Raw genomic sequence first — 57,671 nt, forward strand, 5'->3', positions numbered from 1 at the left:
TTATCGGGCGTAGGTGCCGATGAACTTTTTGGCGGCTACCCATCTTTTAACCGGATGTGGGTAACGGGCTTGTTAAGGTCCCTTCCATCTGCGGCATTGGCGCAAGCAGGCAAACTGCATATAGACGTATTAAAACGGGTTAGCTATATGACTAATGATCATTACCTTGCCGATTATCTTCTCCTTAGGGGATTATTTACACCTTTAGAGATAGCGGGGATATTAGATTGTAGCCACCAAGAAGTTATCGATACCTTATTCGCACCGCCTAATATCGACTTTAAAGGCATGTCTAATAAAGAAAAGGCTGCCTGGTTTGAGAGCAATTTATACATGCAAAACCAATTGCTGCGTGATACCGATGTAATGAGTATGAGCCACGGACTGGAAGTGCGGGTGCCGTTTTTGGACGAAGATTTTCAGCAAGCGGTAAGTGGTATCACCAATGCCATTAGGTTTGATAAGCGCCGGCCAAAAAAAATATTGATAGACACATTTGCAGACCTGCTGCCGAAATCTGTTTGGGACAGGCGTAAAATGGGTTTCAGCTTTCCCTTACAGCAATGGATGGCACAAAACTTAGAAATAGTAGCCGAGGACGCCTATACAGGTAAAAAAGCAAAGAGCGTAATCAAAGCATTTAAAGGTAACAAAGTGCATTGGTCTAAAGCCTTTGCGTTGTATCAGCTACAAAAGCATGCCTAAAAAAATCACGCTTCTTACGCTGCAAACTTTTAGCTCCACTGGCGGCATTCAAAAAATGACCCGCACACTTGCCCACGCACTTACCGAAGTGGCGCGTCGTAACCAATGGACATTTAAACTATGGTCTGTTTATGATCGTGACAGCGACGTAATGCCGCAATACATACTGCCGGCAAACTTTACGGGATTTGGGTTAAAGCGCCCGAAATTCACCGTTAAATCGCTGGCGTTGGCACATACCTCTGACGTTGTGATATTGAGTCATATAAACATGGCTGTTGTGGGGTTGGCCATTAAGTTACTTAACCCAAGCTGCAAAGTTTGGGTTATAGCGCATGGCATTGAGGTTTGGCGGCCGCTCTCAAAGGTTAAGAAGCTACTCATCGAAAAATGTGATAAAATAATCTGCGTAAGTAATTTCACCAAACAGGAAATAATACGCAGGCACCAAACCAATGCTGGTAAATGTGTGGTACTGAATAACGCGGTCGACTCGTTTATGGTGCCCCCTACCAACTTTACAAAACCCGCCTATTTGTTAGATAGATATAAACTTAGCAAGGAGGATGTGATACTTTTTACCTTAACCCGCCTTGCCGCTACCGAGCAATACAAGGGTTATGAGCAGGTAATAAAGGTGATAGACAAATTAAAGCTTAAAATACCAAACATTAAATACGTGCTGGCCGGCCAGTATGATGCTATTGAAGAAGCCCGTATAAAGCAACTGGTGGCCGAGCACCACGTAGAAGACCATGTAATTTTAACCGGCTTTATACCAGAGAAAGAATTACCTGACCATTTTATTATGGCCGATTTATTTGTATTGCCAAGTAAAAAAGAGGGATTCGGGATAGTGTTTATAGAGGCGCTGGCTTGTGGCCTGCCGGTTATTTGCGGTAATGTGGATGGCAGCATGGACGCGATAAGAAACGGCGACCTGGGTCACGCAGTAAACCCGGACGATTTGGAAGAGATTGAAAACACCCTCGCTCAATATTTAAAGCAACCCTTAACCATTGAAAAAAGAGCAGCGCTGCAAAAGCAATGCCTGCAACATTTTAACGAAGATATATACATTGACAAACTACACCAACTGCTTACCGAATGACCGAGGCTGAAGACGAACAATGGGACATTGAACTAAGTCCCAAAAGCAACCCTTTTCGCCTGGGCATTAAAGACGTTTGGCATTACCGCGATTTGCTGATACTACTGGTAAGACGCGATTTTGTATCGTTTTACAAGCAAACTATATTGGGCCCGCTTTGGTTTTTTATACAGCCTGTTATCACTACAATAACTTATACCGTAATTTTTGCCAACCTGGCTGGCATACCAACAGACGGTGTACCCGCCCCCCTATTTTACCTGGCCGGCATTACTATCTGGAATTACTTTGCCGACTGCCTAACCAAAACATCAACTGTATTTAAAGACAATGCCGCCATGCTTGGCAAAGTGTACTTTCCCCGACTGATAATGCCACTTAGCATTGTGTTTTCAAATTTGATAAAGTTTGGGGTGCAGTTTGTGCTTTTTTTGGGCGTCATGGCATTTTATATGATTAAAGGCTACGCCATTGCCCCAAACATAGCGATGTTATTATTTCCGCTGATGATTTTATTGGTTGCGGCGCAGGGCCTCGGGTTGGGTATGATCATATCTGCAGTAACTACCAAATATCGCGATCTGGCCTTCGTGGTATCTTTTGGCGTACCATTGCTAATGTATGTGGTGCCTATAGTTTACCCGCTATCCACCGCCGAAGCTACTTATCCCGCGTATGCGGCAATAATACGCTACAACCCCATTACCGCCGTGTTAGAAACGTTTAGGTACGGCTTTTTAGGTAAAGGTGCTTTTAGCTGGCAGCTATTAGCATACAGTACAGGCGTTACAGCTTTATTGTTTGTTGCCGGTACGGTGGTATTTAACCGGGTTGAAAAAAACTTTGTAGATACGGTTTAATGACTAAAGTAATTAAGGTAGAAGGACTTTCAAAGGCATATCAACTTGGCGACTTTGGCACCGGCACCATATCGCGCGACCTTGAGCGGTTTTGGGCACGTATTAGAGGCAAGGAAGATCCGTTCTTAAAAATTGGCGAGGTTAACGACCGTACTGCTAAAAGTGACAGCAATGTTGTATGGAGCCTTAAAGATATCAACTTTGACGTTAACGCCGGCGATGCTGTAGGTATCATAGGGCGTAACGGCGCGGGTAAAAGCACGCTGCTTAAAATTTTGAGCAGGGTTACATCACCCACAACCGGGTCGGTAAAAGTTAAAGGGCGCATTGCCAGTTTACTGGAGGTGGGCACGGGCTTTCATCCCGAACTTACCGGGCGCGAAAACATCTTCTTAAACGGCGCCATACTGGGTATGCGCAAAGCAGAAATAAAGCGGAAATTTGACGCTATTGTAGATTTCGCAGGCGTTGAGCGTTACATAGATACCCCGGTAAAACGTTATTCGTCCGGCATGTACGTGCGGTTGGCGTTTGCGGTAGCGGCTCACCTGGAGTCTGAAATATTAATAGTTGACGAGGTACTTGCCGTTGGCGATGCCGAGTTTCAAAAAAAATGCCTGGGCAAAATTGGCGATGTTAGCAAAGGCGAAGGCCGAACAGTACTGTTTGTGAGCCATAATATGGGCAGTATCAGGCAATTGTGTACCAGCGCCATGCTGTTAAATAATGGCCAGCTTGTAGCGCAGGGCAATGTAGAAGAAACCCTGGGGATCTACCTTAAATCAAACATACATGCTAATGGCTTATTGGCAACGTACAAACACCAGGGCACATTAGTAAATAGCATACAGTTTAAAGAATTTTCTATCAACGGCATTAAAAATCAGGAAGCTGTTTTTTCGCCTTCAGACCAGCTTATTGTTAACCTGCAATACAGTTGTAAACAGGCAGTACCAAAATTCAGGTCGTCTGTTAATTTCTATAAAGACGCGGTATTGGTTTTTACCATCCAAAACAAACCGTGGCCCGCAGCATTGGCCGAGGGAGACTACAACGAAAGCTTTGTTATTGAACCTAACCTGTTAAGGCCGGGCAACTACACTATTGGGGTAGGCGGCCATGACGGTGACCCCATAAGCGCCGGCCACGAGTGGATCTATATTGACGAAGCCTACTCCTTCTACATCGCTAGCGAGTGGAACGATGTAAATGATTTTTCTGCCAAGGGACTTATCAATATCCCGCACAAACCGCTTTAATGCAATACCAGTACAAACCTTATAACGCCCAATGCCCCGTTTGCACGCATACTGCGAATAAGCTATTGTATACTGTTAATGCCCGGCAGTCGGCAAACCATTTTATACAAACCATGGGCGCTAAAGAAATCTCGCTTGACACGTTAGCGCAAAAAATAGACAGCCTGTGGGGTAAAAACACGGCATCAGTTATCAGTTGCAGCAACTGCGATTTTGTATTTGCTGATCCCTTTGTTGCCGGCGACGCGGAGTTTTACAACTTGTTGCCGCACTCGACCACAGCAAACGACACCAATTGGAAATGGGAGTTTGAAAAGTCCTTCCAATGCATCAGTCAATTAGCGGCTAGTGACGCGAATTTGCAGCTGCTTGAAATTGGTGCCAGTACGGGCGGTTTTGCTAAGCGCATAGCCAAGCTTATTAAAAAAGAAAACATCATATGCTTAGAACATTCAGCATTTGGGGTTAACGCAATAAAACAAGCGGGTATAACGGCTCACAGTTGGGATGTTCGGGATCTGAATCAGAAGGGTGAGTATGCCAACAAATTTAATATGGTATGCCTATTCCAGGTACTGGAACATATGGATGATCTGGACACCATATTCAAAACCTTCAATTGGGTTTTAAAACCAAATGGCCGTGTGTTTATCGGTGTACCAAATGCCGATAAGATAAAATTTAATGAGCTTAACAACGCCTTGCTTGATATGCCGCCTAATCATATTGGCAGGTATAGCGATAAGACTTTTAAGTTTTTAGCCGGTAAATGGGGTTTTAACATCACCGAAACTGCTATTGAACCTTATACGCCGTTGGATGTAATGAAGACGGTAATGTATTACCAATCGTTGCAAAGGCGCCAATTACCGCCGGTAGCCAATACGCTTTGGTACCGGGTAAATGAATATATCCGGATAAAATACCTTCGCCTTCAGGCTGCCTTGTGGCATAAAAAACTGGGCGAAACGCTGTGGCTGCAACTTACAAAAGCAGCCTAATGAAACCTTATAGTAACATCTGCGCATAAATGACAATAAGCTATATTTTTAAACGGTTAATGGCTAAAACCGGCTATAAATTAAGTAAGCTACCTGTAAACCTTACCAACAAAGCCGATGTTGAACGTTTAAAAATTAAGGCGCAAAGCGGCGAGGCTATAAAGCTACATTTTGGCTGCGGACCGCGTATTCTTAAGGGTTGGGTTAACATTGATCTGTCATACGCTCATTATGGGCCGTATATGCAATATTACACAGACAAACACTACCCCGAAGCTATTCGTGGCGATCGTAGCGACTTGTATGTCATAGATATCCTAAGCGATGGTTTACCCCTACCCGACAATAGTGTAGACTTAATATTTCACGAAGACTTTTTTGAACACCTTACCCAAAAAGAACAGATCGTTTTCCTGGCTGAAACCAGGAGAGTAATGAAAAACGGCAGTGTGCACAGGATTAACACCCCAAACCTGGCGGCATCAATGCGCGATAACTCGAACTTTGAAAAAGGCAAAGCGGGCGTTCATATCGGCGAGTGGGAAAGCTGGGACCATTATAGTGTTATTTCGCCCGCCATACTAACTGATATGGCTAACATAGTGGGTTACTCAAGCATATTATTTAATAGCAAAGATAAAAGCAGCGTTGCAGACCAACTCCCCTTAGAGTACAGGCCAAACGAAAACGACCGGGCGGGAGATGACAGCAACGTGTTTGCCGACGTTATAAAATGAAAGTATATATTTTAAATACGCCGGCTATAGTAAAACCATCCCAGCAGGTAGTTGCTTACCCAGCGCATAATAAAGACTATGGCATTGAGCAGGATTTTTTGATCTGGCTTAACAAACAAAAGCATTTTCTTACCGATGACCCTAATGCCGCCGATTGGCATTACTTGCCGGTTTACTATACGCGCTGGCATATAAACCACAGTTTTGCGGCAAACGGCCAAGGGGTAGCCGAGCTACAGTCACTGGTTGAAAAAGTGATCATCGATGATGCCAAAACATTTACCATAAGCCAGTTTGACGCGGGTACGCTGCTTGATTTGGGCCGTACAGTTGATTTTAATGCCGGCCGTACCATAAATCAATGCATTGATATCCCTTTGCTTTGCAGTGCGCACCGTAAGCCACCGGTGCCGTTAAAAAAACAGTTTCTGGCAACCTTTAACGGTGCGTTTGACACACATCCCATCCGCGAAGAAATGAGGTTAAAATATCAGGACAGTAATGATATTATAGTTGGCGGCGGTTTGCCAACCCGCTTTTACAGGCGATGGTTTTGGGGTAAAAGTTTTAATGTAAACGTTATGAAATCATACGTCGCTTTAAGCCCAAGGGGTACCAATTGCACCTCGTTCAGGTTTTTTGAGGCTATGCAGATGGGCACGGCACCGTGCTTAATTGGTGATATTGATGTTCGCCCGTTTAAAAAATTCATCCCCTGGGACGAAATGAGTTACTATGTAGCCAGCGTTGACGAGTTGGAACATCTGCTTAAAAACCTTGATAAAGACGAAGCTATAGCTAAGGGCAAAAAAGCTTTCCAATACTGGCGAAACGAACTATATTATCAAAAGTGGTGCAAATACGTTATTAAAGAGCTTGAACACTACAACCAATAAGCTTACGTATATTGAAGGCCTGGACGGCATACGTGCACTTGCGGCTTTGTTGGTGATACTGGCGCATTAGCCAAATAATTTGATATCGCTAAAGTTTGGGTGGATAGGGGTGAATATCTTTTTTGTGTTATCTGGTTTCCTCATCACACGCATTTTGGTGCATAACAAACATAAAAGCCTTAAAAACTACCTGGCCGAGTTTTTTTATAAGCGTAGCATACGCATTTTCCCGGTTTACTACCTGTTTATTATTGTTACCCCCGCCGTAGTATTTCTTTTACTGTTTTTAGTGCCGGACCTGTCAGGCAATACCATTATGCAGTCGGGTACAGCGGCAATACAACATAACTGGCCATACTATTTAACTTACACCTATAACCTTAAATTAAACCTTAGCCATTTGGTTGGGATAACAAATTTTGAAGATCATTTCTTTGGTCATCTATGGTCGCTTTCGGTCGAAGAACAGTTTTACCTGGCATTTCCGTTTGTGGTTTATTTTGCAAGTATATCGACATTAAAAAAAGTAATTATCGGGATCATCATTTTGTGCCCGCTTATCAGGCTATGGTCGGCCCTATATGGGGTACATATGGTTACCGACAAGTTTTGGCTTGGCGAAACCCTTTATACCAACACCCTTTGCCAGGCAGACGCGCTAGCTATGGGTGCCGCACTGGCAGTATTTCCATTTAAAATAGATTACCCTTACCGCAATTTTTTCGCCATCATATCGGTGTGGCTTTTGGTGGGGCTAATATGTTTGTTTTATCTACGTAAGGCCGGGTATTTTGGGGTAGAAGGTAAAAGCCTGGGCTACAACTTCCCCGGTTATTGGCTTGAGCAGGTCACCCCCTACTTTTTAATAAACATGAGGGCCGTATACCAGTATACCTTGGTTAATTTGTTAGCTGTATCACTAATTGCTCCGGCTATTGCAGGCAAGCCGCTTTTCCCTAAGGTTTTTAAAGCAAAAGCCATTAGCTATCTGGGTAAAATATCATATGGCATTTACCTGTTCCATTTCCCGCTGATTGCCCTGTTTATGGTTTGCGCCAGCTTTTATGGCGGTTGGCAACTGCTCAATACCGGCTTGGCTGCACAATTGGGCATTTTCATTTTATATATGGCCATGTTGATTTTACTGGCACACTTGAGCTACAAATATTTCGAGCAAAAAATACTATCCCGCTATAAATATGCTTATGCCAAACGTTAGCTTTTTTATACCTGCCTACAACTGCGCGGCAACAATAGCCGAAGCTGTGGAGTCAATAATGGCTACAAATTTTACAGCTGGCGATGAATTGATTATCACTAATGATTGCTCGACAGATAATACGGCAGAGGTAATATTGGCGCTTCAAGCTAAATATCCGGCAATTAAAATATTTACCCATAAGCGCAACAAAGGCGGCGCGGCGGCACGCAACACATCAGTAGAAAATTCAGGCAACGACTTGTTGTTTTGCCTTGATGCGGACAATGTGTTAACAGCCAATAGCATCAACCCTTTAAAAGAATACCTGTTGGCCATGCAAGCCGATGTGGCATCGTTTCAATATCAACACTTTTTTATTGAGGATAAGTTACAGCCTAATTATATATGGCATTTGCCCGAAGGTTTGTTCGACACGGAATTATATTACAATGGCGGCAACACTCCCGGCCAACACGGTAACTATCTGTTTACTAAACAAAGCTGGGTAAACGCGTTAGGCTATGCAGAAGGATCTGGCGCGTTAGATACCTACACGTTTGGGTTACGGCAGGCAATAACAGGTGCACGCGCAGTAATATTAAAAGACACCCACTATTATCACCGGCTTGATCATCAAAACTCGTACTGGATGCGCGATGCTGAAGCTAACCTATGGTCGGTGTCGGTAAAGGCTACCCACGCGCTAAATCCTTTTTTTGACCGCATTGACGAGAAGTATCTTATATATATGTTGGGCAGCGGCAGGTATACCTGGTTTTATCACCGTGGCAAAAAACCTATCAAAATAATTGCTCCGGGAGCTAAGCGTGAGTTTTATCACCAGCTTCATTTACGGATACAAAACGCCATATACCCTAAGCAGGGTATCATAATAAGGGGTGTTAATAAGCTTAAACGTATGTTGAAATATGGTGGCCGTTAAGCTGGAAGGCCGTTTGGGTAACCAGTTGTTTCAGTACGCATTTATTTTTGCCACCGCCAAAAGGCTCAACACCCATTTTTACCTGGATAGAAATATTGAGAATTTTATACCGGCAAAATACTTTGAAATAGATAATGATGTTTTATGGCCAATTAAAGCATGGATCGGCAATATTTTAGGTAAAAAAGCTAACAAAGTACTTTATACCCGGCTTGAAAAACTAATGTTTGGCGACAACCTACTTTCGGCAACAAATTATCAAAAGGCAGAAACCTTTTTACCTACGTTAACCAACAACACCATTTACGGGGGCTATTTTCAGTCGACCGGGTATTTCGCAAATGCTTCGGCAGAACTAAGGGAGCAGCTGACCATAAAAAAACGCTATCGCGATCAGTATAACGTAGTAGCAAAAGCCGTATCATCGCCATTAAAGACAATAGCTATCCACATCAGGCGAGGCGATTATGTGGACCTTAACTGGGCCTTACCGTTGACTTACTATAAAAAAGCGCTAGCCGCCGCAGAATTTGAAAATGCGCTGTGCATCTTTATATCTGACGATCCGGATTATATAAAGGCCGAATTTGCCTATATCAACAACAAATACATATCGGACCATACAGAAATTATTGACCTGCAATTTTTGATTAATGCTGATGTTTGCATCTTATCAAGCAGCTCTTTTAGCTGGTGGGGCGCCTGGTTAAATATTAACGAAGATAAAAAGGTATTTGCACCTAAACATTGGCTTGGCTATGCTACAGGCAAAGAATACCCAACCGGCATTGCCGACGGTTTAAATTTCAATTACATAGAGAATGAAAGCCTTTTTAAGGAAGATATTTTATAATTTATTAACCCTGATTTTTAAGCGCGACAAGCTAATGTTTTTACTGGCTGATAAAGAAGAGCGTACGTTATTGGCTTTTAAACAAAGTGGCTATCTGCATGACATTGGCTGGGTAAATACCATCAATACAGATCAGATCATTGACAAAAATAACGCGCCGCTGCCCTGGGTAACTTATCCATTCATCAGTTTCATCGGCGGCCGTCTAAATAAGCAACTACAAATATTTGAGTTTGGCAGTGGCAACTCGACATTATACTACAGCAAATATGCAGGCCATGTAGACAGTGTAGAAAACGACAGCTTTTGGTACGAAACGATAAAAAGCACCATGCCCGGCAATGTCAGCCTGTTTTACTGCGAACAAACCGAGGATGGCGAATATTGCCGTTACGCCCAACAAACCAACAAGGCGTATGATATAATTATTGTTGATGGCCGCGACCGTGTGAACTGTTGTTTGCAAAGTTTCAACACGTTAAGCGCGGGCGGGGTGCTGATACTGGATGATGCTGAACGCGACGAATATGACGAAGCTTTAAGATTTTTAACAAATCGCGGTTTTAAAAGGCTTGACTTTTGGGGACTTGCGCCGGCAGTGAACTATTTAAAATGCACTACCATTTTTTACAGGCCAAATAACTGCCTTAATATTTAAAGGATGAACCTAGCGCCCATTACATTATTTGTTTATAACAGGCCCGATTGTGCCGAGCAAACACTGACTGCCCTAGCAGCTAATGAATTGGCAAGCCAGTCTACCTTATATATTTATGCTGACGGCCCCAAACCCGGAGCAGATGAACAAACGCTTCAAAGTATCGAGAAAACGCGAACCATCATTCGCCAACAACAATGGTGCAAAGAGGTTATTATTATTGAATCCGAAAGTAATAAAGGTTTAGCACCATCGGTTATAGCCGGTATTACTGCAGTTGTTAATAAACATGGCAGCATAATAGTACTGGAGGACGATATTGTTACCTCTAAATACTTTTTGCGGTTTATGAATGATGCGTTGACTATGTATCAGCCTGAACCAAAAGCCCTAAGCATTGGTGCATTAAACTTCTTTGCTACAGACAAAAGCGTACCCGACACCTTTTTTATACCTATACCCGATTGCTGGGGATGGGCTACATGGAAAGATCGTTGGGCGCTATTTGAACCAAATCCGCAAAAGCTATTAGATAAGTTGAGAGCCCGTAAACTCGTTGATAAGTTTAACTTGTATGGTGCCTATGATTTTGAGAGCATGTTGATTGATCAGCTAAAGGGTAATGTAAACTCATGGGACATACGTTGGCAGGCAATGGCATTTCTTGAAGATAAGTTGGCGCTGTATCCCCGTTGTTCCGTCTCCAAAAACATTGGTTTTGGCGCGGGTGGCACACATGGCGGCGAAGACAAATACACCAGCAAGTTACTTTTTGCAAAAAGCCCTATTGTAGTTAATAAAATCCCTGTAGTTGAAGACCCCGTTATAACCGCTAAGATGATTGCAGGTTACAAACAAATAACCGAGCAAAGTGAGATGTTAAAAATTAAGCTTGCTATTCGCCAGTTTGTGAAGGACGTTTTACCCCCCGTTGTCTCCAAACTCCTCAGAAAACTTAAACCACACGCTACAAAGGATATTGCCTGGCGCGGTAACTTCAAAACCTGGGAAGATGCCAAACAGCAATGCACCGGATATGACGCCCCGGCGATACTCGAAAAAACCAAAAACGCCATACTCAAAGTAAAAAACGGCGAGGCTGCCTTTGAGCGCGATACGGTTTTGTTTGATAAGCCCGAATATAACTGGGCACTGCTAACCATTTTATTAAAGGCGGCAAACCAAAATAAGGGCAAGCTAAGTGTCCTTGATTTTGGAGGAGCGTTAGGCAGCTCCTATGTTCAAAATAAGGTTATGTTGCAGGAAATTGATGTGGAGTGGAGCGTCATAGAGCAAGCAAGCTATATCAATGTAGGGAATGAGGCCATAGCTGACGGCAAACTCAAGTTTTATGCAGACATCGAGGCCTGCTTGCAAGAACGCAAGCCTAATGTACTGCTGCTATCAAGCGTATTGCAATATTTAGAAAAGCCTTATCATGTATTAGGCGAGCTTTTAACTCATCAATTTGAGTACATTATCATCAGCCGTACTATATTTACCAACAATGCCCAAGAACAAATAGCCGTTCAGCAAGTACCCAAAAGTATATACGAAGCTTCGTACCCCGCGTGGTTTTTAAACGCAGACAAACTTTTAGCTACTTTTGATACCGGGTATCAACTGTTAACGGAGTTTGAATCCTATCCGGGTTATACCATAGTACTTGATGAGGATACCACCGGCCACTATCACGATTATGTTTTTAAACGACTTGATATAGATGCTTAATTTCTGCACGCTGTTTAATGTTAATTATTTAGCCAAGGGGCTTGCATTGCACCGCTCTTTACTGGCCAATTGCAGCGATTTCCACCTATATATCTTCGCTTTTGATGACGAAACACACCGAATTTTATCAGAAAATACCCTCGCTTACACCACAATTGTGGCGTTAGCAGATTTTGAAAACGCCAAACTGTTATCGGTAAAAAGCGATCGCTCGGTTGGCGAATATTGTTGGACCAGCACCCCCTTCACCATCAAATATTGCCTGGACACCTACGGGCTTGACCATTGCACTTACCTGGATGCCGACCTGCAGTTTTACAGCAACCCCAAAGTATTGATAGATGAAATGGGCGACAATTCGGTACTGATAACGCCACATAACTATCATCCTAAATATGATGCAAGTGCCATTGCAGGGATATATTGCGTACAGTTTTTAACTATAAAAAACACAACAGCCGGCCTAAAGGTGCTAAACTGGTGGGCGCAAGCCTGTATAAAGTGGTGCTATGCCCGTTATGAGGATGGTAAGATGGGCGATCAAAAATACCTGGACTCTTGGCCATATATGTTTGACGGTGTACACATCTGCCATGATGTTGGCGCCGGCTTGGCACCCTGGAATTTGTTAAACTATGAATACACGTTGGCCCCTCATCCAGAAGCCCATACCATCTTAGTAGACAAAGATCCGCTGATATTCTTCCACTTTCATGATTTGCAGTACCTGTCAAACGATAGCTGGTATATTGGCGGCTATGATGTTCCTGACTTTGTGAGCAAGCTCATTTATCAGCCCTATATAAAAACACTGCTGGGTCTAAATACCCAATTGCAAACGCAATACCCCGGTATTGATACTTTACGTACCATCAACATTAAAGCCGTCAGAGATTTTGATCTAAAATTTAAGATTGGTAGCTATGTAATGGATGTGAAGAAATCTTCCAGAGAATTTATAACCGATGTCCTTTACCTCAACAGGATAAAACATTACAAGAATTACATCAGGGTAAAATAATGGCGCATCTTATAGATCTTACTACGTTTACTGACAGCCGCGGCAACCTTACCGTTATCGAAAAAGCTATCCCATTTGATATTAAACGCATATTTTACATATACGGGGTTGACGACTCGGTACGTGGCGGGCACAGGCACCACACTACCCTGCAAGCAGCGGTTTGTATACAGGGTAAATGCACCATTTACAACAACAATGGTCATAGCACAGCGATATTTGAACTGGATTCGCCTTCTAAATGCCTGGTATTGAACCCGGCAGACTGGCATAAAATGTACAACTTCTCTCCCGATGCTATACTGATGGTTTTAGCGTCTACCCCGTTTAACGCGGCTGATTATATATACCCCGAATATGAGTAAGATCAACATCCCTTACGAATCTTTAGAAAGAACCAACGCCGCGTTTGTTGAAGGGTATAATGACGCTTTTCAGCAGGTTTTAGCATCGGGATGGTATGTATTAGGGCAGCAAGTTGATAGCTTTGAACAAGAATTTGCAAAATATTGCGGCACAAAGTTTTGCATTGGTGTTGCATCAGGATTAGATGCCATGGTGTTGACACTGCAGGCGCTGGATTTGCCTAAAGGTGCCGAGGTAATAGTACCGTCAAACACCTACATAGCTACCGTATTGGCGGTTATCAATGCTGGCTACATACCTGTTTTAGTAGAGCCGGATTTGTTGACTTATAATATCGACCCACAAAAGATAGCGGCTGCCATCACACCCAAAACAAAAGCTATACTGCCGGTACATTTGTATGGCAAGATGTGCGATATGACGCTTATTAACCATATAGCACAAAAGCACGAGCTTAAAGTTTTGGAAGATTGCGCGCAGGCGCACGGTGCCACGCACCATGGCCAAAAGGCGGGTAACTGTAGCCATGCCGGTGCTTTTAGCTTTTACCCTACTAAAAATTTAGGCGCGCTGGGCGATGGCGGTGCTATTACCACCAACGATGCCAACCTTGCCGACAGGTTGCTGTATTTAAGAAACTACGGTTCTAAAGTTAAATACCACAATAAATACATCGGCTTTAACTCAAGGTTGGACGAGCTGCAGGCTGCGTTTTTACGAAAAAAACTGGAGCGGCTTGATGACATAAACAACCACAAGCGTACTTTAGCACAAGTTTATTTTAATAAGCTGGACAATCGCTTTATTAAACCATCATTGCAAACCGAAACCGAGGATGTGTTCCATATCTTCAACATAAGGCATACAAAACGCCATTTACTAAAAAGCTATCTGCTCGAGAAAGGAATCGGTACTGAGATACACTACCCTATCCCGCCGCACAAGCAGGGAGGATATAGCAAGAGGTTCGCGGGCGTAGCTTATCCTATATCAGAAGAGATTCATCAAACTACCTTGAGCTTACCTATCGCGTATTTTCATACGCCCGACGAAATAAGCTACGTTGCTGATTGTATTAACAGCTTTGAATATTAATGGATAAGGTTATCAATCTGTCATACATTATAACAACCCGTAACCGGCTGCCGTTTTTGACAATTACCCTGCAGAAACTGATGAACCAGCTACAGCCCGACGAAGAGATTGTGGTAGTTGATGCCCAAAGCACAGACGGTACCCAACAATATCTTGAACAGCTTTTATACGACGGTAAAATACACCAATACCTGTCAGAACCCGACCTTAACCAGGCCCATGGCTGGAACAAAGCCATGCTAATGGCTAAGGGTTTATTAATAAAAAAGATAATAGACGATGACGTATTTTGCTACAGTGCTATAGGACAATGCAAAACTTACATGCTGCAAAACCCCCAGGTTGATGTGGTAATATCTAACGATATGTCGAGTTTCTTGAGTAACCATAACGTAATTGAGCAAAACACCCGCTTGCCGCAGTTTAAACAGTGGCAAAATGGGGCTGTACCGTCTTTTACATTTGGCGATGTGCACATGCTCATCCGGCGGTCGGCGTTAGCCTATACCGGGCTTTATAACACAGGCTTCACTATGATAGATTGGGAGTTTGCGCTACGCCTCAGTTATAAAAAAGCTAACATCGCTTATTATACTGGTTATAATGCACTAAATGTAGGGCATCCGCAAACGGTTACTGCTCAAGTAAATAAGCAACTTCTATTAAATGAGGGTAAGCTCGGTGCCCGGCTTTACAACTATGCGGGTGATAACAGCGAAATGGGCTACTGGTCGGCAATAAAAGTGTTTATCGGCAACTTAATCTTTAAGAAAAAACTCGCCGAAACATTAGCCAAACAACCTGCGGAGGATATCGCTGTCATTTACAATCATTACTATAGTCACCTGCAAGCTGTTAATAACGCGGGCAATTTCACATTTATCAATTAATGCTATTTTAAATCTTTGGCTAAGAGAAAGATAAAACTTCATTTTCAAAACGGACTGGAGCTAAGCAGTTTTAAAAAGGAAGTATTTGATATTGAGGGCCTGTCTGACGATTTTGATTTTGTAGCGTCTGACCATCCGGACGTAATCATTTTCGGGCCGTATGGTAACGACATCCCCCAAAAAGGAAATTATACCCGTGTTGGCTATTACTGCGAAAATATAAAGCCGGACATGTCTATATGCGAATGGGCCTTTGGTGTCCCACGTGAAGCTGAGGTGCAACACCCGCGCTACAAACGCATACAGTGGCATGGTACAAACCCTGCCGAATTGATTAAGCCTGATGATTACAATGCCCAACAAATTGCTGCCGGCAAAAAGCATTTCTGCAACTTTTTGTACTCGCACAAAGTACCCTATCGCGAAGAGTTTTACAGGCAGTTATCAAAATATAAAAAGGTTGACGCGCCGGGCAAATCAATGAATAACATGCCCGGGATTGATACCCTTTACACCGGTGACATGTGGCAGCGCAAGCGCCATTTTTTAAGCGATTACAAATTCACCATCGCTTTTGAGAACGATATATATCCCGGTTATCAAACAGAAAAACTGTATGACGCCATGAAGGCTAATAGCATACCTATTTATTGCGGCGATCCTTTTGTGGGGGATATTTTTTATACCGGCAGTTTTATAAATGCCGCAGACTATTTATCGCCAAATAGCAGCGTCATAGGCAATACCTTACTCAAAATGGGGCAAATGGATTTTGAAGACCTGCGCCCGGCGCAGCTAACGGGGTTAAAATATCGGGTTAAACGTAAGACTAAAGCTTTTGCCCGAAGCGCCGGCAGGCAACTGCAATTTAAAAACATGGATTTTAGCCCGCTTATTGAACGTATTATTGAGTTGGATACCAAGCCCGAGATGTATTTACAATACTTAAAACAACCCTGGTTCAAACAAAACCAGCCACCTGCAGATATATCGGCAAAAAGCAGATGGATAGAGATATTTAATGGACGGTAATCCCTTAGTTTCTATTATTATACCGGCTTATAACGCCGAAGAATATATAGCGGAAACGCTGGCATCGGCAATGGCACAAACCTGGGCCAATAAAGAAATTATTGTTATCAATAGTGGATCTACAGATAATACAGCAGTGGTTATTAAACGTTTCGGGGAAGCTGTCACGGTGCTAACGCTACCGCAAAATAAGGGCGCGGCAACGGCCCGCAATGCGGGGTTAGCTATTGCTAAAGGGCAATACATCCAGTTTTTAGATGCCGATGATTTGTTAAGTCCGGATAAAATTGAGCGTCAACTTAAGGCGCTTAATAATTCAATCACCCAGTTGGCTATTTGCAAAACCGTCTATTTTAATAACGGCGACGATTATAAACAAGTTACACCACTTTACAGCTGGTACGACACAGATGTGGATGATACGGTAGACTTTTTAGTTAAGCTATACGCGGGAGAAGACGTGATGCCTGGTTACGGCGGCATGGTTACGGTACACGCCTGGCTAACCCCGGCAGAAGTAATTAAAAAAGCCGGACCATGGAAAGAGGAGCTCAGCGTTGATGATGACGGGGAGTTTTTTTCGAGAGTGGTACTGGCATCAAACGGTATACGCTATAGCGACCGGGCATTATGCTATTACCGCAAGTTTGCCGACAATCGCTCATTATCAAGCCAACGGACGCTTGAAGCAATAGAAAGCAGCATTAAAGCTATTGATTTAAAATATGCCCACTTAAAAGCCAGACTGTCTACCAATATTGCCGACCGTGTTTTTGCCAGGCATTATTGGCAGGTGGGTATATTGGCGTATCCAAGGTTTAAGGCACAGTCTGCAAAATGCATTAAAATGGCCCGGCAACTAGGTTATAAGGGGGTCAAATATTCGGGTGGCACAATGGGGCAGCTTGTAACTAAAGTTTTTGGATGGAAAGCAGCACGTTTACTATCAGGATGGTATTGGGCCAGGCGATGATCACATCGAATAATAACATAAACACTACGGCATTAGGATAATGAATATCAAAGCCTTACTGAACAACTTAACGAGTAGCATCCAGAAAACGCAGGGCTTAAACGATGCGCTAAAAAGATTGTTATGGTTGTATAACCGGTCTGAACTGAAAAAAACCCATATAAAATTTAACTACCCGGCACCTATAGGTAATGTTGAGTTGATGGTACGCGATAATGGCGGCGCCGATGGCTTTATATTTAGCGAGGTGTTTGACCAGCAATGTTACAACTTGCCGCTTGATGAAAATACCGCTTACATTATTGATTTGGGCGCCAATGCCGGTTTTACGGCAGTATATTTTTCAAGGCTATTTCCTAAGGCTACCATTGCTTGCGTAGAGCCTATGCCGGGCAATATCCAGCTATTGAAAGAAAACCTGACCTTAAATAATGTAAACGCGGTAATATTTGAGGCGGCTGCTTCTGTTAAAGACGAGCAAATAGCCATGGAGATAGCCGATAAGGATTATGCCAATAAAGTGCACAATATTCCGTTTGGTAAAAGCATTAGCGACGACACTATTACCGTAAAAGGTTTGGGTATGCAAACCATACTAACCCAATTAAACTGGCCGCACGTTGACCTCCTTAAAATTGATATTGAGGGGTATGAGGGCATATTACTTAGTACCAATAACAGCTGGTTAAATAAGGTGTCTGTTATAATAATGGAGATACATGAGGGCGTAACTATTGATTTGGTAAAAGCCATTACCGATCCTTACGGGTTTACTTACGTAGTTTTACAGCAGGGCAACTGGGTACTATCAAAAAACAGACTATTTTGAAACCTCTCAACCTGTTTTACGCTGAGCCTGACCCCGACCGCTGGATAAAATTCGACCGCTACCCGCGACGGCTGATCAGGCGTATATTGCGTGGTAAACAGCGCCCCGGAGGGGTGATGATGGTAGCGCTTAACCTGATGAAGGGCCTGGATAAACTGGGTATACCCTACCGTTTTAACGACTATAAGTACATCAACAAACACCCAGAAGAAATTGCAGGCATTATTGGCAAGCCTCAGCTACTTTTTGATAAAGAATGGATCAACCCTGTGATCCTTGGCGCCGGCATTTTTTCGCACCCGTCAGATCATCCCAACCTGTTAACAACGCACCCAAACGTAAAACGTATATTGGTGCCGGGCGATTGGATGGCTGACATGTTTAAACCTTTTTATGGCGATATGGTAACCGCCTGGCCAACCGGCATTGACACCGATAAATGGCAACCGCTGGCTGGTACGAAAAGCATTGACTTTTTGATATATGATAAAGTGCGTTGGGAGCATGAACAATATCAGGATGGATTAGTTGAATCGATAAAGGAAATATTAAATCAGCATAAACTATCGCATCAAACCATTCGCTATGGGCAGTATACTTACACTGATCTGAAAAAAAACTTAAGCCAAAGCAAAGCCGCGATTTTTTTGTGTGAGCACGAAACGCAAGGCTTAGCATACCAGCAAATATTGGCAACCAATACCCCCATCTTGGCCTGGGAGCACGGTGGTTATTGGCAAGATCCACATTACTACCCGCACAAGGTTAAATTTCAACCTGTAAGCGCAGTGCCCTATTGGGACAAACGTTGCGGCCTTAAATTTAAGGGTACTCTCGATTTTGAAAAACAGTTATTGCAGTTTGTAAAATTACGCGATGGGTTTGAACCACGTAAGTACATTATGGAAAACTTAACGCTTAGGCTTTGCGCTCAAAAATATTTGGACATTTATCAGCAGGTGCAAGCCGAACTTAATGGCTAAAAAGGTTGTCTTAGTAACGTCTACCCAACCCTCGCTAAATCCGAGGCTGGTTAAAGAGGCCGATACTTTATGCAATGCCGGCTATGAGGTTACTGTATTGTACAGTTACTGGAACAACTGGGGCGCCGACTTTAGTGACCAATTGTTGAAAACCAAACCATGGAAGGCTATTTGCGTGGGCGGAAATCCTGAAACTCAAGGCGGGCTATACTTTCTAAGCAGGCTAATTAATAAAATTGCTAAAGCCTGGGTAAATAGTTCAACATTTAATTTTTTAACGGATATAGCTATATCACGGGCGAGCTACTGCTTAAAACGCGAAACAAAAAATCATCCGGCAGATCTGTACATTGGCCATAACCCGGGCGCCTTGCCCGCAATTATCGCCGCAGCAAAAGCAAATAACAAACCTTGTGGTTTTGATGCCGAAGATTTCCATCGCAACGAAACAAGCGACGATAGCACCAATTTAGATGTAAGGCTTAAAACACAATTAGAGGACAAGTACTTATCGCACTTAGACTACTTTACCACCAGTAGCCCAGAAATTGCCATGGCTTATCAACAATTGTATCCGGCACTAAATCCTGTTGTGTTATTAAACGTTTTCCCGGTGAGCAATGATGTAAACACAAACAGGATTGGAATTGCAACAGGCCCTCTTAAACTATTCTGGTTTTCGCAAACCATAGGCGATAGACGTGGCTTGCAAGATGTGGTTGCCGCCCTTAAATCGCTGGATAAAGACAGTTTTGAACTGCATATATTGGGAAGTCAATTACATAGCGATCCGGATTTCATCAAAGCATTGCTTACTAGTGGCGTTAACCTAACAATTCATCAACCCATCCCCCCCGACGACCTCGTAGCCTTTGCAAGTAAGTTTGATATAGGCTTAGCGCTCGAGCCGGCCTTTAACCTAAACAACAACTTAGCACTAAGCAATAAAATATTTACTTACCTGCAGGCGGGCCTGGCAGTTATAGCCAGCGATACCGCCGCGCAGCTGAGTTTATTACACAAAAACCAAGGAATGGGCCATGTTTACCCAAAAGGAGATCATCAGGCTTTGGCGGCACTTTTGACAAATTACCATAACAATCGTCAACAATTAGCAGACAACCAAATTGAGGCCCTCAGGCTTGCCCGCGAGCAATATAACTGGGAGGTTGAAAGCCAAAAGTTTTTAGCCGTAGTTGAACAAACGATAGGCGTTAAACAAGGAAGCCAAGCTTTCTATAAATCTAGTTGAAAAAGGTTCTTATCATATCGCCCTATTTCCCGCCAAGCAATACGCCGGATATGCAGCGTGTACGCATGAGCCTGCCTTACTTTAAACAGTTTGGCTGGGAGGCCGAGGTGGTTGTAGTTGACAGCCATTATACCGATTTGCAAAAGGACGAATTGTTAATTCAAACTATCCCTGTCGATATTAAGATCCATACGGTAAAAGCCTTAAACAAATCATGGACGGCAAAGCTGGGATTTGGCAATATCGCTTTTAGATCTTACGCGGCTTATAAACAGAAGGTTAATGAACTTTTGGGTAAAGAGAAATTTGACCTCGTCTATTTTTCAACTACCCAATTTGCCATTTGCACGCTTGGAGCTTACTGGAAAAAACGTTTCGGCATACCGTATGTGATAGACATGCAGGATCCCTGGCATTCTGATTACTATCGTGATAAGCCCAAACATCAGCAACCACCAAAATACTGGCTCTCGTATCGTATAAATAAGTATCTTGAACCAAAGGCAATGTTACAGGTTGACGGCCTGATAAGCGTGTCTGAAAGTTATATATCTGTTTTAAAAAATCGGTATTCGCAGCTAAAGGACATACCTGCAGCTACCATCCCATTTGCTGGTTTCAAGCCGGATTTTGAGTTGGCTAGTCGCAATAAAGATAAATTTGACCATCTGCTCGATCCTGATTTTAAAAGCTTGGTTTACGTAGGCCGGGGTGGTACAGATCTGCACAACGCTGTTAAACCAATGTTTAGCGCGCTGAAGGATTTATTGGATGCAGAGCCCGACAAATTCGGCAAAATTAAGCTGTACTTTATTGGTACAAGTTATGCACCAACGGGCCAGGGAGTGCCTACTATAGCGCCTTTAGCCCAAACCTTTGGAATAGCAAATAATGTGGTGGAGATAACTAACCGCGTAAGTTATTTTAATTCGCTTGCAATTTTGCAACAGGCTGACGCCTTGTTCATCCCGGGCTCTGACGACCCGCAGTATACTGCCTCAAAGATTTATACTTACCTTTTAAGCCAAAAGCCTTTAATAACTATTTTTAACTCAAAAAGCCCGGCGATAAAAATATTGTCTGAGTGCGGCGCGAGCAATAACCATAGTTTTAATGATACAGCGGTTTTAAACCTCGCCATAAAAAGATTTATAACGGCTTTGATAGATAATGAACTGGCAGAACCTGTGTATGATAATACATGCATGGACAAACACTCGGCATTAAACATGACCAAATTGCAGTGTGAATTATTTAATGAGGTACTAAATACGATATGAAAAGATACGTTCAATACGGTTGCGGTTTTACGGCGCCTGATGGTTGGGTAAATTACGATGCATCGCCAACGTTGCGTTTTGAAAAAACGCCGCTGCTTGGTAAGCTGTACACCCGCAACAGCCAGCGTTTCCCGCCCAATGTAACATATGGCGACATTGTAAAAGGCCTGCCCGAAGGACCAAACAGCTGCGACGGCGTCTACTGCTCGCATGTGCTTGAGCACCTGGACTATCAGGACTTTTTGCAGGCGTTAAAAAACACGTACACCATACTACTACCCGGCGGCACCTTTAGGGGTGTAGTACCCGATTTAAAGGCCGCGGTTACCGATTATCTTCAAGATTTTGATAACGAGGATGCCCCCGCCAATAACCTGATGCGTGGCACCATGCTAGGTATTGAAAACCGCGGCAAGGGCTTGCTATCAGCTTTTAAAGGTTTGTATGGTAACTCGAAACACCTGTGGATGTGGGATTACAAATCACTTGCCTATGAGCTGGAAAAAGTTGGTTTTAAAAACATCCGACCAATTACTTTTGGCGATGCAGATGATGCGGCTTTTGTCTTAGTTGAAGAAGAAGACCGCTTTTATAAAGCAGCAGCTTTTCAATGTCAAAAATAATGCGGCTGGCTATCGTCACCACCCATCCTATTCAGTATTACGCGCCGGTTTTTAAGCTATTGGCTGCTAAAATTGATTTAATGGTTTTTTATACGTGGGGCGAGACATCCTTATCCAAGCATGATCCGGGCTTTGGCAAAACCATACAATGGGATATTGACCTGCTGGATGGCTATCCCTATCAATGGCTAAAAAATACAGCCTCTAACGCGGGGTCGCACCATTTTAGTGGTATTAATAACCCTGATTTGATAAAACAGGTAACAAATTGGAAGCCGGATACCATATTGTTTTACGGATGGGCTTATAGAAGCCATCTGCGGGCGATGGTGCATTTCAAAAATAAGATTCCCGTGCTTTTCCGAGGCGATTCGACACTGCTGGATGAAAAGCCAGGCATTAAAAATTGGTTAAGGTCTGTTTATTTGCGTTGGGTTTACAAACATATTGATTATGCACTGTACACAGGTACCCGTAATAAAGCCTACTTTAAAAAATATGGTTTGGCAGACAGGCAACTCGTTTTTGCCCCTCATGCGATAGATAATGAGCGCTTTGCTGTTGACAGAGCCGAAGAAGTACAGCTATTTAAAGAGCAACTCAACATTAATGAGCAAGCTAAAATAATACTATTTGCGGGTAAGCTTGAAGATAAAAAAGACCCTGCCTTGTTGTTAAATGCGTTCATTAATTTAGCGATGCCTAATGTACATTTACTATTTGTAGGCGATGGGGTTTTAAAAGCGGCCTTGCAACAACAGGCGGCTGCACAGGCCTGTGTACATTTTGTTGATTTTAAAAATCAAAGTTATATGCCGGTTGTTTACCAGGCTTGTGATATTTTCTGCCTGCCATCAATAGGCCCCGGCGAAACCTGGGGGCTGGCCGTAAACGAAGCTATGGCTTGCGGGAAAGTTATCCTGGTGTCTGACAAAGTGGGCTGCGCCGTTGATTTGGTTGAGCCTGGTATAAATGGATATATTTCTGAGGGTGGTAATAAGATAGATTTTACAGAAAAGCTGCAGGCGTTACTAAATAATAGCAAACCAGAACTTCATGCTATGGGGCAGGTATCCTCACAAAAAATTGCAAGCTGGAGTTTCAATGTGCAGATAAATAATATGGTTAATTTATATGAGCGCCACCAGTAAACCGATTGAGCGTTACCTGTTGTTATACTTTCCGTGGGCGCTAGCGGCGGTGTTTAGCGATGAAACCATTGTTTCGTATTTTATTGCATGGCTAGGCTCGTTTTTTATCTTCTACGTAATTTACAGTGGCTGGATAAAACCTTTACCCAATGACCGCCCCGTTGCCGAGCAACTGATGCGACCGATATTTTTAGTGCAAATCATTTTTATTGGCTATATGGCTTGCAGTTCTATCTTCTATTTTCTAGATCTGTTAGGCGTTAACCAGGCGCAAGAATCCAAATTATTCTTCCATGTCGACACCGCTAAACTGGCGCTTGCCGCACAATGTCAACGCTACTATGTGTTAGGCCATGCCGCCTTCGCTACCGGCATATTGGTTACAATGAAATACCCTATTGAGAAAAAGTTTAAGGTTGATAATTCAAAGTTAGCCAACACCCTAATGGTAATGGCTGTCATATTTTTACCCGTAGCGTCTCTCGCACTTCACATTAATGGCTTATCACAATTTGCAGGGCAGTTTAACTCATTGAGTTTTATTGCCGGCACACTGGCACTTGCATTTGCCATACCACTTAAAAAGGTTTTTAATACGTTATTTTGCTTGTTTTTATACTTTGTAAACTTTTACCAAGCCTTAACATCAGGGTTTAAAGAGCCCATTATCATCAGCGTTTTGGTATTAGGTATCTTTCTGTATCCCAGCTACAAAAAAGCAGTCACCTTTACATTTATACCGGCATTGCTGGCACTCTTTATGCTGCTGCCTACCTACAATATCGTGTTTAGGTCAACGGCATGGAGCGGCAATGCAGACTCGGAACAAGCTTACAAAATTGCCCTTGATGCTACGTTAAATGCCGACAATGGCGTTATAGATGAAACCACCTCGGGTTTTTTGGTTTACCGCCTCAGCGAGATCAATATGTTTACCACCTTTGTCCAATCGACACCCAAATACATAGATTTCTATGGGTTAGAGTTGATTGGCCAATCTATAGAAGTTATTGTTCCGCGGATATTTTGGCCCTCAAAGCCAGTAACCGAATTGCTTGTTATGGAACGTGTTTACAATGCGGGTGTAGCTTACAGGGGCTCAAATGTGTCAGCAAAGCCGGCCTACATTGTCGATGGGTATTTGTCTGCCGGTAACCTTGGGATTGTATTAGCCTTGTTTATTTACGGGGCAGCAGCACAGTTAATTTCGCAAAAAGCCGAACAATTGTTTGGCGGCTATATATTAGGCACAGCATTGGTATTTACAGGCCTGTTCCAAATTTTTTGGCGGGGGCTAAGCTTTGAATTTTTATTGAACTCTGTTTTTTGGAGCTATATCACCATGATCATACTGCACCGCATATTGAAGTCCCGGCATATTTTAGAAGAGGTTTGAAAATACTACAGGTAAATGCATCGTACAAACCTGCCTACGTCTACGGCGGGCCAACCATGTCTGTAGCTAAATTAAGCGAGCAGTTGGTCAAGGCGGGGCATACTTTAGCTGTATACTGCACTACCGCCAACGGCAGTAACGAACTGCCTGTAACGCCTAATAAACCGGCAGTAATTGCCGGTGTTACCGTTACCTATTTTAAGCGCATTACTAAAGATCATACACACTTCTCTCCTGCGTTACTAACCAATTTGTGGCATACCGCCCGGCAGTTTGACGTTATCCATATCCATGCCTGGTGGAATTTAGTATCGGTGTTTGCGGCCTTAATTGGCTTATTAAAAAAAGTTCCGGTCGTGATATCCCCCAGGGGTACTTTGAGCAATTACTCATTTAATAACAAAAACCAAGGGCTAAAAAGCCTGCTTCATAATTTGCTGGGAAAGACATTGCTGAAAAGGTCCTATCTGCATGCAACTTCATCAGCAGAGAAAGCCGAATTGCTTAGCATCGTTCAACCGGTTGGCATATTTGATATCCCCAACTTTGTTAAAATAGCCAAGACATCACCCCTAAAAAAACCCACAAGCCCCGTTTTAAAACTGCTGTTTTTATCAAGGATAGAAGAAAAGAAGGGTTTGGATATATTGCTGCACGCGCTGCCGCATATTACCGTATCTTACCACCTTACCATTGCCGGCGATGGCGATGAGGACTATATTGAAGTTTTAAAAAACATTGCTTATTACAATAAAACAGCGCAACACATTAGCTGGATTGGTTTTCAGGACGAAGCTAAATTTGACGTATATGCCGCCCATGATCTATTGGTTTTACCATCGCATAATGAGAATTTTGGCAACGTAGTAATTGAGAGCTTAAGCGCCGGAACACCGGTTTTAATCAGCGAACATGTGGGCCTGGCCAATTATGTAATCATTAATAACCTGGGCTGGTTTTGCCAAACAACAGCGCAGTCTGTTAGCGATATTATCAACCATATTGCCTTAAATGAAAGAGATCAGCTAACAGCCATTAGTGCAAGCGCGCCAGCAATAATCCGGCGGGATTTTGATGATGACAAGCTTGTTCAAAAATATATGGATATGTATCAGTATATAACCACTCATGTCAGATTATAAAGATTACGGTTTCAGGGAAAGTGGCCCTGCCCATACATTTCAATACCTGCAACAGCCCTTATTGGATATGCTGGGCGGCAATACCAACCGTCGTATCCTTGATTTGGGTTGTGGCAACGGTTATCTGGTTAATTTTTTAATAAGCCAGGGCTATGATGCTTATGGTACCGACGCCTCAGAAATGGGGATAGAAATTGCCCGCCAAAGCCACCCGGATAGGTTTTATGTACAAGACCTTTCAACAGATAAATTACCATTAGAACTTCAGAATAAGCAGTTTGATACCATACTATCAACAGAGGTTATTGAGCATTTGTATGATCCTGCAGGCTTCATTGAGTTTTGTAAAGCTAGTCTTATCCCCGGTGGCGAACTCATTATATCTACCCCGTACCATGGCTATTTTAAAAACCTGCTATTAAGTATTTTGGGTAAGTGGGACACCCACATGGACCCTTCATGGTATGGGGGACATATAAAAATGTGGTCTAAGAACACATTGAGTAAGGCGCTTACAACCGCCGGCTTTAATGTTACCCATTTTACTGGTTGCGGGCGGTTTCCGTACTTTTATAAATCAATGATTATTAAAGCAAAATTAGCGCCGGCCAAATGAACCGTAAAGACCGCATAAAATTAAGCTTTACCCGTAACTGGAAATTACCCGGTAAAGAAAGGTTGGCTGCCTGGTTAAAACCATCGGCCAGATCGTACGGCATGTTAAAAAACAACATAACCTGGTTAACAGACGAGCCAATTGCTATTTACACCAGTGCAGATAATTATATAGAGTGGTGCATTTTAAGCCAGGGAACCTATGAAGATGAGATAGGTAAGCTTATCCAGATCTCGCTTAAGCCGGGTTATATTGCTTTGGACATAGGTGCCAATATTGGGCTGCAAAGTTTAAGGATGTCGCTGGCTGTTGGCGCGCACGGCAAGGTGCTGGCCTTTGAACCCCTGCAGTACCTGCAAGAAAAATTCAGCAAAAACACCCAGCTTAACCGCGTAGACAATGTCACGCTGTTTCCCTTCGCGCTGGCTGATGCAGCGGCCGAAGAAGATTTTAAGATCAACACCAATAGCTGGAACCAGGGCACCTTTACCCTTAGTGATAAAGTATCCGGAGATGAGACGCAAAGGGTAGTTATTAAGGTTGCCGACGATTTGAATGAAGTGAAAGCACTGGACCGACTGGACCTAATAAAAATTGACGTAGAAGGATTTGAATATAACGTTTTACGGGGATTGAATCAAACGCTAAAACAGCACAAACCGCGTATATTGTTTGAATACGACGAAAATTATTGGTTACGTGCCGGCAGCACTATGGCAGATTGTTACCAATTTTTACAGGCGCTTAATTATCGCTTTTACCAGGTGTCGTCGGTGGGCTGTACGCCAATTGCCAATGTAGCCGAAGTAAAAAGCGGAAACATCTTTTGTTTACCCGGCTAATTATGAGTGTTCTATATTCCTTTATCGTACTAACTTTTAATGAGGAAAAGCATTTGCCGCGCTTTTTAGCATCGGTTACTGATTTGAACGCGCCGGTTTTTGTGGTTGATTCGGGCAGTACGGATGGTACAGTAAAAATTGCCGAAGATTTTGGCGCAGTGGTGTTGATTAATGCTTTTGAAAATCACCCCAAGCAATGGGATTTCGCTCTTAAAAATTGCCCAGTACAAACTCCCTGGGTTATCTGCCTTGATGCCGACCAGGTAGTGACGCAAGAACTAAAACAGCAACTCATCAACTTTAATGAAGCCGACTATGCCAATGTTAACGGCATTTACTTTAACCGTAAAAACTTCTTTAAAGGCCGTTGGATAAAGCACGGCGGATATTTTCCGTTTTACCTGTTAAAGATGTTCAGGTTTGGGATTGGATACTCTGACCTGAGCGAGAAAATGGACCACCGCTTTGTGGTAACGGGAAAAGCCGAAATATGGAGAAATGGTTATCTATTAGAAGAAAACTTAAAAGAAAACAACATCAGCTTTTGGATAGCCAAACATAATCATTACAGCGATTTGGTGGCAATACAGGAAGTTGAACGCATGCAAGCCCTGAACACAAAAACAGAGCATCCGCGCTTTTGGGGATCGCCAAATGAGCGTAAGGCCTGGTACAAAGAACGCTGGTATAAACTACCACGTTATGTAAGGCCCGCTTTATATTTTACGCAGCGGATGATATTTCAGCTAGGCATTTTAGACGGACGCACCGGTGTAATTTTCCATTTTTTGCAAGGCTTTTGGTTCAGGTTAGTGGTTGATATCAAGATAGACGAATTATTAAAACAGCAAACAGATGACCGCCGGGCAAAATAACCCCATGAAATTTGCGGCATGGTTTGTAAGCCTTTTTGTGGTTTTTTACTATAGTAATATCTTATTTTTAGGCATAACCAGCCCGGGCAAATACTACAGTCCGTTTTTGGCCCAACATCTTAATTATATACAAGGTTTGCGCTGGGTACTACTAAAAAGCAGCGCGGGTATACTAAACAGCCTGGGATATTATACCATAACTAACACTTATGACCTGCTGGTTGCAGGGCACGGTATTATCCGTTTGGCTTATGACTGTTTAGGCTTAGGGGTAATAAGTTTCTTTACAGCCTTTGTGCTGGCGTATCCTAAACCTCCCAGGGCTAAGCTTGTGTTTATTATAACCGGCATTGTGGCTATCCAACTGTTAAACATCGCCCGTTTTGTCCTGCTGGCCCTATTTTGGACCAGGGGAGATAGCGAAGTAGTTGACCATCACACCCTTTTTAATATGTTAATGTATGTTATCATTAGCATAAGTCTGTACTTTTGGGTTAAGACCGATATCGCTCCAAAACGACAACATGCCGCAAACTGATCTAAAATCATACAACAATCATCCCTACCAACCGGGGGCGGGCCTTATTAAACGCCTTTTGTGGCATTATGTAAACGCTTTCGTTTTCAAAACGAGCTTGTTCCCCGTTTATGGTATTAAAGTGGCGCTGATGCGTTTATTTGGTGCCGAAATTGGCAACAATGTCGAGATCAAGCCAAACGTAAATATTAAATACCCATGGAATCTTACTATAGCTAACAATGTATGGATAGGCGAAGAAGTTTGGATAGATAGCCTGGTAATGATAACCATTGGCTCAAATGTTTGCCTGTCGCAAGGCGCACTGCTATTAACCGGCAGCCACAATTATAAAAAAACAACATTTGATCTGATAGTTGGCAGTATCATTTTACAAGATGGTGCCTGGATAGGTGCTAAAGCCATAGTTAATCAAGGCATTACAGTGGGCAGCCATGCAGTGCTCACAACAGGTTCTGTAGCTACGACAGACCTGGAAGCTTATGGAATTTACCAGGGAAATCCCGCTGTTAAGGTTAGAGAGAGGGAGATTGCATAGCAGGCTTAGCCGCTTGGTTACCTTTTTATCCTTCACTCACGTCAACATCGTTTCACTTGTCGACCCTCCCTTCGCTACGCGAAAGAGGGTTGTTTTATTTAAGGAGATTGTTAAAGATATTTCAAAGCGAGCGAAGCGCCGTTCGGGTGATTCCGCATCGCCATGAAACTAAGGACTATTGATAATTTACAATGGCCTACTGGCTATTGATCTCTTTCCACAATAGATCTTTCAACGCGTCCAGATTTCTTTGAGCTACTGATGATATAAATATCGATGGTATATCCGTCGGTACTTGTTTCTTCATTTCGGCAACCAGTTCATCATCAAGCATGTCAGACTTGGTAACGGCCAACACACGCGGCTTGTGCATCAGTTCTGGGTTATACTCGTTTAGTTCGCGCAGTAAAATATCATACTCTTCTTGTATGGTGCGTGCCGTATCTGCCGGCACCATAAACAACAGCACCGCGTTACGTTCAATATGTTTCAAAAAGCGGATACCCAAACCCTTGCCTTTTGATGCACCTTCAATAATACCCGGAATATCGGCCATGACAAACGATTTATTGTTGCGGTAGGCTACTATGCCAAGGTTAGGCACAAGGGTTGTAAAGGCATAATCGGCAATCTCAGGCTTGGCCGCCGATACGACTGACAACAACGTAGATTTACCCGCGTTAGGGAAGCCTACCAAACCTACATCGGCCAAAATTTTAAGCTCAAGTATGTTCCAAACTTCTTTTCCCTCTTCGCCGGGCTGCGCAAAACGCGGGGTTTGGCGGGTTGCACTTTTAAAGTTGGCGTTACCCAAGCCCCCACGGCCACCTTTGGTTAGTATTTTAGTTTCTCCGTCGTTGTTAATTTCAAAAAGCAATTCGCCTGTTTCGGCATCGCGGCAAATGGTACCTAATGGTACTTCCAGTATCTCATCGCGGCCGGTTTTACCTGAGCTTAATGAGCTGCTCCCCGGATCGCCGTCGCCGGCAATAACATGTTTCCTGAATTTTAAGTGTAATAGCGTCCAAAGCTGCGCGTTACCGGTTACAATAATGTGCCCGCCACGGCCACCATCGCCACCATCGGGGCCGCCGGTTGCCGTACGTATGTCACGGTGTAAATGTGCTGAGCCTGCGCCACCCTTACCAGAGCGGCAGCAAATTTTTACATAATCAACAAAATTTGAACCTTGAGACATAATATTGGAGTTTGTTTTTAGTCAAAAAGCCAAGAAGTCCGAAAGACGGTTAAATGCAACCAGTTTCGGACTTTTTAACTAATAACCTTCTTCCGGACCTAATGACCTCCGGACTATTAAATATTAATACGAAGCAATAACGCCATCAATAGCGCCAAAAATCTGGTCTGTTGAGCCTATGCCGTTTATGTTTGTAAATTTGTTTTGATCTTTATAAAAACCGGCAACCGGCGCGGTTTTATCGTTGTATTCTTTAATTCTTTTGCGGATAACTTCGGGGTTAGCATCGTCCGGGCGGCCAGAATCTTTACCTCTTAATAAAAGGCGGGTTTCTAACTCGTTGTCGTTAACCTCTAAAGCGATCATGCCTGATATGGCCGACTGCTTGCTGGCTAACAAAGTATCCAAAGCCTCGGCTTGCGCTACCGTACGCGGAAAACCGTCGAAGATAAAGCCTTTAGCATCTTTGTTAGCATCTAACTTGTTGCTTATCATACCAATAACTACGGCATCAGGCACTAATAAACCTTGATCCATCAGCTTTTTAGCTTCAAGACCAAGCGTTGTGCCTTGCGATATCTCGCTGCGCAGCAAATCGCCGGTTGATAGGTGTATCAAACCATATTTGGCAATAAGTTTTTGTGATTGAGTACCTTTCCCGGCGCCTGGCGGGCCAAATAATACTAAGTTGAGCATGGGCGTTTAAAATTAAAAGCCTTCCGGTTAGTTAACTGAAAGGCTTAAATTATGTGCACTTGTAGGGATTCGAACCCCAAACCTTCTCATCCGTAGTGAGATGCTCTATCCAATTGAGCTACAAATGCGTTTTTTAATGGACTGCAAAAATAGGATTTCTTTTTAAAAATGTAGAAAATATTTTAAAATATAGTTCTATTAATCTGCAAATACAATATTATCAGCGGTTTCTGTTCCTCATGGCCCCACACCCATCCTATCAAATGCCATTTGCAGATTTCAATATTATTTATTTACTTTGCATAACAAAGTACTTTTATATGCTTGACTCTATTTTAAAAAATAAACTACAAAGCCGCATACGTAGCTATATATGGATAGTGATTATCGGGCTGTTTTTAAGTGGGGTAACGGCGTTCCCTATCGAAACCGAGCTGACTGTATTGATCAATCACCTGCCTTATCAAACTCCAGAACTTAAGCAATGGCTCAATAAAGTTTATCAAGCCGTAAGCGTTACCAATACTAAATATCCCTTTTTAAGTTATGGTACAGATTGGCTGGCTTTCGCACATATCATGTTGGCTATGTTATTCGTCGGGCCGCTTAAAAAACCTGTTAAAAACATTTGGGTAATTGAGCTTGGGGTGATAGCTGCCGTGTGCATTTTTCCGTTGGCATTTATTGCCGGGGCAGTGCGTGGCATCCCCCTGTTTTGGACAATGATAGATTGCTCTTTTGGCGTAGTGACCTTATTGCTATTGATCCCTTGCTATCTCGATATTAAAAGACTGGAGAAACTGACATGAAATACTTTGTAAACCCCGACTCGATAGTACGGAAAATATGGGGACGGGCCGATACCACGCTATTCATTTTCGCCGGATCGGCTGCCGAATTTGCGTTAAATAAAGCGGTAGATTGGCTGTATTATACAGGAAAGCTCCCTGCCGATCCGCTTGGCAGGTTGTTCTCTACCGTTACGTATGCCCGGCAGGTCATCTTCGCTGAGGAGGGAGATGCGCTGTTGGCTATAGATAAAATAACCGCCATACACAAAGGTGTTGAGCATGCCCGCGGCGCCCGGATACCTGATTGGGCCTATCGTGATGTTTTATTTATGCTGATAGATTACTCTATTCGATCTTTCGAGTTACTTGATCGCCCGCTTAGCATCGGCGAAAAAACGGAGATATTTGAAGTATTTTACCGCTTGGGCCAACGCATGGAGCTGAAAGACCTGCCCACCAACTTTGTGCAATGGAAACGCATGCGCGAAGAGCACCTACAGCAAAACCTGTCACAAAGTGCCTATACCTACCATTTATATAAGCAATATAAAAAGCACCTTGGCTGGCTGCGATACACATTGGTAATAAAGGTGCAAGCTATGCTGGTGCCGGGCCATGTAAACAATTTACTTGCTTTAGGCAAACCCGGCTGGGTTAAACCCGTATTGGCATTTTATCGTTTTTTAAGACGATTGAAAGTTGAGACGCTTGTAAGGAATCTTTTATTACCGGCAGCCTATAAGGTGCAGATAAAGGGGCTGGATGTATGATACATGTAACACAACACACTGTTGATAAAGATAATATGTTATATTTATACATCAATTTAAACCTATCATTATGTTGCGCATTTTTATTACCTGTGTCAGTTTATTATTGAGTTTTTCTGCCTGGGCACAAAACGCTTATATCAACATAAACATATTAAATGGCTCAGTGCCAAATTACAGGTATTATGAACAGAATTCTCCACTTAAAATAGAGATGATAAACGGCGTCTTTAAATTTGATGAGCCTACCCAAAGCTATACGACAACCCTTGCATTCAATTTAGCTTCACCGCGTACGATCAACCTTACCTATGTTGGTGTAAAAAGTTTAAAAGGCAATTCCAGGCGACATCGTTTTTTCCTGTCACCAGGCGATAGTATTAGCCTCAAAGTCGACATGAAAAAAGCTGAAACTGACATTGAAATTAACGGTAAAGGCGCCGCAAATAACTATTCGCTTGATTTTAAAAATATTGAAACTCAAAAAAACTATGGAGATAGTTTACCTGACAAGGTTATTGCCATTTTTAATAAAATGTACCGAGACAACAAGCGAATATTAGCCGACTACATTAAAACACACGAACCTGACAACCAATTTATCCAGGCACACAACCTTGACTTACAATATTCAACTGTATTGAACTTTTACTATTTTAAAGAAAACAACAAATATCGCCTGGGTGATAAGTATGAGCGATTTCAGCCAGCCTGGGAACGCGCGCAGGACAGTTTATTTAAAACAGTAAGCTATCGCTTGATAGATCCTGAAAAAACAGGTGGCAAACTAAATGCACTAAAGCAGCCACTGAGCACAATTAGTAACGATGAAGCTTTGATATCTGACAATTATCAAGAATTGATTAAACATTTTATGCGTCGCGAAATAGAAAGCCTGGCGAACGAGGCCCAAACAAACCCTGAGCAATTTTTTAGACAATGGTACAACGCAGATATAAACACCGGCAGAGAGGCCTATAGCAATGGTGGTACAAATTTGTTAAAGGAAAAAATAGTAAACACCTACTTCACCGGCAAAACGGCCGACTTTATGTATGCCTGCCTTATCACCGATGCCCTTTACGAAATTGATCCTAAAAGTATCGTATCCATTTTTGACAGGTACAAAAAACTATTTCCTAAAAGTAATTACGCCAACTCTTTTCAAACTCAGGTAGACGAAATTGCTAACCGTGAAGCAAAAAAATTGAACGAAAAAATGATTTTTGCTTTTGCCAATGGCACCACCATGAAAACACTTGATGAAGTACTATGGCTAACTAAAGGTAAAACCATTTTGGTATATATGTGGGGAACATGGAATGCCCCTAGTCGTAGTGAATTAGAGAAACATTCGGCAGCTATTAGAGCACATTTTAAGGATAAAGATTTAACCTACCTGTACATTGCTAACTATGATTTAAAAAATGAAGCGGGATGGAAAAAACAGATCGCGTATTTTCAACTGGAAGGTTTGCATATTTTGGCCGACGACGACCTCAATAAAGACATCATGACAAAAGTTAAAGGAAAAGAATATCCTACTTATTTTATTATAAAAAAAGATGGCAGCTATGAGCTAGCAAAAGCGGGCTACCCCATGAAACGCGAAGTACTTATTGAACAATTGGAAACAGCGATGGCTAACTAGCAATTTAAACAATGGGTATTGACGCTGGTTATCCTTATATGAAAGCTATCATCATCACGCAACCCGGCGCGCCCGAAGTTTTGCAAATAGCCGAACGCCCCATACCCGCTATTGCTGCCGATGAAGTGTTGGTAAAGGTTGAAGCCGCAGGCGTTAATCGCCCGGATGTGATGCAGCGCCAGGGCAAATACCCACCCCCACCAGGGGCTTCGCAAGATATCCCCGGACTGGAAATAGCAGGAAGCATCACGGCCGTTGGCAACAATGTAACCCAATGGAAAGCAGGCGATAAAGTTTGCGCGTTAGTTAGCGGCGGTGGCTATGCAGAATATTGCAATGTGCCGGCCGGGCAATGCCTGCCGATACCTGGTGGCTTAACCTTTGTTGAGGCGGCATCGCTACCAGAAACATTCTTCACCGTTTGGAGCAACGTTTTCGATCGCGGGCAGCTACTACCCGGCGAAAGCCTGCTGATCCACGGCGGCTCGAGCGGCATCGGCGTAGCCGGCATCCAAATGGCTAAAACCCTAGGCAGCAAAGTTTATGTAACCGCGGCCACCGACGAAAAGTGCGAAGCCTGCCTTAAACTAGGCGCCGATGCTGCCATAAACTACAACACAGCCGATTTTGTGAGCGCCATTAAGGAATTAACAGATGACAAAGGTGTAAACGTTATTTTAGATATGATAGGGGGCGACTACACGCCGCGCAATATACAAGCCATGGCTGAAGACGGCCGGTTGGTGATGATCAACACCATGCAGGGTAAAGACGCGCAGATAGACTTATCTGCAGTGATGCGCAAACGGCTTACCATAACCGGCTCGACCCTGCGCACCCGCAGGGTCGAATTTAAGACCGCCATAGCAGCATCGCTACAAAAAAATATTTGGCCGCTTATCAGTTCGGGGGCTATCAAACCGGTGGTGTGCGCCACCTTTCCGGCGCACGATGCCGCTGCTGCTCATGCTTTAATGGAAAGCAGTACGCACATTGGCAAGATCATACTCACCTTTAACTGATTTAGGTTTACTCTTACCTCTCTAAAAATTAATGCTTTACAGGTCGTATTACGCTTTTGTTAAAATATCCTGCTTTAACCAATAAATTATTACACTTTTGATAAATATAAGCCTTAAAAAAAGCTCTCGATAGTATTTTAATATTGCTTAATATATCTTAACTTTGCGGCCTGAAATAGTACGAAAAGGTTTCGATCTATTTTTACTAAGTATATTTTAAAAAATACCCGGTTATATATGCCAAACATTGGAAAAATATCACGGATCATCGGTCCGGTAGTCGACGTTAGCTTTGCAGAAAATGCACATCTTCCTAAAATCTATAGCGCGCTAGAGATCACTAAGGAAAATGGTCAGAAAGTTGTTTTAGAAGTTCAACAGCATTTGGGCGAGGATCGCGTACGTGCTGTAGCGATGGATTCAACAGACGGTTTACTTCGCGGTATGCCGGTCCTGGATCTCGAATCTGCTATCAAAATGCCTATCGGCGACCATGTTAAAGGCCGTGTATTTAATGTAGTTGGTGATGCTATTGATGGTATTGCAAACTTAGATAAAACTAACGGACGTTCTATTCACGCTACCCCTCCTCGTTTTGAGGATTTGTCGACTGAAAGTGAAGTACTGTTTACCGGTATTAAAGTGATTGACTTATTAGAGCCTTACGCTAAAGGTGGTAAAATTGGATTGTTTGGTGGTGCCGGTGTAGGTAAAACTGTATTGATCCAGGAGCTGATTAACAACATCGCGAAAGCGTATGATGGTTTATCAGTATTTGCCGGTGTAGGCGAGCGCACACGTGAAGGTAATGACCTTTTACGTGAGATGTTAGAATCGGGCATTATTAAATATGGCGATGCATTTATGCATTCGATGGAAGAAGGTGGCTGGGATTTAACTAAGATTGACAACGAAGCTTTAAAAGATTCAAAAGCAACCTTCGTTTTTGGACAAATGAACGAGCCTCCTGGTGCACGTGCACGTGTAGCTTTATCAGGTCTTACAATTGCTGAGTATTTCCGCGATGGTGATGAAGATGGTAAAGGCCGTGATATATTATTCTTCGTTGATAACATTTTCCGCTTTACACAAGCAGGTTCTGAAGTATCAGCGTTACTAGGTCGTATGCCGTCTGCGGTAGGTTACCAACCAACTTTGGCAACCGAGATGGGTACCATGCAGGAGCGTATTACTTCAACTAAACGTGGCTCTATCACTTCAGTACAAGCGGTATACGTACCTGCGGATGACTTGACCGACCCTGCGCCGGCAACAACTTTTGCCCACTTAGATGCTACTACTGTATTGTCTCGTAAAATTGCCGAGTTAGGTATATATCCCGCGGTTGATCCATTGGATTCAACTTCACGTATCCTTAGCCCTGCAATATTAGGCGACGAGCACTATAACACTGCTCAACGTGTGAAAGAGATCTTACAACGTTATAAAGAATTACAGGATATTATCGCCATCTTAGGTATGGACGAGCTATCTGAAGAAGATAAATTAGTTGTAGGCCGTGCACGTCGTGTACAGCGTTTCTTATCTCAACCGTTCCACGTAGCAGAGCAGTTTACCGGCTTAAAAGGTGTTTTGGTTGACATTAAAGAAACCATTAAAGGCTTTAACATGATTATGGATGGCGAAGTAGATCAATATCCTGAAGGTGCATTTAACCTGGTTGGTAGTATTGAAGATGCTATTGAAAAAGGTAAAAAATTATTAGAAGAAGCAAATGCGTAATTAGTGAATGGTGAGTAGTTTCTCACATACACCACTCACAACTCACCACTAACTATCACTACATGACATTAGAAATCCTTACTCCCGATAAAAAAGTGTTTGAAGGCGAGGCTACTTCGGTAACCCTTCCGGGCACTTTGGGTTCTTTTGAGATATTAAACCACCACGCTCCTATCATCTCAACTTTACAGGATGGTAAGCTGATTGTGCGTGGCGGTGGTACAGAGCAAACCTTTATAATTAAAGGCGGTGTGGTGGAAGCGTCAAACAACGTAGTCACCGTACTTGCCGAAGGTATTGAGCAACGCTAGTTTTAAAAATACTTTGCAAGAAGCCTGGATTTATCCGGGCTTTTTTGTTTTTTGGAGGCGATGCTAGTTACGGATTAAAGTCTTAAATTTGCTTAACAGGATTTATCATGGCGACATTATCTATCAGACAAAAATTAATCACCTATCTGGCTGAGGCCGATGATAGCAAAGTCAAGGCCGTTTATACTTTATTAAAAAACGATATTCAAGCCGACAACTCTTTTAGCTTAACTGATGAGCAGATGCGAATATTAGATGAAGAACATCACTTACATATCGCCGGTAAAAGCAAATCATACTCACGTGAAGAAGCCGCCCAAATAATCAAGGGACAGCGCGCCTTATAATGCATAAAATCCTCATTAAACCGCGGGCTATTAAAATGGCTCAAGATGTTTATAATTGGTATGAGGAACGACAATCAGGTTTAGGTGAATTATTTCTTCAGGAATTAGAAAGCTGTTACGATAAACTTGAGGCTTGGCCCTCTGCCTATACCAACATCAAAAAAGATTTTAGGCATATTATTTTAAAAACGTTTCCTTATGTGATCATTTTCAAGATCATCAAAGATGACGTTGTTATTTATGCTGTTTTCCACACCAGCCGCAGTCCGAAGAAGAAATTCAAATAGCGCTGGTTTTCAGGGACGAGTTCTACGTCTTACCAGCCCTCTCAAAATTTCTCAGCTTTTTCACCGACCCTTCCCCACCGCTTACCGATTAAAACCTGCTATGCACGGTTTTGGCCCAATCATGCTGTAACGGATTAAAAATGAGGATGTCTTATTGGTGTATTTAAAAATAACAAAAGACATTCACAACAAAAATAAACATCATGAAAACTAGAATTGTAACCCTTATCACATTAGCAACAATAGCATTAAGCGTATCAGTGGCTAAGGCATCTACCATAACAAACAACACCGATAGCAACAGCAGCGTACCGGTAACTGTTGCAGTAAACAACATCAGCAAAATTGAAGCGTCCGGCAATGTAGAAGTATACATTACCAATGGCGATAAAGACGGCGTTAAAGTGTATGACAAATACTTCTCAAAAAATGCTTTGGTACAAGGCAAAGACGGTGTGCTACGGATATCATCATACACAAAGGATAAGTTGGTAGTATTAGTAACCGTTACCGATTTGCGTAATATCACTGCAGATGACAACGCAATCATCAAGTCATACGGCAGGCTATCCGCCATCGACCTTAATGTTGTACTGAACAATAACGCGTCGGCTCAATTAAAACTTGATGCTTTTGCTGCTAACTTCACAGTAAACAGCCGCGCTACAGTTAATCTATCAGGCAGTATTAATGACTATACCATGAACAGCAGCCAGTCATCAACCGTTAACAAAACAGAGTTGGTAGCCGTTAACGTAACCGAGAACAATACCACTAAAGAAGCGGCCCGCCGCCTTGCTGCCCAAAGCGTAGCAAGCCTGTAATTGCAAGCACTTGAAAAAGTTTACTATATAGTGAAAAGCCGGAAGTTGATAACTTCCGGCTTTTCTATTTTATGTGTTAGTTAAGGCATTGGGCAGCATTAGCAAAAATGGCAATGCCTGCCCGTAATCTAACATATCGTACTCCAACCCCAGCTTTCGGATATTGGTATAATAAATGTTATGATGATCGTAATAACTTTTCTCTGATTGAAAGTACCAGGCTTTCTCGCCTAGCTTTTGCGCTAAAAACCACTTTTCTATCAATCGCGCCGATCGGCCATTACCATCGTTAAACGGATGTATCTTTACAAACACCAAATGAATCAGCGAAGCAAAAAAGAACACTTCTTTAATTGTCAGTTGGGTACTTATCAACGCGGCAATATCATTATAAAGTTTATCAAGCTCTGCAGCCAAACTGCCCGGTGCACAGGCAACATACTCTATTTTACCGTTACTGGTAGTTACAAACATGTTACCGGTACGTAAAACGCCTTGTTGATGCTTTTGTAAAATATGGCTGGTAAGTAGTATGTGTGCCTGCTTAATAGTATCAGCGTTTAAAGCAGATTGCCTGGCAAACTGGTAAGCATCATATAGGTCGTCAATTTTCTGGGTGTGGTCCGGGGTGAATTGCACCCCCATTAGCTTATGTTTTACAAAAGAATCAAGTTCTATATTTTCTCCTTCTATCCGTGATGAAAAGACAGCCGAAACAGACGTGTAAAAACTAAATGAATCTACAGACAATTCGCTGTCTTTTAAATCTGCAAACTTAGCAGATATCGAATCATCAATTTGATCATGGTGTTGGTTTACCAACGTTACCGGTAAAATTTCAAATTGCGTTTCGTCCATGTTTAAATGTAAGTCTTGGTCAAATATAAGCCCATTTTCCCAAAACTTTTTTATTCCCCTCAGGCATTTTACGCCGAAAAATAGACATTTACTATGCATGCATACAAACGATACCGAATACCGTTTCGAACTTTGGTATAGGTCGTTAAATATTATATTTTGTTTATCTATCTGTTTTAAGAATTAATACCTATATCTAGTAAATAAAAAAGAATATAATACTTAATTTAAAAAACAGGGATATGCTATTGCCAGTTTTTTTAAGGATATCTACTTTAAGGGTAAGATAAAAGCGAAAAAAGTAGAACGCCTAACTTCTACAAAAAATATATACTATAATATGAGTTCATCTAATACAACCACCGGCGTGGAGTTAAACAAGTACAGCAAAACTTTTACGCAGGATCCTACCCAACCGGCAGCTCAGGCTATGCTTTACGGCATTGGTTTGACAGACGAAGACATGAAAAAAGCGCAGGTGGGTGTGGCAAGTATGGGTTATGACGGCAATACCTGCAACATGCACTTAAATGACCTGGCTAAGATTGTTAAAAAAGGTATTTGGGATGAGGATTTGGTGGGCCTGATTTTTCATACTATTGGTGTGAGCGACGGCATGAGCAACGGTACCGAAGGTATGCGTTACTCGTTAGTGAGCCGCGATATTATTGCAGACTCGATAGAAGCCGTTACCGGCGCACAATATTATGATGGTTTGATTACCCTGCCGGGCTGTGATAAAAACATGCCGGGCTCCATTATGGCAATGGGCAGATTAAACCGCCCGTCTATTATGGTATACGGTGGTACTATTAAACCGGGCCACTGGAAAGGCGAAGATCTGAACATCGTATCTGCATTTGAGGCTTTGGGTAAAAAGATTGCCGGCGAAATTAGCCCCGAGGATTTTTTGGGCGTAATTAAAAACGCCTGCCCAGGCGCGGGTGCCTGTGGTGGCGTTTACACGGCTAACACCATGGCTGCAGCTATTGAAGCACTGGGTATGAGCTTGCCTTACTCGTCATCTAATCCCGCGCTTAGCGAAGAGAAGAAAGCCGAGTGTTTAGCAGCGGGTAAAGCCATCAAGATATTATTAGAAAAAGATATTAAACCTAGCGATATCATGACCCGCGAAGCATTTGAAAATGCTATGGTGATCATAATGGTATTGGGCGGTAGCACAAACGCGGTACTGCACATGATAGCTATGGCTAAAAGTGTAGGCGTTAAAGTAACCCAGGACGATTTTCAAACGGTGAGTAACCGCATCCCGGTACTGGCAGATATGAAGCCGAGCGGTAAATACATGATGGAAGACCTGCACAACGTTGGTGGCGTACCTGCGGTAATGAAATATTGCCTTGCGCAAGGTTGGTTACATGGCGACTGTATGACGGTTACCGGCAAAACCATCGCCGAGAATTTGGCAGAGGTACCTGAAATGTCTTTTGACACTCAAAAAATTATATGGCCGGCTGAAGCGCCTGTTAAGGCTACCGGTCACCTGCAAATACTGTACGGCAATATTGCCACAGGCGGTAGCGTAGCTAAGATCAGCGGTAAAGAGGGGACTCATTTTGAAGGTCCTGCACGTGTATTTGACGGGGAGTTTGAACTGATTGCCGGCATATCAAGCGGCCGAGTCCAAAAAGGTGATGTGGTGGTTATCCGCAACGTGGGCCCTAAAGGCGCGCCGGGTATGCCAGAAATGCTTAAACCAACATCGGCCATTTTTGGCGCAGGTTTAGGTAGCTCTGTAGCGCTAATTACCGATGGTCGTTTTAGTGGTGGCACACATGGTTTTGTGGTAGGTCACATCACCCCCGAAGCATATGATGGCGGTGCAATAGGCTTAATTAAAGACGAGGATAAGATCATTATCGACGCGCAGACAAATCAAATCAATGTGATGATATCTGACGATGAAATGGCAGCCCGTAAAGCGGCATGGCAACAGCCGGCGCTAAAAGTTACCAAAGGCCTGCTATACAGATATGCAAAAACTGTAACATCGGCAGCCGAAGGTTGCGTTACAGACGAGATGGAGTAAAGGGTTAAAGCTAAAGCTTAATCAATTAAATAAACAAACAGTGAAATCACTAACTAAATCAGTGAAATCCTAAAAATAAAGAGTATGGAAGTTGCACAACAAGAAATACTAACAGAAACACCCAAGAAAGAAACGGTAAATATTTCCGGATCGGTGGCATTATTAGAAGCATTAATTGCTGAGGGCGTTGATACCATCTTCGGTTATCCGGGTGGTGCTATTATGCCTATCTACGATGCTTTGTATGATTATAAAGAGAAATTAGACCACGTGCTGGTTCGCCATGAGCAAGGCGGTACACATGCCGGCCAGGGCTACGCACGTACATCGGGCAAAGTGGGTGTGGTTTTTGCAACCAGCGGACCAGGCGCTACTAACCTGGTAACAGGCTTAGCCGATGCGCAGATAGACAGCACACCTTTAGTTTGTATCACCGGCCAGGTTTTCGCCCACCTTTTAGGTACCGATGCTTTCCAGGAGACAGACGTAATAAACATTACTACCCCGGTTACCAAATGGAACTACCAGGTAACTGATGCTACCGAGATCCCTGAGGTTATTGCTAAGGCATTCTACATCGCCAAAAGCGGCCGTCCGGGACCAGTTTTAATAGACATTACAAAAAACGCGCAGATCCAGTTATTTGATTACGAAGGTTATACCAAGTGTAACCATATCCGTAGTTATAGGCCAAAACCTATCGTACGCCCGCAATATATTGAGCAGGCAGCAGCTTTAATTAACGCGGCTAAAAAACCGTTTGTGTTATTTGGCCAGGGTATATTATTAGGTAAAGCCGAGCAGGAGTTTAAAGCTTTTGTAGAAAAAAGCGGTATCCCTTCAGCTTGGACCATTTTAGGTGCAGGCGCTATCCCTACAGATCACCCCCTAAACGTAGGTATGTTGGGCATGCATGGTAACTACGGGCCAAACGTATTAACTAATGAGTGTGACGTTTTGATCGCTATCGGAATGCGTTTTGACGATCGTGTAACCGGCCGTTTAGATAAATATGCTAAGCAGGCACAGGTTATCCATTTGGATATTGACCCTGCCGAGATCGACAAAAATGTTAAAACAACTGTACCTGTTTGGGGCGATTGTAAAGAAACTTTGCCTTTGTTAACCGCTTTGGTTGACGAAAAACAACATACCGAGTGGGTTAATTTATTTAACGATTACACCCGTAAAGAAGTTGAAGCTGTAATTCATGACGAGTTAAACCCTACCGAGGGTGAATTAACCATGGGCGAAGTAATTAAACAACTAAACGACCTTACCAAAGGCGAAGCGATTATAGTTACAGACGTTGGCCAGCACCAAATGGTGGCTTGCCGTTACGCGCAGTTTAACCACACCCGCAGCAACGTAACCAGCGGCGGTTTAGGCACCATGGGTTTTGCATTACCTGCAGCCATAGGCGCCAAATACGGCGCACAAGACCGTACTGTAGTAGCTATCATTGGCGATGGCGGTTTCCAGATGACGTGCCAGGAATTGGGCACAATTATGCAAACCGGGGTTGATGTTAAGATCATCATCCTGAACAATCGTTTCCTGGGCATGGTACGCCAATGGCAGGAATTGTTTAATGATCGTCGCTATTCTTTCGTAGACATTCAAAGCCCTGATTTTGTTGCTTTGGCAGCAGCTTACCGCATCCCCGGCAAAATTGTTGAGCAACGCGAAGATCTGCAAGGTGCGTTAAAGCAAATGCTGGACAATAAAGGTTCGTTCCTGCTGGAAGTAATGGTAACTAAAGAGAACAACGTGTTCCCGATGGTACCGCAGGGTTGCAGTGTTAGTGAAATCAGGTTGAAATAATCCCTTAAAAGAGAAACAATGAGCAATCAAGATATAGTAAAGCAGGAATATAATATCACTATTTATACCGAAAACCAAGTTGGTCTTTTAAACAGAATAGCGATTATATTTACCCGCAGAAAAATCAATATAGAGAGCCTGAATACTTCTCCTTCAGAGATTGAGAGTATTCACCGCTTTAACGTTGTAATAAACGAGTCAGAAGAAGTAGTACGCAAACTTACCCGCCAGATTGAAAAACAGGTGGAAGTTTTAAAAGTGTACTATAACAGTAACGAGGATATCATCTGGCAGGAAATGGCGCTTTACAAAGTGTCTACAGATGTAATTGCCGAAAAAGTAAGCGTTGAGCGTCTACTGCGCGAAAATGGCGCACGCGCGGTAGTTATCCGTAAAGATTACACCGTGTTTGAAACCACAGGTCACCGCGAAGAGACCGACAACCTGATCAACATTTTACAGCCATACGGCCTGATTGAATTTGTACGCAGCGCACGTGTTGCTATCATCAAAAATAGCGAAGGCTTTAACGCCAAACTGCGCGAATTTGAGCGTTTAGAACCAGGCGAAGAAGCGGTTGAAAACGAATATTTAAACAAGGGCAGCAAGGTTTTCAGCATGTAAAGCAACCGCTCCCAACCCTCTCCGGAGGGGAGGGCTTTAAAGAATAAGTAAAAAGAAAATAACAAATCCCAAAAAGTCTCCCCTACCGGGGGAGATTTAGAGGGGGCAAACTAAGTAATCATAACCAATCGGTGTAATCAACATAAAACATCGGTGCAATCAAAATCAATAAAAAAACAAAATCATGGCAAAATTAATTTTCGGCACTACTGAAGAAAATGTAGTAACCCGCGAGGAATTTCCTTTAGCTAAGGCACAAGACATTTTAAAAAACGAAGTAGTAGCTGTTATTGGTTACGGCGTGCAAGGCCCGGGCCAGGCGCTTAATCAAAAAGACAACGGTATCAATGTAATTGTTGGTCAGCGTAAAAATTCAAAATCATGGGATAAAGCTGTAAGTGACGGCTTTGTACCGGGCGAAACCCTATTTGAAATTGAAGAAGCTTTAGAGCGTGGCACTGTAATTTGCTATTTATTAAGCGATGCTGCACAAATTGCATTATGGCCAACTGTTAAAAAACACTTAACCCCGGGCAAAGCATTATACTTCTCTCATGGTTTTGGCATCACTTTCAACGAGCAAACAGGTATCATCCCTCCTGCTGATGTTGACGTATTTTTGGTTGCTCCTAAAGGATCAGGTACTTCATTACGTCGTATGTTTTTGCAAGGCCGTGGCTTAAACTCAAGCTACGCAATCTTCCAGGATGCTACAGGTAAAGCGTTTGAGCGTGTTATCGCTTTAGGTATTGCTGTAGGTAGCGGTTACTTGTTCGAGACTGACTTCCGTAAAGAAGTTTATAGCGACTTAACCGGCGAGCGTGGTACGCTAATGGGTTGTATCCAGGGTATTTTTGCTGCACAATATGAAGTATTACGTAGCAATGGCCACTCACCGTCTGAGTCGTTTAATGAAACTGTTGAAGAGTTAACGCAATCATTAATGCCATTAGTTGCAGAAAATGGTATGGATTGGATGTACGCAAATTGCTCGACTACCGCACAACGTGGTGCTTTAGATTGGTGGAAACCATTCCGTGATGCTACTAAACCGGTGTTCGAAGAATTGTATAACAGCGTTGCTACCGGCAAGGAGTCACAACGTTCAATCGACTCAAACAGCAAGGATGATTACCGCGAGAAACTTGATGCTGAATTAGCAGAGTTACGCGATAGCGAATTATGGCAAGCAGGCAAAACTGTACGCAGTTTACGCCCTGAAAACCAAGCTGTAGAAGCATAATTTAAAACAACATTTAGCGATGGGCTAATACCCATCGCTATTAAGAATACAATAAAGGGTTACTCGATATGTCGCAAGTAGTTAATAAACAGATTCAGCGAGCCCCTTCTACCAGTAAGTTGTTTGATGACCGTAGCCTTGAAAAAGATTACGCTACGTTAATAACTTTGTTAAAACCCAACATGCAGGTTTTAGATATTGGCTGCGGAACCGGAGCCATATCAAAAGGCATAGCAAAAATGGTACAGCCGCAAGGGCACGTTACCGCAATTGACAATACGGAGCATTTTATTATAAGCGGTAAAGAAACTTACGGCGATGTTGAAAATTTAGAACTGCTACATACAGATCTGTTTGAATTTAAAACTCACAAAAAGTTTGACTTGATTACAGCAGCCAGAACACTACAGTGGTTAAACAACCCTGAACAAGCTTTGGCCAAAATGAAAAGCCTGTTAAAGCCAGGCGGATGGTTATCAGTTTTAGATTATGACCATAACGCTATAGAATGGCAGCCCGAGCCACCGGTAAGTATGCAGGTTTTTTATGCGGCTTTTTTAAAGTGGCGTAAAGATGCCGGAATGAACAACCGCGTGGCAGAAGATGCTGCCGGCTATTTTAAGGGAGTAGGCATTCAGAATATTGAGGTGCATAATGCTGAAGAGACGTATAAAAAAGGCGAAGAGAATTTTATAAATAAGATCAGTATTTGGTCTAAAGTAGCCCAATCAACCCAAATGGTTGATGAAGGTTATATTACTAACCATGACAGGTTGCAAGCTATTGAAGATTACGATAATTGGATAGCTACCGATGCAGAACAAATGGTAATGAAATTGAAAGAAACAAGGGGATATATATAAATAACCTTGCTATTACTATTAACAAACAATAGATAGAAAAGACATGTTACACGATCCAAACCGAGTCTACGTTTTTGATACCACGCTACGCGACGGCGAGCAGGTACCGGGCTGCCAGTTAACAACCCCTGAAAAGATTGAAATAGCCCGCGAACTGGAGGCTCTGGGAGTTGACATTATTGAAGCGGGTTTCCCGATATCAAGCCCCGGCGATTTTCAGAGCGTGGTCGAGATATCGAAAGCCGTTAAAAACCCTATCGTTTGCGCACTTACCCGCGCCAACAAGGGCGATATCGACGCCGCTGTCGAGTCGTTAAAATACGCTAAACATCCACGTATCCATACCGGCATCGGATCGTCTGACATGCATATCAAGACTAAATTTAACAGTACCCGCGAAGAGATCTTGGAGCGCGCTGTTGAAGCTGTTAAGTATGCAAAAAAATCTGTCGAGGATATTGAGTTTTATGCAGAAGATGCCGGCCGTGCCGACGTTAGATATTTAGCTCAAATGATTGAAGCTGTTATTGCCGCCGGCGCTACAGTAGTAAACATTCCCGATACTAACGGCTATTGCCTGCCGGACCAATACGGCGAAAAAATAAAGTTCCTGAAAGAGAACGTAAAAAATATTGATAAAGCCATTATATCAGTGCATTGCCATAACGATTTGGGCTTAGCTACCGCTAACTCTATCGCCGGCCTGCAAAACGGTGCCCGCCAAATTGAAGGCACCATTAATGGCATTGGTGAGCGTGCGGGCAACACTTCTATTGAAGAGGTTGTGATGATATTAAAAACTCACCAGGTTTTAGGCTTACATACTAACATCAACACTAAAAACTTTTACGAGTTGAGCCGTATGGTAAGCACACAAATGCGTATGCCGGTACAGCCAAACAAGGCTATTGTAGGCAGCAACGCGTTTGCACACAGCTCAGGCATCCACCAGGATGGGTTCCTGAAAAATCGCGAAAACTACGAAATTATCCGCCCGGAGGACGTTGGTTTCCCAAGTGCAAGCATTGTATTGACCGCACGCAGCGGTCGTCATGCTTTGAAGTTCCATTTGGAACGCTTGAGCATCCACCTGAACAAAGAAGAACTGGCTGATGCATATCACCGCTTCTTGACTTTGGCCGATAGTAAATTAGATATAACTGACGAAGATCTGTTGTCGTTAGTGGCAGCAGCTAAAGTTTAAAAGTTGAGTGAGTGGTTATTAGTAATTAATTGACCAAGGCTATAAAACAATAATAAGTAAATTATAAAGTATAAAAAGTGAGCAAAGACAGGCAACTATTAACCGGTCAAATCACCAATTAACTAACACAAAATGAGCACAACATTATTTGATAAGGTGTGGGACGCGCACGTGGTACGCAAGATTGAAGGCGGACCGGATGTGGTTTTTATTGATCGCCACCTTATTCACGAAGTTACCAGCCCGGTAGCCTTTTTAGGTTTAAAAAGCAGGGGTATAAAAGTTTTATATCCTAACCGCACTTTTGCAACGGCCGACCACAACACGCCTACCATTAACCAGGACCAACCGGTTGCCGATCCGCTTTCTGCCAATCAATTGCAGATGCTGGAGTCAAACTCGGCCGAGTACGGTATTAGCCACTGGGGCCTTGGTCACCAAAAAAATGGCATTGTACACGTTGTAGGCCCTGAGTATGGTATTACCCAACCGGGTGCTACCATTGTTTGTGGCGACTCGCACACCTCAACCCACGGTGCTTTTGGCGCTATCGCGTTTGGTATCGGTACATCCGAGGTTGAAATGGTATTGGCTACGCAATGTATCATGCAGCCAAAACCTAAAAAAATGCGCATTAACATTAATGGCAAATTAGGTAAGGCTGTTACCCCTAAAGATGTTGCTTTGTTCATCATCTCTCAATTAACAACGTCAGGCGCTACAGGTTATTTTGTAGAGTATGCCGGTGATGTTTTTGAAAACATGACCATGGAAGGCCGTATGACCGTTTGTAACCTGAGTATTGAAATGGGTGCACGAGGTGGTATGATAGCACCTGATGAAACTACCATTAACTACGTTAAAGGCCGCGAGTTTACGCCTAAAGGCGAGGCTTGGGATAAAGCATTAGCTTATTACAAAACCTTAAAAACAGACGAAGGTGCGATATTTGATAAAGAGCTGACGTTTGATGGCACTACCATTGAGCCGATGATCACTTACGGTACCAACCCGGGTATGGGGATGGGTATCTCGCATGAGATCCCGGACGCGGACCAAGTTGAAGGCGGTGTAGCCACTTACGAGAAATCATTAGGTTACATGGGCTTCCACGAAGGCGACAGCATGATTGGCAAACCGGTTGACTACGTATTTGTGGGCAGCTGTACCAACGGACGTATTGAAGATTTCCGCGCGTTTACTTCATTGATAAAAGGCAAACACAAAGCTAATAATGTTACGGCCTGGTTAGTACCCGGATCGCACATTGTTGAGGCACAAATAAAAGAAGAAGGCTTATTAGCTATCCTGAACGAAGCCGGATTTGAATTGCGCCAGCCAGGATGTTCTGCCTGCTTAGCCATGAATGATGATAAAGTACCTGCCGGCAAATACGCGGTAAGTACATCAAACAGAAACTTTGAAGGCCGCCAGGGCCCCGGCTCACGCACCATGCTGGCCAGCCCGCTTGTTGCAGCAGCAGCAGCCATAACCGGCGTAGTAACAGACCCAAGAACGTTAATTGAAGAATTAGTTTAATAAAGCATATGCACATTTGCATATCCGCACATTTGCACACCAAATAGTTATGGCTTACGACAAATTTAATATACTTACAAGCACCGCGGTACCACTACCTATTGAGAATGTGGATACCGACCAATTAATACCTGCCCGCTTTTTGAAAGCGACAGAGCGCGTTGGCTTTGGTGATAACCTTTTCCGCGATTGGCGTTACAATCCGGACAACACACCTAAAAAAGACTTTGTACTTAATGATGCTACTTACAGCGGTACTATACTGGTAGGTGGTAAAAACTTTGGTTCGGGTTCATCACGCGAGCATGCTGCCTGGTCTGTTTATGATTATGGTTTCCGTTGCGTGGTATCCAGCTTTTTTGCAGATATTTTTAGAGGTAACTGCTTAAACGTGGGTGTACTACCGGTACAGGTTAGTCCTGAGTTTTCAGAGAAGATCTTCGCGGCGATATTTGCTGATCCGAATACCAAACTGGAAGTAAACCTGCCTGAGCAAACCATCACCCTGTTAGCTAGCGGTGAATTTGAGAAATTTGAGATCAACTCTTACAAAAAGAATAACATGCTTAACGGCTTTGATGATATTGATTATCTGCAAAGCATAAAAGGCGATATTAAGGAATTTGCAGAGCAGCTTCCGTTTTAAATTAAACAAATGAAGCGTCATTGCGAGGAACGAAGCAATCTCTACATATGCAGATCGGTTATGCAAATTCGCCGTCTGTCGTATAGAAATTGCCACGCGCCGCTCGCAATGACGCTTGTTAATACCGGCGCCTAATAGCCGAAACCAACCAAATGGACCGCAGGAAAATAGAGATAATGGATACCACCCTCCGCGATGGAGAACAAACATCGGGAGTATCGTTTTCCATATCAGAAAAACTAACCATTACGCAATTATTGCTGGAAGAGCTTAATGTCGATCGCGTAGAAATTGCATCGGCAAGGGTATCAGAAGGCGAGTTCCAGGCGGTTAAAGCCATTATGGATTGGGCGGGGCCCAATGGGTATACTGACCGTATAGAAGTATTATCTTTTGTTGATAACGGCGTATCTATTGATTGGATGGTTAATGCCGGCGTTAAGGTGCAAAACCTATTAACCAAAGGCTCCTTAAACCACCTCACCCACCAGCTAAAGAAAACACCCGAACTGCATTTTACCGACATTGCCCATGTAATAGCGCTGGCCGCTAAAAACGGTATTGCAACCAATGTTTATTTGGAGGATTGGAGCAACGGCATGCGTAACTCTACTGATTACGTTTATCAGTACCTTGACTTTATTACCGCACAACAGGTAAAACGTGTTTTACTGCCCGATACTTTGGGTGTTTTAACCCCAAATGAGACTGCAAGGTTTTTAACCGAGCTTATTACAAAATATCCTAACACACATTTTGATTTCCACGCGCATAATGATTACGATTTAGGTACAGCCAACGTTTTAGAGGCTGTGAAAGCCGGCATACATGGCTTACACCTTACTGTAAATGGAATGGGCGAACGGGCAGGAAACGCCGCGCTGGCAAGCGCCGTTGCGGTTATAAATGACTTTGTCCCAGAGGTAGAGATTGCGCTTAAAGAATCATCAATTTACTCGGTGAGCAAACTGGTAGAGACTTTCTCGGGCGTACGTATCCCCACCAACAAACCCATTGTTGGCGAGAATGTGTTTACCCAAACGGCCGGTATCCATGCCGATGGCGACAACAAGAACAATCTGTATTTTAACGACTTGCTGCCGGAGCGTTTTGGCCGCAAGCGCGAGTATGCTTTGGGCAAAACATCTGGCAAAGCCAATATTGAAAAGAACTTACAGGAGCTGGGTTTAAAACTGAACGACGCCGATCTTAAAAGAGTTACCCAACGCGTTATTGAGCTGGGCGACAAAAAGGAAACGGTAACCAAAGAGGATCTGCCCTATATCATATCTGACGTGCTGGACAGCAATCAGTATGAAGAAAAGGTTATTGTAGACTCGTATGTATTAATGCATGCCATGGGCCTTCGCCCCTCGGCTACAATATCTATGAGCATTGATGGCGAAAAGTTTGAAGAAAACGCCCAGGGCGATGGCCAGTTTGACGCTTTTATGAATGCATTGGCCAAGGTATACGACAAGAAAAACAGGAAACTACCCAAGCTGATTGACTACGCGGTACGCATTGCCCCCGGCAGCGCCTCTGACGCATTATGCGAAACCATTATCACCTGGGAAACAGATCAAAAGAAATTTATAACCCGCGGGTTAGACAGCGACCAGACCGTGTGCGCCATTAAAGCCACGCAGAAGATGCTGAATATTATATAAGAAACAAGACATTCATAATCAACATTACAACATACAATGAAACTAAATATCGCCCTTTTAGCAGGAGACGGCATAGGCCCTGAGGTTATTGACCAGGCCGTTAAAGTATCAAACGCCGTAGCAAAAAAGTTTAACCACGAAATTAGCTGGACCGCTGCCCTAACCGGCGCTGCCGCTATTGACGCTGTCGGTGAGCCTTACCCGGACTCGACCCACGAAATTTGTATGGCTGCAGATGCGGTATTGTTTGGCGCTATCGGCCACCCGCGTTTTGATAATGACCCAACTGCTAAGGTACGCCCTGAGCAAGGTTTGCTTAAAATGCGTAAGGCATTAGGCTTGTATGCCAACGTACGCCCTACTTTCACTTTCCCGTCGTTAATTGACAATTCGCCGCTTAAACGCGAGCGTATTGAAGGTACGGATCTTATCATCCTGCGTGAGTTAACCGGTGGTATTTATTTCGGCGAGCGGGGCAGATCTGAAGACGGAAATACCGCTTTTGATACATGTACCTACACTAAAGACGAAGTAGTACGTTTAGCCAAATTAGGCTTTGAAATGGCAATGACCCGCAGCAAAAAACTATGCTGCGTAGATAAGGCGAACGTACTGGAAACCTCTCGCCTTTGGAGACAAACAGTGCAGGCTATGGAAAAAGATTATCCTGAAGTTACCGTTAGCTATGAGTTTGTTGATGCCGTAGCTATGCGCCTGGTACAATGGCCGGCCAGCTATGACGTGTTAATTACCGAAAACTTATTTGGTGATATTCTGACTGATGAAGCGTCAGTAATATCAGGATCGATGGGATTAATGCCATCATCATCAATAGGCGTACATACATCGTTATTTGAGCCCATCCACGGCTCTTACCCGCAGGCGGCAGGCAAAGACATCGCTAACCCCTTAGCTACCGTCCTATCAGCTGCTATGATGTTTGAGGACGCTTTTGGTTTGAAAGAAGAAGCAGAATTGATTCGCGAAGTAGTAAACAAATCATTAGCCGAAGGCATAGTAACCGAAGACCTTGCCGGTAAAAACAAAGCCTACAAAACCAGCGAAGTTGGTGATTGGTTGGCTAAGAATATTTAGCCCCCCGGCCCCTAAAGGGGGAACAATGGTGGAATAATAACAACTTACGCTGTCATTTCGAACGAAGAGAGAAATCTATACACGCGCAATTAGCATATGTATAGATTTCTCTCTTCGTTCGAAATGACAGTTTTTTTTTATAGCTGTGGTTTATACCTTTGCGCCATAAATATTTACGCTTAGGATGTCAGCCAACACTTTTCAATTAAACCCAGAAGCCGCTGCGGCGCGATTAGCAAATGTTGTAAAGCATACTCCCCTTATTTATAACCGTCGCCTGTCTGAAAAATACGATTGCGAGATTTGGTTAAAGCGTGAGGACCTACAGATAGTCCGCTCTTACAAATTACGTGGGGCATACAACATGATCAGCCAGCTATCGGCAAATGAGTTGAGCCGTGGCGTGGTTTGCGCCAGTGCGGGCAACCATGCACAAGGTGTTGCTTATAGCTGCGACAAATTGGGTACTAAGGGCGTAATTTTTATGCCGGAGATTACCCCAAAACAAAAAGTACAGCAAACAGAAATGTTTGGCAACGGCCAGGTTGAACTGGTTTTGGTAGGCGATACTTTTGACGATTGCCTGAAAGAAGCGCTTGCTTACACCGCCAAACACCAGATGACCTTCATTCCCCCGTTTGATAATTACAGCATTATTGAGGGGCAGGCTACTGTCGGCGTTGAAATATTAGAGGACTTGCCTGAAACAGAAGTAGTGATCATGCCTATTGGGGGTGGTGGGTTAGCTGCCGGTACAGGTACCTATCTTAAAGAAAAAAACAAAAACATACATCTGATAGGCGTAGAACCAGAAGGCGCCCCATCCATGATGGAAGCCTTTAAGCATGGCGGACCGATTACCTTGCCGGAGATTAATCGCTTTGTCGACGGCGCATCCGTAAAACGTGTGGGCAGCCTAACTTATGATCTTTGCGCAAAGGTGCTCGACGAAATGAAACTGGTGGCAGAGGGAAAGATCTGCACCACCATATTAAAATTATACAACGAAGAGGCCATTGTAGTTGAACCTGCAGGTGCACTATCAGTAGCCGCTTTGGACCAATGCCGCGAGCAAATCAAAGGTAAAAAGGTGGTTTGTGTTATCAGTGGTGGTAACAATGACATTGCCCGTATGCAAGAGATCAAAGAAAAATCGCTGCTATACGAAGGTTTAAAGCATTACTTCATCGTGCGTTTCCCGCAACGCCCGGGGGCTTTGAAACTGTTTGTGAACAATGTACTGGGACCTCATGACGATATCACCCGTTTTGAATTCATCAAAAAAACAGAAAAAGAGCAGGGACCAGCACTGGTAGGTATTGAGTTAACCCACAAAGATGATTACGAAGGCTTGCTAACCCGTTTCAAAGAGAATCGCTTTGAGGTTATTGAACTAAACAAAGATCGAACTTTGTTTGAGTATTTGGTGTAGCCCCTTTTTTACGAATCTGTCATTTCGAACGAAGAGAGCAATCTATACATAGGCTAATTGCGCGTGTATAGATTTCTCTCTTCGGTCGAAATGACAGAATGGTTATTATATGTTACCTCGCATTCAAGCTCTCCAATTGCTTTTGGCCGGCAGGCAGGGCTTTGTATTTTTTGTACGAGTCGTTAATAAACATGGCTATTGTAGGTCCATTATTAGCTCTTACATACTCATAGCTCGGGCGATATAGGGCCATAAAATTCTCCAGCTCAACACCGCGCAACGGCACCAGGGTTTCAACGTACTTGGCAGTATAATGCTTATCTACGTAACGTTCGCGCTCCTCACTGGCAAAATATTTCTTAAGCCGACGTGCGTCTTTACCTTCTTTAGAGAACCAGGTACTTGGCGATAAAACGTATACCTTACTTTTTCTATATACCTCCGGATACTCTATTCTCGGGTCAAACGGTAGGCGTTTGGTGGTATTAACCCTCACTTCGTTTAACATAATCCCGGCAGGTTTCAATACCACGGTAAGGGGCTTATTATCAATGATCACTAATGTGTCAGACACATATCCGGGCGCGTCAAATATCACCAAATGGTTCTTGCCAGATTTGATAGTAAACTTGCCATTCTTGTCAACCAGGGTTATCTGCTTGTTATTAGTATCATGCACAAAAACGTTTGTAATTCCGTCGTTACTGCCTTGTTCGACAACGACGCCCTTAACCACGTCCTGACCCTTAGCGTAGGTCGCTGCAAGCATCAACCCAACAAATCCCAAAAAGCGTTTCATAGTGTATAAGTTTGTTCAGGCTAAGTTAAATCAATTATAGTACCAATGTATAAGTGTTAAAGCTATTTAACATTTACCGGACACAAAAAACCCCGTCCCCTACAGTTGCGGGGACGGGGTTTACTATTGTTAGCACTAATGATTACTGTTTCGTCCAAACGTTGTTTGATACGTTATGGTCAGGCAAAATACCGTCAGGATTATACGTTACAGATGCTATTTCTTCTGTCGACGGATATCTGAATCTCCAGGTTACGTTTCGTTCCCAAACCTCGGCGGTGTAGTTAACGCGTTCGGTTTTGCCGCTAACGGTCTTAATTTCAAGTATAACCGGCATCGCCATTTTCTCCAGGTTATCTAAAGTGATAATAGAACCCTTGGTCGCATCGTCCCCTACGTATTTAACGTTACGCACGGCAACATCCAGCCGATCATTATTTACAAACCAGCCTCTCCAAAACCACTGCAGGTTTTCGCCGGAGGCATTTTCCATCGTACGGAAAAAGTCGTCAGGTGTGGGGTGTTTATATGCCCAGCGATGCACGTAGGTTTTAAACGCGAAATCAAAGCGTTCCGGCCCCAATACGTTCTCGCGCAGTATCGTCAAACCTGCCGCTGGTTTGCTGTACAACAAGGTACCGGTGTTTGGCTCCTTTAAATTCTCGGGGTTACTCAATATCGGCTCTAACGTAGGGCGGGTATAGGCATTCCAGGTTTTTATACGACCTTCCAAAGTACCGGCGCGGTAGAACTCGCCATTTAATGATTCTTTAGTTGACAAGGTATTGATAAAAGTGTTAAAGCCCTCGTCCATCCAGCCGTAATCTACACGGTTCTGCCAGTATTTCGGGCCGGCTGACCGTCGGCCGCGCGCAGATCATTGCCGTTTTTGGTGTAAAAAAACGGTTTGCAGGTTTCATGGTAATCATACTTTGATTCGGGCGCATTTGGGTCGGCAATGGCTTGCGCCCTGCCCGTGCTTCGTTGCTGGGTAGCAGGCGTGGTTTGTGCCATAGCGGTGGCCATACTCACGCAAAATGCCAGTGTTAAGCCGGCAGTACTTTTTAGTTTCATTCAGTTAATTTTAGTTTAAAACGTAAAATTATAAAATTAACCGCGGTTAAATAAACGTAAGGAAATTATTACGTGCGAAGAGATACGTCACCGACTGTAGAGACGCAATGCTTTGCGTCTCCCCTGCGTAAGGGTAGTAAAAGGTGTAGTTATACGCCTGACGGGGTCGATGGGTCATAGACACAAAACATTGCGTCTATGTGATATTATTTTTTAAAATGCGCTTTATATGCCGCCTCATCAAAACCGAAGAACAGGAAACCGCCATCTTCAATAACCGGGCGCTTAATCATACTGGTTTTTTGTTGTATCAGTTGCAAAGCATCAGCATTGGTTTTAACAGCATCTTTAACCTCGGGGTCCAGTTGTTTCCAGGTTGTGCCTTGCTTGTTTAAAAACTTTTCATAACCGGTTTTGCTGTCCCAGTCCTGCAGTTTCTCGTTACTTATGCCCAGTTTTTTAAAATCATGAAACTCATATACTACATCATTGGCTTTAAACCAATCAAGCGCTTTTTTAACTGTATTGCAGTTGGTGATTCCGTATACTTTCATGGGGGTAATTTACAAGTTATTACGAACTTATTTAGTCACCATAATGTCCCATCGCGGACACCACAAATACAGTCACCACATCCTCGTCAACTTCATAGATAACCCTATCTTTCTGATTAATACGCCTTGACCATAAACCCGACAGGTCGTATTTTAAAGGTTCAGGATTACCAATACCTGTATACGGGGTTTGAGAAAGTTCTTGCAGTATATTTTCGATTTTCTTGTTGCTTCCTTTGTCGCCTGATTTGTAATGTAGCTTTAAGTGCTTTTGAGCGATTTCCTTTATTTCAAGTTTAAACTGCCCCATACATCGTTTGGATTAACTTCAACAGACGTCCCCTTTTGTGCCTTTTTAATCATCGCCACAAACTTTGGGTCGTAGGGGCTTGTTTCTACGCTGATCTTTAATGCCTTAGCAATAGCTTTTAAAGCAGCAAGTTGCTCTTTATTTTCAGGGTGCATGATTAACGTTGTCATATTCAAATTTACCTAATTATTAGAGTCTTTGCAATTACTTGTTAAACTTCGTCATTGTCAATTCCGTCCCTATCGTTGCGAAAGCTTTGATCATTTCTATTGATTTTTGGTCACCTATAATGGCTGCCTTACGCTACTTCTTAAGGTATCCCGTGCTAGTATAGGAGATATACGCATGTCTTAATTTCTGGATTTAAATTGCTAATATAGGTGTGTAATACGTAAGATTACGTAGTGTAAAGAGGTTAAGTATTACAATCTCAATAAGTCACGGTAGGATGATAGTATCTATTCCACTCATCAAACGTAACAGATGAATCAATCATCACATGATACTTATCAATCTTGGGTGTATAGGAGTTAATAAGTCGGCTTGAGCCATAAAATTTAATTTTAATAGCATCTTTAACAATAGATACACCAGTTATAAATCCGTCCTCACAATCCAAGATAACCTTATCAAAATAATTTTTTTCTACGGATACAAAAGCCTTCGTCGAACTTATGTAACTTTCACGATACCACCTAACAGTGAGTTCATCATCTTTAATGGTTTTCATATCTAACTTTGAATTGACACAGCCCTGCGATATTACGATCAGAAAAAGCAGTCGAGATATATTCGTAAAAACTGCGATAGCTTTCATAGCGCCAATTACTTGTTAAACTTCGTCATTGT

Annotated in this window: 62 protein-coding genes and 1 tRNA gene (2 of these 63 cut by a window edge); 51 read left to right on the forward strand and 12 right to left on the reverse strand. The window is 43.1% G+C overall.

The genetic code is table 11. The features are described from left to right. The 31 genes from asnB to ACFSYC_RS06375 all read left to right on the forward strand — a co-directional run. Nucleotides 1-705, forward strand: the final stretch of a protein-coding gene (gene asnB / locus ACFSYC_RS06225) for an asparagine synthase (glutamine-hydrolyzing) (RefSeq protein WP_377124651.1). It extends 1,083 nt beyond the left edge of the window; the window shows 705 of its 1,788 coding nt (coding positions 1,084-1,788); the start codon falls outside the window, past its left edge; the stop codon is at nt 703-705. Then, the gene (locus ACFSYC_RS06230; protein WP_377124653.1) at nt 698-1,816 is read left to right on the forward strand and encodes a glycosyltransferase family 4 protein; all 1,119 of its coding nucleotides are present in this window, start codon (nt 698-700) and stop codon (nt 1,814-1,816) included. Before asnB ends, ACFSYC_RS06230 begins: the two co-directional genes overlap by 8 nt. Then, nucleotides 1,813-2,676: an ABC transporter permease gene (locus tag ACFSYC_RS06235; RefSeq protein ID WP_377124655.1), complete on the forward strand. Its 864-nt coding sequence runs from the start codon at nt 1,813-1,815 to the stop codon at nt 2,674-2,676. Before ACFSYC_RS06230 ends, ACFSYC_RS06235 begins: the two co-directional genes overlap by 4 nt. Further along, the gene (locus ACFSYC_RS06240; RefSeq protein ID WP_377124657.1) at nt 2,676-3,935 is read left to right on the forward strand and encodes an ABC transporter ATP-binding protein; all 1,260 of its coding nucleotides are present in this window, start codon (nt 2,676-2,678) and stop codon (nt 3,933-3,935) included. Before ACFSYC_RS06235 ends, ACFSYC_RS06240 begins: the two co-directional genes overlap by 1 nt. Beyond that, the gene (locus ACFSYC_RS06245) at nt 3,935-4,936 is read left to right on the forward strand and encodes a class I SAM-dependent methyltransferase (RefSeq protein ID WP_377124659.1); all 1,002 of its coding nucleotides are present in this window, start codon (nt 3,935-3,937) and stop codon (nt 4,934-4,936) included. The genes ACFSYC_RS06240 and ACFSYC_RS06245 overlap by 1 nt, the downstream gene beginning before the upstream one ends. Nucleotides 4,937-4,995: 59 nt before the next feature. Continuing rightward, the gene (locus tag ACFSYC_RS06250) at nt 4,996-5,673 is read left to right on the forward strand and encodes a class I SAM-dependent methyltransferase (RefSeq protein WP_377124661.1); all 678 of its coding nucleotides are present in this window, start codon (nt 4,996-4,998) and stop codon (nt 5,671-5,673) included. After that, a complete protein-coding gene (locus ACFSYC_RS06255) occupies nt 5,670-6,569 on the forward strand; it encodes an exostosin domain-containing protein (RefSeq protein ID WP_377124663.1) in 900 nt (299 codons plus the stop codon). Before ACFSYC_RS06250 ends, ACFSYC_RS06255 begins: the two co-directional genes overlap by 4 nt. Nucleotides 6,570-6,648: 79 nt before the next feature. Then, complete coding sequence (locus ACFSYC_RS06260; protein WP_377124665.1) at nt 6,649-7,788, forward strand: acyltransferase family protein; 1,140 nt, start codon at nt 6,649-6,651, stop codon at nt 7,786-7,788. Further along, nucleotides 7,775-8,713: a glycosyltransferase family 2 protein gene (locus ACFSYC_RS06265; protein WP_377124667.1), complete on the forward strand. Its 939-nt coding sequence runs from the start codon at nt 7,775-7,777 to the stop codon at nt 8,711-8,713. The genes ACFSYC_RS06260 and ACFSYC_RS06265 overlap by 14 nt, the downstream gene beginning before the upstream one ends. Then, the gene (locus ACFSYC_RS06270) at nt 8,700-9,566 is read left to right on the forward strand and encodes an alpha-1,2-fucosyltransferase (RefSeq protein ID WP_377124669.1); all 867 of its coding nucleotides are present in this window, start codon (nt 8,700-8,702) and stop codon (nt 9,564-9,566) included. Before ACFSYC_RS06265 ends, ACFSYC_RS06270 begins: the two co-directional genes overlap by 14 nt. Beyond that, nucleotides 9,535-10,224 carry an FkbM family methyltransferase gene (locus tag ACFSYC_RS06275; RefSeq protein ID WP_377124671.1) on the forward strand — a complete coding sequence of 230 codons (690 nt, stop codon included), beginning with the start codon at nt 9,535-9,537 and terminating at the stop codon, nt 10,222-10,224. The genes ACFSYC_RS06270 and ACFSYC_RS06275 overlap by 32 nt, the downstream gene beginning before the upstream one ends. A 3-nt stretch (nt 10,225-10,227) precedes the next feature. Next, nucleotides 10,228-11,955 (forward strand): methyltransferase, TIGR04325 family, encoded by a 1,728-nt coding sequence (locus ACFSYC_RS06280; protein ID WP_377124673.1) that lies wholly within the window; start codon nt 10,228-10,230, stop codon nt 11,953-11,955. Then, nucleotides 11,948-12,976, forward strand: a complete 1,029-nt coding sequence (locus tag ACFSYC_RS06285) for a glycosyl transferase (protein ID WP_377124675.1) — start codon at nt 11,948-11,950, stop codon at nt 12,974-12,976. Before ACFSYC_RS06280 ends, ACFSYC_RS06285 begins: the two co-directional genes overlap by 8 nt. After that, a complete protein-coding gene (locus ACFSYC_RS06290) occupies nt 12,976-13,341 on the forward strand; it encodes a sugar 3,4-ketoisomerase (protein ID WP_377124677.1) in 366 nt (121 codons plus the stop codon). Before ACFSYC_RS06285 ends, ACFSYC_RS06290 begins: the two co-directional genes overlap by 1 nt. Next, the gene (locus ACFSYC_RS06295; protein WP_377124679.1) at nt 13,334-14,437 is read left to right on the forward strand and encodes a DegT/DnrJ/EryC1/StrS family aminotransferase; all 1,104 of its coding nucleotides are present in this window, start codon (nt 13,334-13,336) and stop codon (nt 14,435-14,437) included. The genes ACFSYC_RS06290 and ACFSYC_RS06295 overlap by 8 nt, the downstream gene beginning before the upstream one ends. Then, nucleotides 14,437-15,327 carry a glycosyltransferase gene (locus ACFSYC_RS06300; RefSeq protein ID WP_377124681.1) on the forward strand — a complete coding sequence of 297 codons (891 nt, stop codon included), beginning with the start codon at nt 14,437-14,439 and terminating at the stop codon, nt 15,325-15,327. Before ACFSYC_RS06295 ends, ACFSYC_RS06300 begins: the two co-directional genes overlap by 1 nt. A 15-nt stretch (nt 15,328-15,342) precedes the next feature. Beyond that, nucleotides 15,343-16,359: a glycosyltransferase family 10 domain-containing protein gene (locus ACFSYC_RS06305; protein ID WP_377124683.1), complete on the forward strand. Its 1,017-nt coding sequence runs from the start codon at nt 15,343-15,345 to the stop codon at nt 16,357-16,359. Then, entirely contained in the window at nt 16,349-17,332 is a 984-nt protein-coding gene (locus tag ACFSYC_RS06310; RefSeq protein WP_377124684.1) for a glycosyltransferase family 2 protein, read from the forward strand. Before ACFSYC_RS06305 ends, ACFSYC_RS06310 begins: the two co-directional genes overlap by 11 nt. Nucleotides 17,333-17,372: 40 nt before the next feature. Next, nucleotides 17,373-18,161, forward strand: coding sequence for an FkbM family methyltransferase (locus tag ACFSYC_RS06315; RefSeq protein ID WP_377124686.1), 789 nt, complete (start codon nt 17,373-17,375; stop codon nt 18,159-18,161). Then, the gene (locus ACFSYC_RS06320) at nt 18,158-19,144 is read left to right on the forward strand and encodes a glycosyltransferase (RefSeq protein WP_377124688.1); all 987 of its coding nucleotides are present in this window, start codon (nt 18,158-18,160) and stop codon (nt 19,142-19,144) included. The genes ACFSYC_RS06315 and ACFSYC_RS06320 overlap by 4 nt, the downstream gene beginning before the upstream one ends. Beyond that, complete coding sequence (locus ACFSYC_RS06325) at nt 19,137-20,396, forward strand: glycosyltransferase family protein (RefSeq protein WP_377124690.1); 1,260 nt, start codon at nt 19,137-19,139, stop codon at nt 20,394-20,396. Before ACFSYC_RS06320 ends, ACFSYC_RS06325 begins: the two co-directional genes overlap by 8 nt. Further along, nucleotides 20,393-21,676: a hypothetical protein gene (locus ACFSYC_RS06330; protein ID WP_377124692.1), complete on the forward strand. Its 1,284-nt coding sequence runs from the start codon at nt 20,393-20,395 to the stop codon at nt 21,674-21,676. The genes ACFSYC_RS06325 and ACFSYC_RS06330 overlap by 4 nt, the downstream gene beginning before the upstream one ends. Next, on the forward strand, nt 21,673-22,299 hold the full coding sequence (locus tag ACFSYC_RS06335) for a class I SAM-dependent methyltransferase (protein WP_377124694.1): 627 nt from the start codon (nt 21,673-21,675) through the stop codon (nt 22,297-22,299). Before ACFSYC_RS06330 ends, ACFSYC_RS06335 begins: the two co-directional genes overlap by 4 nt. Beyond that, nucleotides 22,287-23,450 carry a glycosyltransferase family 4 protein gene (locus ACFSYC_RS06340; protein WP_377124696.1) on the forward strand — a complete coding sequence of 388 codons (1,164 nt, stop codon included), beginning with the start codon at nt 22,287-22,289 and terminating at the stop codon, nt 23,448-23,450. The genes ACFSYC_RS06335 and ACFSYC_RS06340 overlap by 13 nt, the downstream gene beginning before the upstream one ends. After that, complete coding sequence (locus tag ACFSYC_RS06345; RefSeq protein WP_377124698.1) at nt 23,434-24,846, forward strand: exosortase Y-associated Wzy-like protein; 1,413 nt, start codon at nt 23,434-23,436, stop codon at nt 24,844-24,846. Before ACFSYC_RS06340 ends, ACFSYC_RS06345 begins: the two co-directional genes overlap by 17 nt. Next, nucleotides 24,843-25,988 carry an XrtY-associated glycosyltransferase XYAG1 gene (locus tag ACFSYC_RS06350; protein WP_377124700.1) on the forward strand — a complete coding sequence of 382 codons (1,146 nt, stop codon included), beginning with the start codon at nt 24,843-24,845 and terminating at the stop codon, nt 25,986-25,988. The genes ACFSYC_RS06345 and ACFSYC_RS06350 overlap by 4 nt, the downstream gene beginning before the upstream one ends. Continuing rightward, nucleotides 25,975-26,604, forward strand: a complete 630-nt coding sequence (locus ACFSYC_RS06355) for a class I SAM-dependent methyltransferase (RefSeq protein WP_377124702.1) — start codon at nt 25,975-25,977, stop codon at nt 26,602-26,604. The genes ACFSYC_RS06350 and ACFSYC_RS06355 overlap by 14 nt, the downstream gene beginning before the upstream one ends. Continuing rightward, the gene (locus tag ACFSYC_RS06360; RefSeq protein ID WP_377124704.1) at nt 26,601-27,446 is read left to right on the forward strand and encodes an FkbM family methyltransferase; all 846 of its coding nucleotides are present in this window, start codon (nt 26,601-26,603) and stop codon (nt 27,444-27,446) included. Before ACFSYC_RS06355 ends, ACFSYC_RS06360 begins: the two co-directional genes overlap by 4 nt. Nucleotides 27,447-27,448: 2 nt before the next feature. After that, nucleotides 27,449-28,321 (forward strand): glycosyltransferase family 2 protein, encoded by an 873-nt coding sequence (locus tag ACFSYC_RS06365; protein WP_377124706.1) that lies wholly within the window; start codon nt 27,449-27,451, stop codon nt 28,319-28,321. Beyond that, nucleotides 28,302-28,859 carry an exosortase Y gene (xrtY, locus tag ACFSYC_RS06370; RefSeq protein ID WP_377124708.1) on the forward strand — a complete coding sequence of 186 codons (558 nt, stop codon included), beginning with the start codon at nt 28,302-28,304 and terminating at the stop codon, nt 28,857-28,859. Before ACFSYC_RS06365 ends, xrtY begins: the two co-directional genes overlap by 20 nt. Then, a complete protein-coding gene (locus ACFSYC_RS06375; protein ID WP_377124710.1) occupies nt 28,846-29,397 on the forward strand; it encodes a WcaF family extracellular polysaccharide biosynthesis acetyltransferase in 552 nt (183 codons plus the stop codon). Before xrtY ends, ACFSYC_RS06375 begins: the two co-directional genes overlap by 14 nt. A 196-nt stretch (nt 29,398-29,593) precedes the next feature. Here ACFSYC_RS06375 and obgE read toward each other — a convergent pair whose 3' ends face one another. The 3 genes from obgE to ACFSYC_RS06390 all read right to left on the reverse strand — a co-directional run bounded on the left by obgE (nt 29,594) and on the right by ACFSYC_RS06390 (nt 31,419). Continuing rightward, on the reverse strand, nt 29,594-30,595 hold the full coding sequence (gene obgE / locus ACFSYC_RS06380; protein WP_377124712.1) for a GTPase ObgE: 1,002 nt from the start codon (nt 30,593-30,595) through the stop codon (nt 29,594-29,596). Nucleotides 30,596-30,718: 123 nt separating this feature from the next. After that, nucleotides 30,719-31,291, reverse strand: a complete 573-nt coding sequence (locus ACFSYC_RS06385; protein WP_377124714.1) for an adenylate kinase — start codon at nt 31,289-31,291, stop codon at nt 30,719-30,721. A gap of 54 nt (nt 31,292-31,345) precedes the next feature. Then, a tRNA-Arg gene (locus tag ACFSYC_RS06390) sits at nt 31,346-31,419 on the reverse strand. Between the two features lie 192 nt (nt 31,420-31,611). On the opposite strand from ACFSYC_RS06390, the gene ACFSYC_RS06395 reads away from it, so the two are divergent. The 9 genes from ACFSYC_RS06395 to ACFSYC_RS06435 all read left to right on the forward strand — a co-directional run bounded on the left by ACFSYC_RS06395 (nt 31,612) and on the right by ACFSYC_RS06435 (nt 39,037). Next, entirely contained in the window at nt 31,612-32,100 is a 489-nt protein-coding gene (locus ACFSYC_RS06395; RefSeq protein WP_377124716.1) for a hypothetical protein, read from the forward strand. Then, nucleotides 32,097-32,852: an oxygenase MpaB family protein gene (locus ACFSYC_RS06400; protein ID WP_377124718.1), complete on the forward strand. Its 756-nt coding sequence runs from the start codon at nt 32,097-32,099 to the stop codon at nt 32,850-32,852. The genes ACFSYC_RS06395 and ACFSYC_RS06400 overlap by 4 nt, the downstream gene beginning before the upstream one ends. A 70-nt stretch (nt 32,853-32,922) precedes the next feature. Continuing rightward, nucleotides 32,923-34,503: a TlpA family protein disulfide reductase gene (locus ACFSYC_RS06405; protein WP_377124720.1), complete on the forward strand. Its 1,581-nt coding sequence runs from the start codon at nt 32,923-32,925 to the stop codon at nt 34,501-34,503. Between the two features lie 11 nt (nt 34,504-34,514). Continuing rightward, nucleotides 34,515-35,525, forward strand: a complete 1,011-nt coding sequence (locus ACFSYC_RS06410; protein WP_377124722.1) for an NAD(P)H-quinone oxidoreductase — start codon at nt 34,515-34,517, stop codon at nt 35,523-35,525. A gap of 237 nt (nt 35,526-35,762) precedes the next feature. Then, a complete protein-coding gene (atpD, locus tag ACFSYC_RS06415) occupies nt 35,763-37,268 on the forward strand; it encodes a F0F1 ATP synthase subunit beta (RefSeq protein WP_377124724.1) in 1,506 nt (501 codons plus the stop codon). Between the two features lie 62 nt (nt 37,269-37,330). Continuing rightward, nucleotides 37,331-37,579 (forward strand): ATP synthase F1 subunit epsilon, encoded by a 249-nt coding sequence (atpC, locus tag ACFSYC_RS06420; RefSeq protein ID WP_377124726.1) that lies wholly within the window; start codon nt 37,331-37,333, stop codon nt 37,577-37,579. Between the two features lie 107 nt (nt 37,580-37,686). Continuing rightward, complete coding sequence (locus ACFSYC_RS06425) at nt 37,687-37,926, forward strand: hypothetical protein (protein WP_377124728.1); 240 nt, start codon at nt 37,687-37,689, stop codon at nt 37,924-37,926. Next, nucleotides 37,926-38,213: a type II toxin-antitoxin system RelE/ParE family toxin gene (locus ACFSYC_RS06430; protein WP_377124730.1), complete on the forward strand. Its 288-nt coding sequence runs from the start codon at nt 37,926-37,928 to the stop codon at nt 38,211-38,213. Before ACFSYC_RS06425 ends, ACFSYC_RS06430 begins: the two co-directional genes overlap by 1 nt. Before the next feature lie 203 nt (nt 38,214-38,416). Beyond that, a complete protein-coding gene (locus tag ACFSYC_RS06435; RefSeq protein ID WP_377124732.1) occupies nt 38,417-39,037 on the forward strand; it encodes a GIN domain-containing protein in 621 nt (206 codons plus the stop codon). Between the two features lie 69 nt (nt 39,038-39,106). Here the strand turns inward: ACFSYC_RS06435 and ACFSYC_RS06440 are convergent, their stop codons facing one another. Further along, nucleotides 39,107-39,895 carry a Fic family protein gene (locus tag ACFSYC_RS06440; RefSeq protein WP_377124734.1) on the reverse strand — a complete coding sequence of 263 codons (789 nt, stop codon included), beginning with the start codon at nt 39,893-39,895 and terminating at the stop codon, nt 39,107-39,109. Nucleotides 39,896-40,235: 340 nt separating this feature from the next. On the opposite strand from ACFSYC_RS06440, the gene ilvD reads away from it, so the two are divergent. From ilvD to ilvA, 11 genes are all read left to right on the forward strand, one after another. Next, the gene (ilvD, locus tag ACFSYC_RS06445; RefSeq protein WP_377124736.1) at nt 40,236-41,945 is read left to right on the forward strand and encodes a dihydroxy-acid dehydratase; all 1,710 of its coding nucleotides are present in this window, start codon (nt 40,236-40,238) and stop codon (nt 41,943-41,945) included. Between the two features lie 84 nt (nt 41,946-42,029). Next, entirely contained in the window at nt 42,030-43,769 is a 1,740-nt protein-coding gene (gene ilvB, locus ACFSYC_RS06450) for a biosynthetic-type acetolactate synthase large subunit (RefSeq protein WP_377124738.1), read from the forward strand. An 18-nt stretch (nt 43,770-43,787) separates the two neighbouring features. Then, nucleotides 43,788-44,393 (forward strand): acetolactate synthase small subunit, encoded by a 606-nt coding sequence (gene ilvN, locus ACFSYC_RS06455; RefSeq protein ID WP_377124740.1) that lies wholly within the window; start codon nt 43,788-43,790, stop codon nt 44,391-44,393. Nucleotides 44,394-44,577: 184 nt separating this feature from the next. Then, entirely contained in the window at nt 44,578-45,636 is a 1,059-nt protein-coding gene (gene ilvC / locus ACFSYC_RS06460; RefSeq protein WP_377124742.1) for a ketol-acid reductoisomerase, read from the forward strand. Between the two features lie 68 nt (nt 45,637-45,704). Further along, entirely contained in the window at nt 45,705-46,499 is a 795-nt protein-coding gene (locus ACFSYC_RS06465; protein ID WP_377124744.1) for a class I SAM-dependent methyltransferase, read from the forward strand. Between the two features lie 43 nt (nt 46,500-46,542). Further along, on the forward strand, nt 46,543-47,703 hold the full coding sequence (locus ACFSYC_RS06470) for a 2-isopropylmalate synthase (protein WP_377124746.1): 1,161 nt from the start codon (nt 46,543-46,545) through the stop codon (nt 47,701-47,703). Nucleotides 47,704-47,835: 132 nt separating this feature from the next. Then, a complete protein-coding gene (gene leuC / locus ACFSYC_RS06475; RefSeq protein ID WP_377124748.1) occupies nt 47,836-49,242 on the forward strand; it encodes a 3-isopropylmalate dehydratase large subunit in 1,407 nt (468 codons plus the stop codon). A gap of 49 nt (nt 49,243-49,291) precedes the next feature. After that, nucleotides 49,292-49,888, forward strand: a complete 597-nt coding sequence (gene leuD, locus ACFSYC_RS06480) for a 3-isopropylmalate dehydratase small subunit (protein ID WP_377124750.1) — start codon at nt 49,292-49,294, stop codon at nt 49,886-49,888. 152 nt (nt 49,889-50,040) lie between these two features. Continuing rightward, nucleotides 50,041-51,558 (forward strand): alpha-isopropylmalate synthase regulatory domain-containing protein, encoded by a 1,518-nt coding sequence (locus ACFSYC_RS06485; protein WP_377124752.1) that lies wholly within the window; start codon nt 50,041-50,043, stop codon nt 51,556-51,558. 36 nt (nt 51,559-51,594) lie between these two features. After that, nucleotides 51,595-52,653 carry a 3-isopropylmalate dehydrogenase gene (leuB, locus tag ACFSYC_RS06490; protein WP_377124754.1) on the forward strand — a complete coding sequence of 353 codons (1,059 nt, stop codon included), beginning with the start codon at nt 51,595-51,597 and terminating at the stop codon, nt 52,651-52,653. A 184-nt stretch (nt 52,654-52,837) separates the two neighbouring features. Beyond that, complete coding sequence (gene ilvA, locus ACFSYC_RS06495; protein ID WP_377124756.1) at nt 52,838-54,085, forward strand: threonine ammonia-lyase IlvA; 1,248 nt, start codon at nt 52,838-52,840, stop codon at nt 54,083-54,085. Nucleotides 54,086-54,197: 112 nt separating this feature from the next. On the opposite strand, the gene ACFSYC_RS06500 is transcribed toward ilvA, so the two are convergent. From ACFSYC_RS06500 to pth, 8 genes are all read right to left on the reverse strand, one after another. Continuing rightward, on the reverse strand, nt 54,198-54,884 hold the full coding sequence (locus ACFSYC_RS06500; RefSeq protein WP_377124758.1) for a hypothetical protein: 687 nt from the start codon (nt 54,882-54,884) through the stop codon (nt 54,198-54,200). Nucleotides 54,885-55,026: 142 nt separating this feature from the next. Further along, the gene (locus ACFSYC_RS06505; protein WP_377124760.1) at nt 55,027-55,698 is read right to left on the reverse strand and encodes a M1 family aminopeptidase; all 672 of its coding nucleotides are present in this window, start codon (nt 55,696-55,698) and stop codon (nt 55,027-55,029) included. Nucleotides 55,699-55,709: 11 nt separating this feature from the next. Next, on the reverse strand, nt 55,710-55,958 hold the full coding sequence (locus tag ACFSYC_RS06510; RefSeq protein WP_377124762.1) for a hypothetical protein: 249 nt from the start codon (nt 55,956-55,958) through the stop codon (nt 55,710-55,712). Between the two features lie 206 nt (nt 55,959-56,164). After that, entirely contained in the window at nt 56,165-56,512 is a 348-nt protein-coding gene (locus ACFSYC_RS06515) for a Spx/MgsR family RNA polymerase-binding regulatory protein (RefSeq protein WP_377124764.1), read from the reverse strand. A 31-nt stretch (nt 56,513-56,543) separates the two neighbouring features. Further along, entirely contained in the window at nt 56,544-56,822 is a 279-nt protein-coding gene (locus tag ACFSYC_RS06520; protein ID WP_377124766.1) for a Txe/YoeB family addiction module toxin, read from the reverse strand. Beyond that, nucleotides 56,798-56,992 (reverse strand): DUF2683 family protein, encoded by a 195-nt coding sequence (locus ACFSYC_RS06525; RefSeq protein WP_377124768.1) that lies wholly within the window; start codon nt 56,990-56,992, stop codon nt 56,798-56,800. Before ACFSYC_RS06525 ends, ACFSYC_RS06520 begins: the two co-directional genes overlap by 25 nt. 260 nt (nt 56,993-57,252) lie before the next feature. Further along, a complete protein-coding gene (locus ACFSYC_RS06530; RefSeq protein WP_377124770.1) occupies nt 57,253-57,552 on the reverse strand; it encodes a hypothetical protein in 300 nt (99 codons plus the stop codon). 95 nt (nt 57,553-57,647) lie between these two features. After that, nucleotides 57,648-57,671, reverse strand: partial view of an aminoacyl-tRNA hydrolase gene (gene pth, locus ACFSYC_RS06535; protein ID WP_377124772.1) — the end only. 537 nt of this gene lie beyond the right edge of the window; 24 of the gene's 561 nt are visible here — the last part of the coding sequence; its start codon lies beyond the right edge, outside the window; its stop codon occupies nt 57,648-57,650.

Origin of the sequence: Mucilaginibacter antarcticus (assembly GCF_042686155.1) — a bacterium.
In the GTDB taxonomy this organism is placed as follows: Bacteria; Bacteroidota; Bacteroidia; order Sphingobacteriales; family Sphingobacteriaceae; genus Mucilaginibacter; species Mucilaginibacter antarcticus.

Coding starts and splice junctions, on each gene's coding strand:
- ACFSYC_RS06230 (WP_377124653.1), top strand. CDS start 698: ATGCCTAAAAAAATCACGCTTCTTACGCTGCAAACTTTTAGCTCCACT.
- ACFSYC_RS06235 (WP_377124655.1), top strand. CDS start 1,813: ATGACCGAGGCTGAAGACGAACAATGGGACATTGAACTAAGTCCCAAA.
- ACFSYC_RS06240 (WP_377124657.1), top strand. CDS start 2,676: ATGACTAAAGTAATTAAGGTAGAAGGACTTTCAAAGGCATATCAACTT.
- ACFSYC_RS06245 (WP_377124659.1), top strand. CDS start 3,935: ATGCAATACCAGTACAAACCTTATAACGCCCAATGCCCCGTTTGCACG.
- ACFSYC_RS06250 (WP_377124661.1), top strand. CDS start 4,996: ATGGCTAAAACCGGCTATAAATTAAGTAAGCTACCTGTAAACCTTACC.
- ACFSYC_RS06255 (WP_377124663.1), top strand. CDS start 5,670: ATGAAAGTATATATTTTAAATACGCCGGCTATAGTAAAACCATCCCAG.
- ACFSYC_RS06265 (WP_377124667.1), top strand. CDS start 7,775: ATGCCAAACGTTAGCTTTTTTATACCTGCCTACAACTGCGCGGCAACA.
- ACFSYC_RS06270 (WP_377124669.1), top strand. CDS start 8,700: ATGGTGGCCGTTAAGCTGGAAGGCCGTTTGGGTAACCAGTTGTTTCAG.
- ACFSYC_RS06275 (WP_377124671.1), top strand. CDS start 9,535: ATGAAAGCCTTTTTAAGGAAGATATTTTATAATTTATTAACCCTGATT.
- ACFSYC_RS06280 (WP_377124673.1), top strand. CDS start 10,228: ATGAACCTAGCGCCCATTACATTATTTGTTTATAACAGGCCCGATTGT.
- ACFSYC_RS06285 (WP_377124675.1), top strand. CDS start 11,948: ATGCTTAATTTCTGCACGCTGTTTAATGTTAATTATTTAGCCAAGGGG.
- ACFSYC_RS06290 (WP_377124677.1), top strand. CDS start 12,976: ATGGCGCATCTTATAGATCTTACTACGTTTACTGACAGCCGCGGCAAC.
- ACFSYC_RS06295 (WP_377124679.1), top strand. CDS start 13,334: ATGAGTAAGATCAACATCCCTTACGAATCTTTAGAAAGAACCAACGCC.
- ACFSYC_RS06300 (WP_377124681.1), top strand. CDS start 14,437: ATGGATAAGGTTATCAATCTGTCATACATTATAACAACCCGTAACCGG.
- ACFSYC_RS06310 (WP_377124684.1), top strand. CDS start 16,349: ATGGACGGTAATCCCTTAGTTTCTATTATTATACCGGCTTATAACGCC.
- ACFSYC_RS06315 (WP_377124686.1), top strand. CDS start 17,373: ATGAATATCAAAGCCTTACTGAACAACTTAACGAGTAGCATCCAGAAA.
- ACFSYC_RS06325 (WP_377124690.1), top strand. CDS start 19,137: ATGGCTAAAAAGGTTGTCTTAGTAACGTCTACCCAACCCTCGCTAAAT.
- ACFSYC_RS06335 (WP_377124694.1), top strand. CDS start 21,673: ATGAAAAGATACGTTCAATACGGTTGCGGTTTTACGGCGCCTGATGGT.
- ACFSYC_RS06340 (WP_377124696.1), top strand. CDS start 22,287: ATGTCAAAAATAATGCGGCTGGCTATCGTCACCACCCATCCTATTCAG.
- ACFSYC_RS06345 (WP_377124698.1), top strand. CDS start 23,434: ATGAGCGCCACCAGTAAACCGATTGAGCGTTACCTGTTGTTATACTTT.
- ACFSYC_RS06355 (WP_377124702.1), top strand. CDS start 25,975: ATGTCAGATTATAAAGATTACGGTTTCAGGGAAAGTGGCCCTGCCCAT.
- ACFSYC_RS06360 (WP_377124704.1), top strand. CDS start 26,601: ATGAACCGTAAAGACCGCATAAAATTAAGCTTTACCCGTAACTGGAAA.
- ACFSYC_RS06365 (WP_377124706.1), top strand. CDS start 27,449: ATGAGTGTTCTATATTCCTTTATCGTACTAACTTTTAATGAGGAAAAG.
- xrtY (WP_377124708.1), top strand. CDS start 28,302: ATGACCGCCGGGCAAAATAACCCCATGAAATTTGCGGCATGGTTTGTA.
- ACFSYC_RS06375 (WP_377124710.1), top strand. CDS start 28,846: ATGCCGCAAACTGATCTAAAATCATACAACAATCATCCCTACCAACCG.
- obgE (WP_377124712.1), bottom strand. CDS start 30,595: ATGTCTCAAGGTTCAAATTTTGTTGATTATGTAAAAATTTGCTGCCGC.
- ACFSYC_RS06385 (WP_377124714.1), bottom strand. CDS start 31,291: ATGCTCAACTTAGTATTATTTGGCCCGCCAGGCGCCGGGAAAGGTACT.
- ACFSYC_RS06395 (WP_377124716.1), top strand. CDS start 31,612: ATGCTTGACTCTATTTTAAAAAATAAACTACAAAGCCGCATACGTAGC.
- ACFSYC_RS06400 (WP_377124718.1), top strand. CDS start 32,097: ATGAAATACTTTGTAAACCCCGACTCGATAGTACGGAAAATATGGGGA.
- ACFSYC_RS06405 (WP_377124720.1), top strand. CDS start 32,923: ATGTTGCGCATTTTTATTACCTGTGTCAGTTTATTATTGAGTTTTTCT.
- ACFSYC_RS06410 (WP_377124722.1), top strand. CDS start 34,515: ATGGGTATTGACGCTGGTTATCCTTATATGAAAGCTATCATCATCACG.
- atpD (WP_377124724.1), top strand. CDS start 35,763: ATGCCAAACATTGGAAAAATATCACGGATCATCGGTCCGGTAGTCGAC.
- atpC (WP_377124726.1), top strand. CDS start 37,331: ATGACATTAGAAATCCTTACTCCCGATAAAAAAGTGTTTGAAGGCGAG.
- ACFSYC_RS06425 (WP_377124728.1), top strand. CDS start 37,687: ATGGCGACATTATCTATCAGACAAAAATTAATCACCTATCTGGCTGAG.
- ACFSYC_RS06430 (WP_377124730.1), top strand. CDS start 37,926: ATGCATAAAATCCTCATTAAACCGCGGGCTATTAAAATGGCTCAAGAT.
- ACFSYC_RS06435 (WP_377124732.1), top strand. CDS start 38,417: ATGAAAACTAGAATTGTAACCCTTATCACATTAGCAACAATAGCATTA.
- ACFSYC_RS06440 (WP_377124734.1), bottom strand. CDS start 39,895: ATGGACGAAACGCAATTTGAAATTTTACCGGTAACGTTGGTAAACCAA.
- ilvD (WP_377124736.1), top strand. CDS start 40,236: ATGAGTTCATCTAATACAACCACCGGCGTGGAGTTAAACAAGTACAGC.
- ilvB (WP_377124738.1), top strand. CDS start 42,030: ATGGAAGTTGCACAACAAGAAATACTAACAGAAACACCCAAGAAAGAA.
- ilvN (WP_377124740.1), top strand. CDS start 43,788: ATGAGCAATCAAGATATAGTAAAGCAGGAATATAATATCACTATTTAT.
- ilvC (WP_377124742.1), top strand. CDS start 44,578: ATGGCAAAATTAATTTTCGGCACTACTGAAGAAAATGTAGTAACCCGC.
- ACFSYC_RS06465 (WP_377124744.1), top strand. CDS start 45,705: ATGTCGCAAGTAGTTAATAAACAGATTCAGCGAGCCCCTTCTACCAGT.
- ACFSYC_RS06470 (WP_377124746.1), top strand. CDS start 46,543: ATGTTACACGATCCAAACCGAGTCTACGTTTTTGATACCACGCTACGC.
- leuC (WP_377124748.1), top strand. CDS start 47,836: ATGAGCACAACATTATTTGATAAGGTGTGGGACGCGCACGTGGTACGC.
- leuD (WP_377124750.1), top strand. CDS start 49,292: ATGGCTTACGACAAATTTAATATACTTACAAGCACCGCGGTACCACTA.
- ACFSYC_RS06485 (WP_377124752.1), top strand. CDS start 50,041: ATGGACCGCAGGAAAATAGAGATAATGGATACCACCCTCCGCGATGGA.
- leuB (WP_377124754.1), top strand. CDS start 51,595: ATGAAACTAAATATCGCCCTTTTAGCAGGAGACGGCATAGGCCCTGAG.
- ilvA (WP_377124756.1), top strand. CDS start 52,838: ATGTCAGCCAACACTTTTCAATTAAACCCAGAAGCCGCTGCGGCGCGA.
- ACFSYC_RS06500 (WP_377124758.1), bottom strand. CDS start 54,884: ATGAAACGCTTTTTGGGATTTGTTGGGTTGATGCTTGCAGCGACCTAC.
- ACFSYC_RS06505 (WP_377124760.1), bottom strand. CDS start 55,698: ATGGACGAGGGCTTTAACACTTTTATCAATACCTTGTCAACTAAAGAA.
- ACFSYC_RS06510 (WP_377124762.1), bottom strand. CDS start 55,958: ATGAAACTAAAAAGTACTGCCGGCTTAACACTGGCATTTTGCGTGAGT.
- ACFSYC_RS06515 (WP_377124764.1), bottom strand. CDS start 56,512: ATGAAAGTATACGGAATCACCAACTGCAATACAGTTAAAAAAGCGCTT.
- ACFSYC_RS06520 (WP_377124766.1), bottom strand. CDS start 56,822: ATGGGGCAGTTTAAACTTGAAATAAAGGAAATCGCTCAAAAGCACTTA.
- ACFSYC_RS06525 (WP_377124768.1), bottom strand. CDS start 56,992: ATGACAACGTTAATCATGCACCCTGAAAATAAAGAGCAACTTGCTGCT.
- ACFSYC_RS06530 (WP_377124770.1), bottom strand. CDS start 57,552: ATGAAAACCATTAAAGATGATGAACTCACTGTTAGGTGGTATCGTGAA.